The organism is Candidatus Epulonipiscium sp. (assembly GCA_012519205.1).
Lineage (GTDB): Bacteria > Bacillota > Clostridia > Lachnospirales > Defluviitaleaceae > JAAYQR01.
The window spans coordinates 115,344-160,139 of record JAAYQR010000023.1; the positions used below are offsets into that span (position 1 = coordinate 115,344).

Below are 44,796 nucleotides of genomic sequence, written 5' to 3' on the forward strand. Positions count from 1 at the left end.
ATCCATTTATCTTACAATATTCATCATTAACATAAACAAACTTTCCCGCTTCATCTATAACACATATTCCCATCTCTATTGTATCAAGTATTTTTAATAAAACTTCAAGGCTATTGCTATAAAGATTGGTGTGGTTCTCGTCTTTGTTTCGTTGCAATCCACCCATAATATCCCCCCATCACTCTTAATTCACTTAAGCCCCTATTTTAATTTTACCATTACTTTATCAAAATACAATCTTTTTTTATCCCCATACTTTAATATAGATGACAATTTTCACAATTTGCTCTTTAGTGTTCCTTACCTATATGATAAAATGGATTAAGATAACAAAATGTCAAAAGGATGATAAAAATGAATTCAATTCCGCTATATAAAATCAAAAAGTATATTCTTGATATTCGTGTAGAAATCTCAGATTTTGATGATGATACTTTAAGGTTAGGTGGAATAATCAAATCCGTTTATGAGGATGGTCTTTTCATTTTACTTGATAATAACTTTCTTGATTCGGAAATCTATCTAAATAAAACTTACCTCATAAAAATATTACGGGATAATTCTCTTTTTTGTTTTGAGGGGAGTATTTTTTCCATACAAAACAAGATTACCCATATTAAAATATTATCCCCCATTAAAAAAATCCAAAAGCGAAAATACTGTAGGCTTAAAATACTGTGCCAATGCTTGTTATATTTTCCTATGTTCAACATGGTAAAGGAATCTATCATTTACAATATAAGCGAGGGGGGAGTTGCAATCATCACCCCTCAAATTCTTCTAAAAAATGATAATGTTTTAATTGATATCCCCTTCCTTAACTTTAAAAAAATAAAAGGAACAGTTCTAAATGAAATAAACTCCCCATTGTTTGAGATTATATCTATGGACTATATTACAAACTTTATTAACCTCATGAATAACCCAAATATAAAGTCGGTAGGAGAATTTAGTAAACTTTACAACAAGACATATGCTATCGAATTTAATCATGAAAACCAAAAACACCCTGATGCCATCCGTAAATTTATATTTGATATGCAATTAAAACGAATTGAAGATTCGAATCAGTTTATTACATATTAAAAGCCCCAATGAATAATCATTGGGGCTTTTTTGAATTTCTCAAAGTAATATGACATATAACTAACAAACAACGAAATCTATAAAAGACTATGAAAAATTAAATTTTTGTGATATAATTTATCAAGTCTTTTTAATGTACGATAGATAATCCTTTAGGAGTGTGATTTATTTTGGAGCCTGGTGAGATGTGGCAGGTTTTTGCTTTAGTAGTTCTTTTGCTTTTATCTGGTTTTTTCTCTGCTTCGGAGAGTGCCCTAATGTCTTTAAGTAAAATAAGATTAAGACATATGATAGATGAAAATGTCAAAGGAGCAGATATTATAGCTAAACTGATAGATAATCCCAGCAAATTATTAGGGGCAATTTTAGTGGGCAATAATATTGTCAATATCGGAGCTTCTGCCTTAGCTACTTCTATTGCCATAGATATTTGGGGGAATGCCGGAGTAGGTATTGCAACGGGTACTATGACACTTCTAGTGTTAATCTTTGGTGAAATAACGCCGAAATCCTTGGCTGTTCAAAATACTGAAAAAATAGCATTAAAAGTATCAAAATCTATATATTTTATCACTATTATCTTAAATCCTGTAGTTACAATCATTATGTACGTTACCAATTTTTTTGTTAAATTATCTGGTGGCAAACTAGATAAAAAGGACACATTTATAACCGAGGAAGAATTAAAAACCATAGTAGATGTAAGCCACGAAGAAGGGGTCTTAGAGGGCGAAGAAAAAAAAATGATTTACAATGTTTTTGAATTTGGAGATTCTAAAGCCAAAGATGTTATGACTCCAAGAACTGATATGGTTGCCATTGATATAAATTCTACCTATGATGAAATCATATCCCTTTTCAAGGGTGAACAATTTTCAAGAATGCCTGTATATGAGGATAACACCGATAATATAATTGGTATCTTATATATAAAAGATTTGTTTTTCTTTGAGGGAAATAAAGACAAATTCGATTTAAACCAATTGATTCGCCCACCTTATTTTACTTATGAATTTAAAAGTATTTCTAAACTTTTTGCAGAAATGCGTGCTAAACGTACCCCCATGGCAATAGTCCTAGACGAATACGGTGGTACGGAAGGCATCGTAACCATGGAAGACTTAGTTGAAGAGATAGTTGGAGATATAGAAGACGAATACGATGATATAAATAAAGAAATAGAAGTAATTAAGGAAGATGAATATATCGTTGATGGAAGTACAAAAATAGATCTGTTAAACGAAATGATAGGAACCCATATTGAATCAGAAAACTTTGATTCTGTAGGAGGCTTTGTAATAGGTATACTTGGGCGGATTCCCGAAGAAGGGGAGGCCGTGGAACATAGTAGTATCAAATTTGTTGTGGAAAGTACAGATAAGAATCGTATTGAAAAGTTAAGGATATTAACATAAAAAAGGCAGCTTTAGCTGCCCTTTTTTTATCAATGTTTTACCCATTTCTTGATCCATTTCTTATTTTTCCACCTAAAGAACATACTTATTCCCCTGATCCATTCATCTATAATCATTCCAATCCATATTCCCGGAAGTCCAAGACCCAGCACTACACTAAAAAAGTATCCCCCGCCTACCCCAAAAATCCACATTGAAATAATGGCCATCACTACCGGAAATATAACATCTCCAGCCCCTCTAAGTCCACTAATAAGCACAACATTAAATGCCCTTCCAGGTTCTAGGAATGCATCTATCATAAGGGTAAATGCACCTAACATAATTATTTCTGGATTACTTGAAAATATCCTTGTAAAGTTTTCTCCAAAGAAAAATATTATGACGGAACCTACTAAGGAAAATGCCATAGCCAGTTTAAAATTACTAAGACCTGCCTTATAGGCTTCATCCAGCTCTCCAGCCCCCACTAAATGTCCAATCATAATTTGGTTTGCCTGACCAATGGCATTAACAAATATCATAGCAAACCATCCTACCTGCCATATATACGTTCTTGTGATATAAGCCGTATCCCCAAGATTGATAAGTATAATACTCATCAAAGCAGTTTGGGATAAGCTATATGACATATTTTCCATAGCTGCAGGAAAGCCAATATAGAGTAATTTCTTTAAAATATATATAGGCTTTTCTTTTAAACGACAAAAAAAGCCAATGGGTAAAACGGTTTTCACCAAAAATATAAAAGCGAGAATTGTAGCAATAAACCTACTAAAGGTTGTTGCAATAGCTACCCCCTTCACCCCTAATACAGGGGCACCAAAAAGCCCAAAAATAAAGATAGCATCTCCAATTATATTTATAATATTCATTGTTACTGTTATAAACATAATCTGTTTTGTATATCCATGGCTTCTAATAATTGCAGATAAGGTATTCAATATAGCTTGAAAGAATAAAGCCCCCCCAACGATAGAAGTATAATCTAGGGCATATTTCATTAAATCAGAAGTAATTCCCATGGATGCCAAGATATTTTTACCAAATACAAGCAATACAATACTGATTATAATCCCCATAATCAAATTCATAACTATTGCTACAGCACTAACCTTTTCTATCTCTTCCTTATTCTTTGCCCCAACATTTTGTGCTACTAAAACCGCAGTCCCGGCAGAAGTTATAGCAAAAATTAAATTCAAATTACCGATGATTTGATTTGCTGCTCCTACAGCCCCCGCTGCCCTATCATCGTATTGACTTAACATAAAAATATCTACTATACCAAGAAGCATAAATAATAAAAGCTCCACCAAAATTGGAGCTGCCAATCTTATTAGCTTTTTATGCCTTTCCATTTTATCCCCCTCTTTACCCTTATAAAATTAATCAAATGCTATAATAACATAAAAAAAATTACTGTCAATATACTGAATCAATGGCAGAATTGCATCAATATTATTCTAAAGGATAGTATCTCAATAAATGATGCAATATGTCAATCGGAAAATTAATGTATTTTGCATAGACCTATATATCTTTGGATAGAATTAAAAGAAGTATTACATTATATTAAGGAGTGAAAAAATGATTGCAAAAATTGATAGAGACGGCTGTATTGCCTGTGGGACCTGTCCTGCTGTATGTCCCGAGGTATTTCGTATGGCTGATGATGGTTTAGCTGAAGTTTATGTAGATGAGGTCCCTAAAGAAGCTGAGGAATCTGCCATAGAGGCCCAAGAGGAATGCCCTGTTTCAGTAATCACTGTTGAAGAATAAAACTCTCCAGATTTTTTCTGGAGAGTTTTTATTATTAATTCAAAATTACCATAAGCATCCTTTGACTAAATAATGGTTCTATAAATTTAACCTTCAAAATAATATATATAAAGATACAGCCATTTATATTTTCTTGTATATTCGATATCCTTTATTTTGTCCTCATTTATTATTTATTTTAAAATAATAGTAATGGGTGGTGAAAAATTGAAAAAGCTACTCCATAGTACTCTTTTTATAATATTGCTTTTATTTATTAGTATTCCTATCAATCCGAGCATCGCTAGAAATGAAACCTTTGAAGATATCCCGTTAATTATTATTAATTTCAATGAAATAGTAGATGTAAGCAAAGAAAATCCCGTTTCTTTAAGCACAGATAGTGGGATAAAATTAAAGCGAGCCTTACATCTTTGGCAAGTTGGTGAGGATGTTCTACAAATTAGAAAAGCCTTAAAGAAAATTGGATACACTATAGGCACCACTTCTTATATATTTGATGAAAATATGAAGAATGTTATTTCTAAGTTTCAATTAGATCATGAGCTAAAAGCTGATGGAATAGTCGGCAAAGAAACCGTTAATGTTATTAATAAAATATTGTTGGAAAATAATATGACTCCTCCTTCTACTCACACGGTTGTAACTAATGCTCCCACCGTTGGATATTGGATTATTATTAATAAATCCTCTAACACCCTCATATTATTAAAAGGTAAAAGCGTGGTGAAAAAATTCCCCGTAGCAACAGGAAAAGACCCTGATTTTACTCCAGAGGGTAAGTGGAAAGTTCAAAATAAGGTTGTTAATCCCGCGTGGAAAAATATTAGGGGTGGGGTTGCTGAAAATCCCTTAGGTTATCGCTGGATAGGGCTTAACATAGATGATGGATATCTGTACGGTATTCACGGCACTAATAACGAAGGAAGTATAGGATATTTTATTTCTAAAGGATGTATACGCATGCAGAACGAAGATGTTGAGAGTCTATTTCCTATTATAAAAAGCGGAACTCCCGTCTGGGTTGGAACAAATAAGAAACTTAAAAGCTGGGGTATAAACTAAAAGTAAAAATAAGAGAGCAAGCTCTCTTATTTTTATTTTACTAATTCAACTTCATAACCTTTTTCTTCTAATTGATCAATAACCATACCCTCTACAACAAAATGTCCAAATCCTACTACTACAAAATAGGTCCCTTCCTCGTCCTTTTCTAAAAGTTCGATAATCTTTTCTGTCATATTTTCATCCCGTTTCCCAAAAAGGGCCTTAGTAAATTCATCCTCAGATGCATTAAGGGAAGCTGCATATGACCCCCTAAGATCCTCTATTTCTCCATTTACCCATTGTTTCTGCCATAATTCTACAACTGATTCTGTATCAGCAATTTCCGTAGAAACTGGATTTAGAATTTCATTTAAAATGCCGTTTAAATGACTTTCTTGAAGTTCTTGCGGTATACTATTAAATAAATCCGCTTGGAACCTAATGCCTTCTAATTCCATAATAGGTTTCCCTTGTAGCAACGCACTGCTTAAGAAATACATATCGATTCCTGCATTAGCAACTTCTGCTGCACCTTCTAAGGTTTCTGTGGCGCTGCTTGTGATTACAGCTAAGTCATTAGCAATAGACCAAGGCTTAAAGTTTTCATACACATCCATAGGTAAGCTAAACTTTTCAAATACCTGAAGGCATTTTTCATAGGTCGCTTCTGACACATTATCTTTTAGGGTCGTGCCATCCTGATACATTGCTTGTTGTATGAAATAGTCCATGCCCTCTTGCATACTAAGTAAATTTGCTTCTACAACAAGGGCATCCGCTTCTTCAAAAGCAGCCCTAATTTTCTTATTTAATGGGTACATATCTGTTCTACCTACATGAATAGAACCTAATAAATAAACAGTATTTTTTCCCTTGGCTGTTTTCCAAAAAAGTCCCTTGGAACCACCATCAAGGGCATCACATGTATCCATTATTAATCTGCTAACCATAACTACTGCTTGTTCTACTGTAGCTGGACTATCAAGTTCAAGCCCTTTATCACTTCCATTAATTATTCCCTTCTTAATCATAAAATCTATCGGGGAATCCGCTTTAATTGTTAACTCTTCTGATAATACATACCCATCAAAAAGATAATATATGGACTCTGCTACAGCTTTTCTCGAACCATCAAATGCATTTTGATTAAATTCATAGGATTGTTTCTCTTGAAGTCCTAAAGCCTTTAATTTCTCATCTGTACCCTTTAGCAGCATCTGCATCTTGTCTTCGGTAATAGTTTCATTGAACCCATAGTTGTACCAATGTAAGGGGTATATTCCATACCTTTCTGCCTCATTTAAAGTTTGTATTGCCCAGAAACTTATATCTGGTTGCGGAACCTCTTCAGCCAAGACAGGTAATACATTCGAAAAAATCATAATAAGGGTTAATAATCCTGCCATAATCCCCTTTTTAATTTTTTTCAACCACTTTCTTTCCATTTGTTTTCCTCCTTTTAATGTATTCAATTTATTTGTAAACAAATCTAATAATAGATTTATTTTTCAGAAACTTTTATATCTAGGCAATACAATATCACAATTAAATTTTATATTCAAGTAATGCTTAAAAAAAATGGTGCCTAGGCACCATTTTTTTAGATTACTTCCAAAACTCAATTTGCTTATTAACTAAATTAGTAAAGTCCTTGTTCATTTCTTCTACTCCACTGCTCTTAAGTTCATCCATTGCCTTCTGCCATACATCGTCAAATTCTCCAGGCTTAGCAATAATGGATTGGACGATTGACTGGCGCATAATAGAGTCACATCTTTCTAAGATTACAGGAATTTCTGATTCTGCCGGAATATTAACTAGGAACGCTGCACCCCAATCGGATTTAGGAATTTCATCCCTAGATGGGTATAAATCTTTCCACATTTCTACTCCATAAGCTTTTAAAACTTCTTTTTCTGGTTCTGTATATCTTTGTTTAATTAAATCAACGGAATCAACAACATAAGGATTTCCAGTGGAATCTAGTTTTCCTCTTCCCCAACGTGGGAATGGGTGGGTATAAACTTCTATACCAGTTTCTTTCTTATAATTCGTTCCATCTGTTGTTCTCTTTTTATATTCCTCATCAGAGACAACTCTCTTACCATCTTCTACCGTATAATGGATACCCTCAATACCCCAGTTATTAAGGATTTGAGCCTCATCAGTACACATCCAATCTAAAAATTGCATTGCACGAACTTGATTTGGGGAATCCTTTGTAATACAAATTCCATTACCTCCAGAGTAACCAACATCTCTAAAATCTTGGTGCTTACTATCTTTCGTTAATTGAAGCGGATACATTCCATAAGTTCTTTCTGCTTTTCCGTCAGCTCTAAGGGCATCTTCAGCACTTCCAAATTCCCAGTTTGCATCGGCTATAGCAAGTACTCTACCTGTAGAAATTTTTGCTATATACTGGTCCCAAGTTTGTACAAAGCTGTCTGGATCAATTAGACCTTCATTATACATATGGTTTAACCATCTATAATATTCTTTTTCTTCTTCTCTTGTGAAGCGATATTTTGCTTCATAGGTTTTAGGATTGATAAACCAGTTACCATCATCCGGTGCTCCCGTTGCAAAACCTGCAGGATTTCCTACGCTGATAAGCCATCTCCAGTCATCAGCTAATAATGACAATCCTATAGTGGGCTGACCATCTATGGTTGGATATTTTTTCATATATTCTCTTATAGCATTCTCATAATCTTCTAGGGTCTCTAATTTAGGAAATCCTAAGTCTTTTACAACCGCATGTTGTAGTTGGAATCCATTAACAGGCGCCCATGTCTCTTCATCAACAGGGGATGCACCAAGGGCATAAATTGATGGATCCTCTTGACTAAAACGAAGTCTATTTAAATATTCCCCGTATAAATTTTCAACATTTGGTCCGTGTTGTTCTATTAGAGATGTTAAATCTACTATAGCATCTGCTTGAACCAACTGAGTCAATTCTTGAGTTTTTGCAAAAATCATATCTGGGTATTCCTTACTGGCAATCATAATACCCATCTTCTGAGCAACATCACCCACAGGATATTCGAATTCAATCGTAACACCTGTTGCTTCTGTAATTTTTTTAGCTACTGGACTTTGGAAGCCTGTTTCCACAGGGTTAACATCCACTGAAAACATTGTAAGGGTTATAGGTGATGTATCTATATCTGTCCCTTTTTTGTCGTCTTCTTTCTTTTCAACATTCGATTTTGTATTGTCGTCTTTAGAAGTCTGCTTGTTCTTTCCTGCACCACAGCCTGTAATTACAGAGACGCATAACACAAGGCATAAAACTAGACTTAATAAGCTTTTTGTTTTTGACATTTCTTGTCCCCCTCGTTTCATATTTTTACTATATAAAAATTTTTTGCAAACTTTTGCAAAAATTTTTAACTTTTGACTGCTCCTATGGTCATCCCTGAAACAAAATATTTCTGAATAAAAGGATAAATCATAATAATAGGAGCTGTGGCAACAACTGTGATTGCCATTCTAACCGATTCTGGTGATATTCTATTTCTTTCTGCTACCATCCCCGCCATGGCAGCCCTTTGCGCCATGTTTTGAGAAGCTGATAGATTGCTTAATATTTTCATCATTTCAAACTGAAGGGTGGTAAGGTTAGCTTTATTGCTTGCATATAAATAAGTGTCAAACCAAGAATTCCACTGACCTACAGCTATAAAAAGTGCTACTACGGCTATTGCTGGTTTGCATAAAGGCATTACTATCTTAAAAAATATCTGTAAATCATTTGCCCCATCTATTTTAGCCGATTCTTGAATCTCATAAGGTAAGGATTCCATAAATGAACGAAGCACTATTACATTAAATGCCCATACTAGTCCAGGTAGAATATACACCCAGAACTTCCCTACTAAATTCAATTGTCGGATAAGCATATATTCTGGAATCATCCCTCCTGATACATACATAGTAATAACCAATAATGCACCAATAGGTCTTCTAAGAAAATAGTCCTTTCTACTTAAGGTATAAGCTATCATACAAGAACATATAAGCCCCGATAAAGTTCCTATAACCGTCCTTGATATTGATATAAAAAGTGCCTGACCTATATTGGCATATTTAAAGATTTCCGTATAATTCTCGAAGGTAAATTTCCTAGGCCAAAGGTATATGCCCCCCTTTATGCTATCTAGGGACTCGTTAAAAGAAATTGCTAAAATATTTATAAAAGGATAAATTGTAATAGCTATTACAAAAATCATAATTATATAAAGAATAGAATCGAATAATTTTTCCAAAAAGCTCCTTTTCATTGCTACCCCCCCTGTTATTTATATTACCTGGTTTTCGCCAAATCTCTTTGCAATAGCATTGGCTGAGAGTAAAAGAGTAATGCTCACTAGGGATTTAAATATACCTATGGCGGTACCATAAGATATTCTACCTAGATTAATCCCGTAAGTTAGGGCATATAGATCCAAAACTTCCGAGTATTTTTCCACTGCTGGATTCCCTAACAAAAACTGTTGTTCAAATCCAATGTTAATCATACCTCCTATGGTTAAAATCAGAAGTACTATAACTGTAGGTCTAATGCCCGGCAGGGTAATATGCCATATCTGCTTAAACCTTCCTGCTCCGTCTACCTTAGCTGCTTCATATAATTCCTGATCTATCCCTGTTATTGCAGCTAGATATATAATGGAGTCCCAACCTGTATCCTTCCATATACCAGAAGCCAATACAATCCACCAAAATAATTTAGGCTTCATCATAAATTGGATAGGTTCTTTAGTAATATTAAAAAACATTAATATATTATTTATTAATCCATCATCTACAGATAACATCTTTATAATGATTCCTGCTGCAATCACCCATGAAACAAAGTGAGGTAAATATGAAATGGTCTGAACCGCCTTTTTAAACTTTTTTACCCTTAGCTCATTTAATAAAATTGCAAATATAATGGGAATGATAAATCCAAAAGCAATTTTTAAAAAGCTCATTGCTAAGGTATTTCTAAGGACTAAATAAAATCTATTATCATTAAACAATGCTGTAAAATGTTTAATCCCCACCCACTTCTGACTCCAAAAAGGTTTATCTACACTGGCATATGTGTAATCCTGGAATGCCATAGTCCACCCCCATAATGGGATATACTTGAAAATGACAATCCAAACTGCAAAGGGAAGAGATAAAAGCATAAGATATCTTTGATCTTTAATCTTCCTCCAGCTCATTTTTTTCTTTTTTTCTAATAAGCCCTGTTTTTTTATTTCAACAACTCTCTCCATTTTCCCACCCCTTAAGTAGTTTGATTTTCGTTTGTCTACTGGATTTGTTAGATGTGTATAATTTGTATCAATTCTTATAGGTTATATTGTTTACTTTTACTTTATATTAATATAAATATGGGAAATGGTATACCCAAAAAAATATATATCAATTACCTTAAAAATTAGAGAAAAAAAGGGGGTAGAATCTTCCAGACTTTCTACTCCCTTTTTTTCTTAGATTTGTTTTTATATTGGTTTGGACTTAACTTTTCATATTTCCTAAACTTAGTATAAAAATAATCAATATTTCTATACCCTACTTTCTCCGAAACCTGATAAACTTTTAAGTCGCTACCTAATAGCAATTCCTTTGCTTTTTCAATTCTTACTTTATCGAGATAAGTATTAAAGCTTTGTTTAGTATAATTTTTGAAAAGCTTTCCTAAATAGGCACTATTGTAGTGGAAGATTTCTCCCAAAGTTTCGACTTTCAAATCCTTGTAATAATTGGTATTGATGTAATTTATGATTCTTCTTATGGCATGTTCTGATGAGTTTTCACATAATATGCTAGATATAGTAATCATCTCATCCTTTATATACTCTAATAACTCATGGAGACTCTTTCTATTATTAATGTTTTTTATGACTACTTCATTAGGCGTAATTTCCTCTTTTTTATCATAATAATTAAATGTAAATTTATCTTTTATCTCCATAAAGCATTGTACGCAAAATTCCTTTATATCCTCTATAGTAATATGTCCTTGCTTAAAAAATTCTTCCATTTCCGTAAATACAATGTCTAATTTTTCAAAATCTCCATCATCAATAGCATCGTACAATTCCTTTATATTGGTGATGTTTGTAACCTCATTTTCCCTTATTTTTTTTAACTTGCTATCCCTTTCTATTTCCTGCCTTATTCTTATTATTGTCTCAATCAATTCATCTTCATCTATAGGTTTTAATAAATATGACCTTGCCTGTAGTTGAATGGCTTTCTGGGCATATTCGAAATCGGAATAACCAGTTAAAATAATGAACTTGGTCCCAAAGCCTTTTTCTTCTTTTCTTGTCTCCTTAATGACCTCTATTCCACTTAAACCGGGCATCTTTATGTCAACCAAGACTAAGTCAGGCTGTAAGGTTCTTATTTTTTTAAGACCATCCCTTCCATCGGTTCCTTCCCCACAGACATAATAACCATACTTTTCCCAATCAATAATTGTTTTTAGTCCCTCTCTGACAACATGTTCATCATCAATGACCAGAAGCTTCAGCACTTTTATCCCTCCATTTTGGTGGTAAGAAAATATCTACTTTGGTTCCCTTATTAATTTGACTTTCAATCCTAATCCCATAAATTTCACCATAAAATAATTTAATTCTTTGATTTACATTACTAAGACCTATACTCTGCCCCTGGACTGTAGAAGGAAAATCCATACAACTTAATTTCTCACTTATTTCTATTAGTTTATTTTCTTCTATTCCTATGCCATCATCCTCAACTGAAATAATAATTTTATTATTTAACTCTTCTATCGTTATTATAATGATTCCCCTGCCTTCTTTACTTTCCAAGCCATGAACAAAGGCGTTTTCTACTATAGGCTGAAGTAAAAGTGGGAGCACATAATAATTTTCGATATCACAACTTACATTAACTTCATAATCTACTTTATCACCAAATCTAAATTTTTGTATCCCCAAGTAGTCCTTGACAAGCTCTATTTCCCCTCGAAGTGCTACTAATCTGTCTTCTACTGCTAGGTTCCTTTTCATTAGCTTGGCTAACTTTTTTACTATCATAGCTATTTCTGGCTGCTTATTAGTATGAGCCTTCATGCGGATAGTTTCTAGGGTATTATATAAAAAGTGGGGGTTTATTTGACTTGCAAGCATTTTAAATTGTATATCTTTTTGCCTGCTTGCTAACTGTTCTCCCTGAAGCTTATGGTCGTATATTTCGTATATTAGTTTTTGAATACTTTTAATCATCGTGTTCAAATCCTGGTATAGCTCTCCTATTTCATCTTTTCCCTTAAAGTCTTTTGTTATATTGAAGTCTCCTGATACTACCTTATGCATTTCTTTTCTTAATATAATAATTCTCCTACTTATTAGACTAGAGAAGAGAAGAATAAAACCCAAGGATATTATAAAACTAATGCCTATAATAATAAATCCAAGTTTGCTCTTTTGATTTGCCTTGCTTAGGATGATGTTAATAGGTACAATAGTTCTAATAGAAAATGGAGTAGAAGATTTTATGGGGTAAAAGTTCTTACCAATAATCATTGCCTTCTCTCCATTGTATTCTTCTGCTCTATGTATTCTCTTATTAATATCTGTATTTTTTATATCTATTATCTGCCCCTGTATTTCCCGTCTGGTACTGTTTACTACTAGCCCATCCCCAATGGTAATAATAGTCTCAAAAGGCTCGTCTTTTATGATAGAATATAGATATAAATCATTTATATTAATAACCAATACTCCTAGTAGACAACCCCTATCATCCTTTATCACCCTAGATGCGCTTAATAAAGTTTGTCTGCTTATTTCATCATAGGAATATTTCCATACTATTCTTCCATCCCCTTTGATAGCTTCTTGATACCAGTCTTGTTTTTCTATTTTATCAGTTACCTTTATAAATGCGCCATTATCCAGTAGGGTTTGGTTGTTTACATAAAATCGTATGCTGTCTAATTCTTTATAGGATCTAAGGTAATCTTTAAAAGCTACATATTCAGAATAATCCTTAATTATATCCCAGTTATCTTCATAATATTTTAAAGTGATTTCTTTTAATTTCGCATCAAAATACATCCAGTCGGATACACCCGCCGCTATTCTTAATGTCTCGTTTAATCTCTGCTCTGTCCTAGATGTATTGATATTCGCTTCCTCTATGGCTCTTCCTATCACCATACCACGCATACTATTAGTTAAGTAAATACCAACAATCCATACAGGAATCAATACAACTATAATGTATGTAAATATTAATTTGTTTCGTATTTTCATATTATTGAATACCAGAAGAAGTTTGTTCAAATAGTTCATTTTTTACATCTCCCAAAAGAGATACTTTAGTCTATTTTATCATTTTTTAAATTTATTGTCCATTTATAATCTTTAGATAAAAGGCTTCTAACCAATGTACTGCCATTAAACCATGACCAGCCTGTGTTGGGTGAACACCGTCCTTACTCCAATATATAGGGGCTTTCTTTATACATGCAGTGGCAAATATTGAGTCAAAAGGAATATATCCTGTATTAAATTCTCTAGCTAGTTTTCTTACTGCATTAATTTTAGGGTCCAAGTCTTCTTTCCATAAATCCCTTTGTTCTTCAGTAAATGGGAGGACAAATGGTTCACATAAAATAACTTCTGCTTCCAATTTTTCTTTGATTGAGCTAATTAAATAACGGACATTTCTTTCGTATTTTTCTACTGACGTTTCCTCATTATCCCCATATTTTCTCCAAGTATCATTAATACCTATCATTATGGACACAACATCTGGTTTTAAATCTATACAGTCTTCTTGCCATCTCTCTACTAAATCTATGCTCCTATTTCCTCCTATCCCCTTATTTATGAACTTAAAGTCAACTTCAGGATGAAGGGCGCCGAGTATACTGGAACTTATCATTGCATATCCCGTTCCCATATTCCCTTCTTCATTGTAATTTCGTCCCCATTCGGTTATGCTATCCCCCTGAAAGAGAACCGTTAAATCTTTTTTAAGCATATTATCCCCCTTTTCTCTACCAATCCTTAATTTCCTTAATTTTAGATGTTAATTGTTCTCCCATTAATTCATGAGTCCTTAAGCTTGGATGGTATGAAATCCCATATCCATCTTCTTCTTTCTGATGATTGAATTCTAAAAAGTATACCTTCTTATTATTTTTATTGAAGTAGGATACAATGTCTCCTTTTATATAATCCCTAGTTACTTCTAAAACTTCTCCATCTATAATAGGACCTATAGCGCAAACAACTTCAGTATTCGGATACTTGCTATATATTTTATCTACAAAATTAATATATGCCCTTGTAAACTCTTTCCTATTGGGAATATGACCGAAACTAAAATCATTGGTCCCCAAATTAATAACTACGACCTGAGGAATCCAACAGGCAAAGTTCCAGCCTTCATTTTCTGGGGTAATAAATGAATATAAACTTTGAAGAGTATTACCTATATTTCCTTCATAATCCCTTAGCACCCCATAGCCTGAACGCCCTAAAATCAAGGCTTGGGCATTAAGTTTTCTTGCAGCTATAGCACCATAAGAAAGATATGCATTATCATATTTAGGCTCATACTCAATGCTTAAATCTCCCTCTGCCCCAAAAGCACAGGTAATAGAATCCCCTATAATTTCTATTCTTCTATTAGACTCTTTAATAGCATCAAGTTTTTTCCCATCCCCAAAGTCAAAACCTAAAAACTGAACGGTCCCGATATAAAATTCTGTACGCTTTACCAGCTCTATTTTATGTTCTTTTTCATCTAGATTTTTTGCCAATGTGAATTTTCCTTCTCCTTCAACATGGAGCCCTTGGATTATCGTTTTTCCATCAAGTATTACATTAAAGTAATTACTTCCAAAAGATTTCAAGGTTACAAGGACTTCCTTCCCATAGAATCTAGCAACAATGCTACTTCCTGACCATGCAAACTTTGGACCTAATGGATCTTCAAAATCAAATCTGCCTATATATTTGATTTTATCTTTAATCATAACCTTCCCTCCAAATATATTAATATGAAAAATGGAACGGTCAAGACCGTTCCATCAAGATTGTTGTAAGTTATATTCTGCCTAATCCTCTATCTTCTCCTACCACTTCATCGTTTTCTATAATATAATTTATTACCTCATTAACTGTTGTATAAGCAACTGCTACATAGGTATCTGCAGCCCCATAATAAATTGCAATCCTTCCCGTATCTGCATCATATAAAGTTGCACAGGGGAACACTACATTATCTACAAAGCCTCTTTCTTCGTACCATTCTTCTGGTGTTAGTAAATGATCTTTACAACGGTATTTAACAATAGAGGGATTTTCATAATCTAATATTACCCCCCCAACACTATACACATATCCATTACAGGTTTGAGATACCCCATGATAAAACATAAGCCATCCTTTAGTTGTTTCGATGGGTGCAGGACCTCCTCCTATTTTAAGCCCCTGCCACCAGCCCTGGCCACCTTTACTCATTACATGACGGTGATTTCCCCAATATTTTAAATCCGGACTTTCACTTACAAAAATATCTCCAAAAGGTGTATGCCCGCCATCACTGGGCCTAGAAAGAAGCATAAACATATCATTTATTTTCTTAGGAAATAATACTCCATTTCTGTTAAAAGGCAGGAAGGGATTTTCAAGACGGACAAAAGTTTTAAAGTCCTTTGTCTTAGCTAAACCTATAGCTGCCCCATAAAAATCTGTACACCAAATAATATAGTATGTATCTTCTACCTTAACCAAGCGAGGATCATAAGCGTATCTTGGGTTGTATGGTTTCCCTTCCTCATCGATGAAGTCAATTGGTTTTGAATCAATATCCCAATTAAGTCCATCCTCACTCCATCCCATGGATAGATGAGGTCTACCATTTACTGTTTCTGCTCTAAATACCCCAATATATTTACCTTCATATGGAATAACTGCACTATTAAAGATTCTTGATATTCCTTTGGCAGGATTACGTTTGATAATAGGATTATTACTATGCCGCCATACTGGAAGTTCATATCCTTTGGGTTTATCTTCCCATGGCATATTTGGTAAGCTTCCCCCAATAATTTTTACTTCTCTCATTTTTGTCCCTCCTGTAATTAACTTAATTAACTCATTACCTAATCGTTTAGTTTACAACTTAATTATACTGTATCTTATAACTAAAATCAATATCTTTATTTTACTTTTCATTTATTCTTTATTTATTACTTTAACCGAATCCCTATGGACAATTTTACCATTAACTAAGATTCTACCATATTTTCTATCCGGATTTTTAACCTTTTTTACAATCAGTCTAGCTACAGTTCTTGCCATATTTTCTATATCTACTTGTATAGTTGTTAATTTAGGATGAGATATGATAGCATAAATATCATTATCAAATCCCACGACAGAGCAATCATCAGGAATGTTATACCCTTTTTCGTTTAGGGCCTGAATTAAATTATATGCAACTTGATCACAATTACATACGAAGGCTGTAGGGAATTCCTTAGGTATTTCCAGGTTTATAAGTCTTCCCTGTTCATCCCTATCATTAATAATGTATTCTTCTTTTAGTTTTGATCCATTTTCCAAAAGAGATTTGTAATAACCTAAAAATCTATCCTGTATGCTGCTAGTAGCATAAACATTTCCTACAAAAGCTATTTTCTTATGACCACATCTCATAAGGTAATTAGTTATTTCATAGGATGCATAAAAATTATCCATAATAACATAATCAACATCAGTAGAATCATCATAAAAATCCAAAAAAATCATAGGCATATTAACACTCTTTATTTTTTCACAATATGATTTACTTATTTGTCCAAGAACTATGAATCCATCTATCTTATTTTCATAATAAACCCTAGGCAATCCTCCCTGTTTTTCATCAGTTTCACTTACGATTTGCAAAATCCCATAATACTGATAGGCTTCTAGGGCCTTTGATATATGTTGGAAGAAATTTAAATAAAATGATTGATGCTCTCCTATAAAACGCTCCGCAATTAAAACACCTATATTATATGAATATCCTTCCTTCATTCCCTTAGCCATGGTATTATATCTATATCCCATTTCTTCAGCTAATGCAACAATTTTATTTCTTAATTCTTCACTAACACCCTCTTTATTGTTTAAAGCCTTAGACACCGTTACATTGCTCACGTTTAGTCTCTTTGCTATATCCTTCATAGTTATATTTTTTTTCATTATTATGCCTCCTGATAATAAATTTATGACATACTGTATGCTTTCAGTCATTAATCGTTAACTTAATTATATCATGTTTATAATAATTTTACTATTATAACTCTTTAAAGCAAAAGTTTTTATTAAGTCTCCTTTAGCTAAATATATTTTGATATCTTTACAATAAAGATTCAAAAAAAAGTATATCTATGTTAATATATATTAAAAATACTTATAAGGAGGAAATTAAATGGCTTTTGAATGGAAAGAACGCTATAGTCTTCAAATTCCTGAAATAGATGAACAACATAAAAATTTATTTGAAATTGGAAGTAGGGCATACGAGATAGCCCTTCTAAAAGATGATTATGACCATTACGATGAAATTATGGATATAATAAATGAATTATTAGATTATACTCAATATCATTTTTCTTATGAAGAGGAACTTATGAAGAAATATGGTTATGCAGGATTGGAAAATCAGTATAATGAACATGAATTTTATATACACAAAATTAGACGTTTATCCGGCGAAAAAGTAGATGATAATCAGCAAAAGGCAATATTAGATATCTTAGATTTTCTTTCTAACTGGATAAGTAGCCATATACTTATTTCAGACCGCAAATATGCTAATGATTTTAAGGAAAGAGGTTTAATATTAGACCTACAATAGAATAATTTCATAAAAAAGTCCTCTATATCTTTTAGAGGACTTTTTATATTTGTTATTTGATTTTTGGGGACTACTTCTATTTTACCATCTTTTTTCTTTATGCGGTACTTATCCTGTTTAAAACCAGCTAGTTCAAATGGATCCTGTGATAAATCTTCTATTATGGCTACAGTCTCTCCTGTTTTAACATCTTTCCCTTCGCCTAAAACAAAATGTTTATACTTATTACTCCAATAGTATGTTTGGGTAATTTCTTTAGAATCCACTATTTCATATTCATCTTCCTTTGGCATGGGCTTACTATTTACTATCTTTGATTTCGAATACGATTGATGCTCTAAGACCCTAAGAACAGGGTATGGACTATTTTCCCACATTATAGTTGACTTTTCCATCACCCTAAGCCACTTCGCCTCCGATTTAGGGGGCTGCTCCCACATTTCATTCCAATAAGCCTCATAGTCTTCCATAATAGAAAGAACCATTTCGAATTTGCCATTATTCCATATATATCCCCTTATATAATGTCCTTTTTCAAATGCCCCTAACATTTGATCTACCGATTCCCTAACAATAAGTATATCCTTCCCTTGCTTTTTTATTGGTATGGCTTGAATACCCTTTATATCAAAAAAGGTATCAACTGTTTTAATATACTTATAGGCGTTTTTAATACTTTCATATACCACTATAATTGACTTTTGGGGCCCTAGGGATAATGTTAATACTAATTCCTTTTTATCATCCCCTAATAAATCAGCAGTGTCTATTTTCAAATCGATGCTTTCTTTTTTATCATACCAGTCCGCATACCCTGCATCATGTAATACAACTTCAATTATATTTTCTTTATAGCTTTTTTTATCTGCTAAATATTCCTTAACCCATGTTTCTTTAATTTCCCTATTTGCTTCTACCTTGTCTATAGTATATACAATGCCTATTACTAATACTATTGCAAATAAAATGATATTGCTTTTCTCTCTTAAGCAGCCCATATCCTTCCCCCATATTGGTAGTTTGATTAATTTATATGAAAAAAACAATAAAAAAATGTCTATATTAAATAGACATATTAATAAAATCTTATAATAAAATAACTTTTATTTATTCTTTTTTAGATGATGTTTTAAATGCATCTGAGATTTATAGTTAGCTTTCTTAAGCTCCACTTCTGGTTCTTTATCTTGTTCTATACCACTTATTGAAGATAATCTTTCTCTTAATCCACCAGAACACTCTTTACAATATCGCCCTGTTTTAATTTCTTCACCACAGGACTCACAAGTTAGCCACCCTACGCTTCCTTCTGCTACTTCCAGTCTTTCTTCTCTTAAAAATTTCGTAATCTTTCTAATAGAAACACCTATAGCCTCAGCAACTTCTGATATACTGCATTTTGGGTGATCATATATGTATTCTTTTACCTTTTCAAAATCTTCCTCATCTTTTTCAATACACCCATTGCATATAGGTTTACCCAAATAGTTAAATAATTTCCCACATCTTATACAATTTCTAACTTCCAAAATATCACCCCTATTTAATTATATCACATTTTACTGAAATGTTTAAGAATTTAGTCATAAATAGGAGATTTTATCATTTTATAAAATATCTTATCTTATGCTAGGGGGAAGTCCTACTTTTTTATGAACTTTCCTTAAGGTTTTACTAGCAATGTATGAAGCTTCCTCGGCGTTATCTTTAATTATTTTATCAATATAGGCCTTATCCTTTTCTAAACGTCGGAATTCATCTTGAAGGGGTTTTAATTCCCCTATAACTGCCTCTGCAACGGCCGCCTTAAGTTCACCATACCCCAAAGTTTGAAATCTTTCTACGGCTTCTTCAACTGACTCCTCCATAATACTGCAATAAATATCTATTAAATTCTTTATTCCTGGTTGCTCATCTTTATAACGTATTTTTGCTTCTGAATCTGTAACTGCCCGTTTTAATTTCCTAACTATTACATCTGGCGTATCTAAAAGAGCAATAAACGCATTTTCATTTTCATCAGATTTTGACATTTTCTTTGTAGGTTCTTGCAAACTCATAATCCTTGCCCCTACCTTTGGAAAATAGCCCTCTGGAACGGTAAAAGTTTCTCCATATATATTATTAAATCTAATTGCAAGATCTCTAGTTAATTCTAAATGCTGACTTTGGTCATTACCCACAGGAACTAAGTCTGACTGATAAAGTAAGATATCTGATGCCATCAAGGATGGATAAGTAAATAACCCTGCATTAATGTTTTCGCTATGTTTTTGGGACTTTTCTTTAAATTGGGTCATTCTATTTAATTCACCCATATAGGTAAAACAATTAAGAATCCATGCTAATTCAGCATGGGCACTTACGTGGGATTGATAATATATAATATTTTTATCAGGATTGAGCCCCGCTGCAATGTACTGCATCAGTACTTCCCTTGAACGCTTTCTAAGTTCTGCAGGATTTTGGCGCACAGTTAAGGCATGGAGGTCTACTATGCAAAATAGGCAGTTATATTCATCTTGTAGCTTTATCCAATTCCTAAGGGCACCTAAATAATTACCTAATGTAATATTTCCTGAAGGCTGCATGCCACTAAATATAGTCTTCTTCTTTTCCGCTTGTATATCGGTATTCATCAACTTTCACCTCTTTAAGTAATTTAAGGACTTATCTTAATTAGTATATAGTTTTAACAAGAAAACTTCAAGGGTATAAGCAAGTCTTCCCCATATACCCATAAATAGAATGTTCCAGGTCCTATAATCAAATTAAAAGCATTCCATCCTAACTGGATGAAATGCTTTTAACTGTATCACCAAATCAATTACTTCCAAAGGTCCATTCTGGCTTCTACGAGTTTTGTGAATTCAACATTTGCTCTTTCGACTCCTACATCTTTTAATTGCTGCTGCAAGTCATCCCAAGAAGCATCAAATTGTTCAGGACTTGCCAATACAACTTTTGGTAATCCTGCCTGGGTAGCGTCAAGGCACTTTTGTACTATTACGGCAAGATCGCCATCTTGTGGAATCGGAATGCCCCATGCCTGACCCCATACCTGTTTAGGTACTTCGTCTTTGGTTGGATATAAATCCTTCCAAATCCTTGCACCATATGCATTTAAAACTTCTTTTTCAATTTCACTATAACTATTAACAATCTCTTCATCATCCCTTATTGTATATGTCTGTCCAGTTGGATCAAGGAGTCCATCACCTCTTTGTGGGAAGGGATATCCATAAACACCAATACCTGTTCTTCTCGAATATTCTCTATCGGTATTTCTTGCATAAATTTCTTCTTCTGATCTAACTCTTTTACCATTTTCGATTGTATAATGTACTCCCTCAATTCCCCAGTTATTAAGTATTTGAGCCTCATCAGTGCACATCCAGTCTATAAATTGTACAGCCCTTACTGGGTCCTTACAGTTTTTTGAAATTCCTATGCCGTAACTTACGGAATAACCATAATCTGCATAATCCGCACATGTATATGTTTCATCCAATTGTACTGGGTATTCTCCGTACTGTCTTTCATCCATTCCTGCTGTTCTAAGAGCTAATTCAGGTTCATTATACTCCCAAAGTTGATCATTTAATGCCAATACTCTACCTGAAGAAATTTTTGCCGCATATTGGTCATACTTTTGTGTTAATGCATCTGGATCAAGTAGACCAATATCATTCATATGATTAAGCCATCTATAATACTCTTTATGGTTATCTAAAGTAAACCTATATGTTGCCTCATAGGTATCAGGATTTACATACCAGTTACCATCGTCTGGAAGTCCAGCTACAAAGGCTGCCATATTTCCAAGGGAACATTGCCATCTCCAATCATCTGCTGTCAAAGATAAACCAATTGTGGGCTGGTCATTTATAGTTGGATATTTATCAATATAGTCCTGAATGACTTTCTCGGCTTGCTCAAGGGTTTTCAATTCTGGGTATCCTGCCTCTTTAACTACTGCATGTTGAATAGCAAATGCCATATTAGGAGTGTATCTTTCTGCATCAATACCCATGGAACCAAAAAAGTAAATTGATGGGTCTTCTGCACTATACCTTAATCTCTTTAGATAATCACCGTAAATTGCTTTGATATTCGGGCCATGCTCCTCAATTAAATCATCTAATTTTAAAAACGCTCCAGCACCTATAAATTTAGCCTCCTGTCCGCTGTAAACAAGATCTGGGTAATCATTACTTGCAATCATCAACCCTATTTTTTCATCCAAATCTCCAACAGGATATTCCATTTTCAGCGTAACTCCTGTCCTTTTTTGTATTTCTTTAGCTACAGGGCTTTCATAATTTTCATAGTTTTGATTTACATCCTTTGAAAACATCGTAAAAGTAATGGGTTCTAAAGTTTCTCCGGTTGTATTAGTTTTAGTCACATCCGTTTGTTTATTAGCCTCTTTCTTCTGGCCACATCCCGCAGATAATGATGTAGCAAGAGCCATCACAAGTAAAAGACCAATAACTCTTGTTTTTTTCATGGTGTTTCCCCCTTTAAATTATTATATATTGACATATCTAATATTTTTACTAGATATGTTAATACCTTTTAGCGTTATTGTTTTACAGCACCTAAGGTCATCCCTGATACGAAATATTTCTGAACAAACGGGTATACTATCAGTATAGGTGCTGTAGCCACTATGGTAATAGCCATTCTTACAGATTGCGGTGATACCGTATTTGCTAAAACCCCCATACTTTGTGATTTTAATGCTGCATCTGCTCCTTGGGTAGCTGTGGTATTAGCCATAATTCTCATCAATTCATATTGCAATGTGCTGATGCTCTCTTTACTACTTGCATACAAAAAAGTATCCATCCAAGAATTCCATTGGCCTACAGCAATAAATAAGGATATTGTCGCCACAACTGGTATGCATAAGGGTAAAATAATCTTTGTAAATACCTGAAAATCCGTTGCTCCATCTATTTTTGCTGATTCTTGTAAACTAAACGGAAGGTTATCTATAAAAGACCTTATAACTATTACATTCCAAGTATTTATCAGTCCAGGTATAATATAGACCCAAAAATTATTTAGTAACTTCAAATTTCGAATGAGCATATAATCCGGTATTAATCCCCCAGAAATATACATTGTTAAAACAAAGATAAGTGCAAACAATTTCTTTGCTATGAAATCCTTTCTACTTAGGGTATAAGCTAACATACATGAGGATATTATTCCCGTTAGAGTTCCAATTATCGTTCTCATGGTGGATATAATAAATGCATTGGGGATATTTCTATATTTAAATATTTCAGTATAGTTATTCAAAGTAAACTTTCTTGGCCAAATATGTATGCCACCTCTAGTTGCATCGGCTGATTCATTGAGGGATATGGCCAAGACATTCAAAAATGGGTATAAGGTAACAATTAATACAATAACCATAAATAAGTATAAGAATATTTCAAATATGACTTCTCCAATACCTTTACCTCTAAATATATTTTTAATCATCTCTACACCTCCCAATCTATATTATCTCGCCTTCACCGATTACTTTTGCAAATTTGTTAGCTGCTAAAACAAGTATTATACTAACTACCGATTTAAAAATTCCAACTGCAGTACCATAAGAATATCTTCCCAGTTGTATGCCATAAGTTAATGCATAATAATCTAGAACATTAGAATATTCAAGGACTATAGAATTTCCTAACAAATATTGTTTTTCAAATCCTATATTAATCAACCACCCTATATTCATTATAAGAAGTACAATGATTGTGGACCTTATTCCTGGAAGAGTTACATGCCATATTTGCTTGAATCTTCCAGCACCATCCACTTTAGCTGCGTCATACAATTCCATATCTATGCCAGTTATCGCTGCCAAATAGATTATAGAATTCCAGCCTACCTCCTTCCACAGGTCTGAGAATAGCACTATCCACCAGAATGCCTTCGGAATCGCTAAAAAATTAATAGGCTTTTCAATTATATGTAGCCTTAATAGAAGTTGATTTATGACCCCCGATGTGTCTACCGAAAGCATTGTTGTAATTAGACTAGCCGCTATAACCCAAGATACAAAATGGGGTAAATAAGATACAGTCTGTACTATTTTTTTAAACATACCATTTTTAACTTCATTTAAAAGCAATGCAAATATAATAGGAATAACAAATCCAAAGGTTATTTGTAACATACTCATGGCCAATGTATTTCTTAATGCCAAATAAAATGTTTTATCTTGGAAAAGTTCAATAAAGTATTTCAATCCTACCCAATCCTGTTCAAAAAAACCCTTTGCCGGCTTATAATTCTGAAATGCCATGGTCCAGCCCCAAAGGGGAAGATACCTAAATACTAAAACCCATATAACAAAAGGCATTGACATTAAAAATAAATACCTTTGTTCATAAATTAATTTACTTAAATTATTTGCAGTTCTTTTGTTTAAAGAACTATCTTTTTTACTCTGATTTTGGATATTAGCATTCGCCTTAACCTGCATTTGCATCCCCCACTCCTAAGATAATTTGTGTAATTTTACGTTATACAATAATTTCATTGTACAATATGTACATTATTTGTATTTAATTTTTGTTCCTTAGGTAAGTTCTTACAATAATATTATCTCATACGTTAAGATAAAGGTCAAGTAAATTTCGATTAATATTTACTTAACCGCTAAGCTATATTTATATAAAAATAAGGTAGACCCTAAAGTATCTACCTTATTTGCCAATCATTCTATATATTATCTAAACTATAAACCTATCCATTTTATGATTTAGGTTTTCCACTATATCTGTTAATTGTCTTGCCAAATTATAAAGCTGTTCCGCTGCTGCCATCTGTTCCTCTCCAACAGATATAACTTCTTCAGTAGAAGCGGCTGACTGTTGGGCAATAGCGGTTATACTCTCTATGGAACTTATTGCTGTATCTTTCGATTGATTTATGTTCCCAACAGCACTATTTACATCTCTCATTTGATAAATAACACTATCAAGAGATTTTGCTATGTTTCCATATGCCTTATTGGTATGTTTAACTGAATTTTGCTGTTCTTTAAATATTTCATTCCCCTTTTCTACGATGTTAACTGTACTTTGTGTTTGGCTTTGGATACTATTAACAATCTCCCCTATCATCTTAGTCGCATCCTTTGATTGTTCCGCTAATCTACCGACTTCGTTAGCAACGACAGCAAATCCCCTGCCTGCTTCCCCGGCTCTAGCAGCCTCTATAGCTGCATTAAGGGATAATAAGTTTGTTTGTTCACTAATCCCCTCGATGATTTTAGTAATCTGAATAATTTCTTTTGTACTATTATTTAGCTGGTCTATATTTATCTTAATCGTATCTGATACCTGAGCAGATTCATGGGTTTTAGCATTTAAGGTTTCCAAGGTTTCCATAACTACATTCCCCATATCCTGAGTCCCCTCAATTACCTTTGTAGCCTTATCAACAGTCTTATTTATAAGATTTATACCTTGAACCAATTCATGAACAGTATGCATACTGCGTTCTGCATCACTGGCCTGCTCACTGGCACCTTTAGCAATAGCTTCAACCACTACATTCACCTGTTGGGCTATGGATGTTGATTGCTCAGCAACTGTGTTCATAATGGTTGTATCATCAAATACTTTTCTAGTCAGCTTACGCGTATCATCAATCAATTCTTTAATATTTTCCATCATGGTATCAAAGCTTATGGCCAGTTGTCCAATTTCACTTTTGCTTTTCATATTAGTTTTGACAGTCAAGTCCCCTTGTTCTGCTTTTCCCATCAATCCCATAATTTTTTGTATCGGTCCTGATATGCTTAAGGCAATAAGAATGCCAATTAATATTGCCACTACCGCACAAATTACTCCAATAATCAGGGAAGTTTCTCCCACCTTATCGATATCGGTTAACAGTGAAGAAAGGGGAATTTGTGCAATTGTCTTCCAGCCATTTGTACAAGAGCTATAGGTTATAAGATTATTGTCTATAGATAATAAATCAGATTCAACCTCACCATTAATTATTTTTAAAAGACTATCTGATACGGGCATTCCTAGTTTTTCTTTGGAATCATGAAGGATTATACTGCCTTCTTCATCAACAATCATAAATGTTGATCCTTCCCCCAAATTTATATTCTTATAAATCCCTTCAAATGTTGATAACTTAATATTTAATCCAATAAGCCCTATTTCCTTACCGGTACTAAGACTAGTTAATCTTCTAAATAAATATAGACTCTCATAAGAATCATTAAATCCTGTAACCCATAGGGTATTTCCCTTTCTTTCAATTACACTTTTATATATTTCTGTAGACTCAAAAACCTCGTTGTTAAAAGTTTTCAAATCCCATCCCGGTCCTACAGCCATGATTCCGAAATCATATGTATACATTAATACTCCATTTAAGCCTGCATTGGTTTGTACAAGAGTAGTCATAATTGAGTCTATCTCTCTCTTATTTTCGATAATCTTTAATGTATCATCAGCCTTGCTCGAATTCAGAAATATTTCTGAGAGTCTATTATTAGATATCAATTGTTTGCTTATTCTCTCCATCTCATCTATTTTATCGTTAATATTAAAAGTTACCTGCTGTACCAGTTGCTCCGAATAGAGACCTACCTTATCTTCTACCGTCTTCCTAGAATTAGAATAGGCAAATACACCTATTATAATAAGTGGCAAAAGGCTTAAAATCAAAAAGGAAAATATTAACCTTGTTCTTATCTTAGCCATATCTAAAAACTTAAAATTAACTTTAGATAATAGTCTACCTATTTTTTTACCGCCTCTACCTTTTTTTAACTTAAGATTTTCTCCTTTTTTAACCTTAAACTTTACTTTAGGCAGTGAAAGTCTTCCCATATTTTCCTCACCTTTCTTGTATATTTTTAAAGCCCACTATTATACTTTAGTTTATAAATAGGTTTTAATAAGTCAATCTTATCACACTTCATCAATGTTCACAATATATTTTTATTTCTAAAATTAATCTTATTAATTTACACGAATAAAGTCCTATAGGAATCTAGAATTCCCATAGGACTTTATACATATTAACGATTATTGGATTTTAATTCCCCTCAATTAAACCTTCTAAATGCTCAAGCATATCCTTAACCTTTTTCTTAGTAACAACAAATTCTGATTCATTATCTCTTAGAACCGCATAAAAATCTTTATTGTACGGAACATAATTTATAACTATGGTTTCTCCAGTATTAAGGATAAAGATGGTGCTTATTTCTGTGTCTTCTTTTTTAATAGTTTTATCAATTTCAGCATCAAGGGTAATGCCTATCAATTTTTGATAATAGCTTTTAAATTTACTTTCTTCTATTTCTTCCCCATCCACCCTATAGGTAGTTACAATTTCATCTTCTTCATCTTCTACTCTTTTAGTAGTTCTAAGAAAAGTAATATCATAGACTCCTTCTCGGGTTTCTACCTTAATAGCATCTACTAGATTAATATCAACAATATATGCAAACCTATCAATGAGTTCAAATGGGAGACTATTAATAAAAGGTGTAAGGGCTAGTATGTCCATCGTGTACACGTTATTTTTATCGTGGGTTTTAAAGTACACTGTACTTTCATCTTTATTGGAACCTATATATAAATGAAGTGTGTTTTTATTATCTTGAATTTTTATCTCTATTTTGGGGTTATCAAGGCCATATTTTGAGATATCTGAAGGATTCTCTTCCACAAAATCTTTGATTTTGAGATTTGAAACCCCTTGTATAATCCTAGTAAAGTCTTCCGTATCTACGGTATATTCATGTCTATAGGGTTGTTTCATAAGCCAAAGGCCCCATCCATAATCTTTACCAGATTCATCCTCATTAGGTATGATTTCAATGGTAGGCTTTCCTTCTTGTTTTAAATAAAAGTATTTTATTTCTTCTAATGCTATTTCTGTAAGTGCCTTTAATCTTACATCGTTCATCTTAAGGCTAAAGTTATTTCCATGGTTCACCCATACTGTGTACACCTTAGGAACATCTTTCACCATAAGATAATAAGTATTTCCCTCCGGGGTTTTATTGCCGAGATAATATACCTTTTCGCTTCCATCACTTAGAATAGCCCTAGCTGTTACAACTGGTGTATTTAACCCATACTTTTCTAAATCCTCAGGATTCTCCTCTACTACTCTCTCAGCAAATAGTATGGCAAAACTAGAGGCTAGAGTATCAACAATATTTTGATCCAGTTCCAAATCTTCCCTCGAATATAGTATCCAATCATTTTCTCTTCTTTCAAATATTAATTCTTCTTCATTAGATATCAGCATCATCTTATTAATACTATCTTTTGAGATATTTGTTATTTCCTCTTTTTTCTCCACATTATTATCTAGTTTTTCTTCCTCGGGTTTTGAGCTTATATAAATATAAGTACCCACTAAAACCCCAAGAAGCACTAGGGCTAAAATAATGTTTTTTGATTTCTTCATTTATTCTTCCTCCTCAACCATACAACAATACCTACAATTCCTATTGCTAGAGGAATAAGAATCACTGCAATCCCCGAGAAGAGTAATACTTGAAACATATTAAGGTTGAGATATCTACTAAGTAGACTTTTCGGCCTTATGGTAATACTTTCCTCCCTGTCTACTAACCAGTTAATACTATTTAGAAAGAAATCCATATTACCTCCGGCACTAACTGCATTGATTTGTGGGTCTAGAAACTGCTTGTTCCCAATAACTACCACCCTTGTAATTAATTCTTGGTTATCTTCATACCACTTATCAGTAATTGCTACTGCTACATTAAATGGTCCTTCCAAATCTTCCGCTTCTTTTTCTATTGTTTCCGAGTTGGGATTGGTTTTAGCATAGGAATCCTCTGAACTTATTAAAAGCGGGGCAATATCTATAGATTTTTTCTTAACTTGTAGGATTTCGATAGCCTGTGCAAAAGGAATTAAGACAGGTAACTTTTTAGCCCTTAGGGGATTTAAAATATCATGTTCCGCAAATCCCGGTATGATATATACTGGATTTTGAAATTGACGACTAGTATCTCTTTCTACTATTATGGCATTTTCCAATCCAACCCCATAGCTATTGATTATGCCTTCCATATTGGGCATTTCATTTTCTTTAATTCCCATAATAAAAATAGCCCGTCCTTGTTTTTCTAAAAATTCATTAATCTTTTCAGCTTCTTCTATTGAAATATCTCTTCTTGGAGAAAGTACCATTAATATATCTCCATCTTCAGGAAACTTATCCATAGTTAATAAGTTTAAATTTTTGACTTCGTAATTTTCTTGCCCCAATTGTTTTATGATATCTCCAGGAAGGCTAACTTCTTCATGACCTTCAAGGGTATATATTGTTGGAATTTTTTCTGCCATAATATATTGTATTGCTCCTGTTACCTTTTGTTCTACAGCCAAAGACTCCGCTATAGTCTGGAATGTTTGCTGATTCATACTGTAATTAATAAGTTCATGAGGGCTAATTACTTTAAACTTATTATTGCTACCTACAATAATCAAACTACCCGTTTTAATGCCCCCACCTTCTTTATCATACTGTGAAGCAAATTGAGGATATAAAACAGGATCCTTATATTCTATATGAATTCTTTTAGAATGTTCACTATAATTATTAAGTATTTCATTAAAGGCCGTATTTTCCTTTCCCGTCTCATACAATGCGTATATCGTAATGTCTTGATCTAAATTATTAATAACATCATAGGTTTGTTCTGATAAAGAATACAATTGATTCTTGGTTAAATCGATTTTTATATTTAATTGCCCTACCACTAAATTGACTACTATGAGAATAGCCAGTACAATAGCTGTCATCATAGCAGCGTAGCCACCAAATTTAAAGTTTTTAGTACTAAATGAGTCTCTTATGTTTAATCTTTTCATCTTTTCACCCCTTAGCTCCATCTGCGCTTTTCAATAGTTTGTATAGTCAAGAATATGAATGCAAAAGAAAATGTAATAAAATATACCACGGCATTTACATCAAAAATACCCATTGAAAAGTTTTCATGTCGTTTTAATAAGGAAAACCAGCCAAGAATCCTTAAAATAATCCCATCATATAATCCAGGGTTTATGAGAAAAACTATTATCATTCCAATAGCCCCTATAACTGATATGGCAATGCTCATATATATATTTCTAGTAGAAAAATAAAATAAAGCTGTTATGGCTATTACCAAAATACCTATAAAAACCATGGAAGATGTTCTATCCTTAGGCATTCCCATTATGATTCCATCCATAATCCACATAATTAATAATGTTACAACCGTAACCACTGCTGCTATTACCTGGTTATCGGTAAGGGAAGATATAAATATGCCCACCGAAATAAAGGAAGCCCCCAATAAAAAGAAGCCAATATATCCTCCTAAAATTTCACCTGTCGATATTTCCCCAAAGAAACTTAAAATAATTGGAAATATGATAGTAACCCCTAGAGTTGCTAAAAACAATCCCAATGCAGCAAAATATTTCCCTAGAACTATATCTGATACCTTAATTGGTGAAGTCAGGAGTAATTGGTCCGTTTTTTGTTTTGTTTCCTCTGAAATTAATCTCATTGTAATCATCGGTACCACAAATAAAAAGATAAAGGTAATACTAGATAAAACATCATTGTATAACGGGCTTCTCCCAAATAAATTAGTTAAGGAAAAGAAAATTCCCGAAATCAGTAGAAAAAACGACATAAAAATATATCCCGTTGCAGAAGCAAAATAAGATTTTAACTCTTTATTTAATATTGCTAGCATGCCCATTCTCCTCCTTAGCATTCGTTACTTGTAAGAAGATTTCTTCTAAAGTTAAATCCATGGATTTCATCATCAGTATGGGGTAATCTGCCCTAACAAGAGTATAAAATAGTGCCTCGCGAATATCCGCATCCTCGCTGCCCTCTACCAAAATATCTACGGTTTCCGGCTCTCGTACTCCTTGAATTTCCGCCATTTTTATATTTTCTATACCTTTAATGATCTTTAAGATTTCTTGCTTTGGCCCTTTTGCCCTTAGAACCATTCTATTGCTTTGACTAAGCCGTTTGGATAAATTCTCAGGAGTATCACTAGCAACAACTTTTCCTTTATTTATAATTAAAACTCTATCACATACTGCACTAACCTCAGATAAAATATGGGAACTTAAAATAATGGTATGTTTTTTTCCTAGATTCTTAATAACATTACGAATTTCGATAATTTGCTTAGGGTCTAATCCAACTGTAGGCTCATCTAAAATAAGTACTTCCGGATCTCCTATCATAGCTTGGGCTAATCCAACTCTTTGCTTGTACCCTTTTGAAAGATTTTTTATTAATCTGCTTTTCATATCCGAAATCTTTACCGCATTCATAACCTTGTCTAAAGTATCTTTTTGAGAAGATGAAGCTACCTTTTTAATATTGCATACGAATTTAAGATATTCCCCCACTGTCATATCCATATATAATGGGGGTAATTCAGGCAAATATCCTATTCTTTTCTTAACCTCTCCGGGTTGTTCTAAAACATCAAAACCATCTACCTTTACAGTTCCTTCTGTAGCAGATATATATCCCGTTATAATATTCATGGTAGTAGATTTTCCGGCCCCATTAGGCCCTAAAAATCCTAGTATCTCGCCTTTCTTTACTGTGAAATTAACATTATCTACCGCCTTATACTGACCGTAGTTTTTTGTCAGGTTATTAATTTCAATCAAGTTTTTCCCTCCCACGTTCATAATTTTAGTATAGTCTATCAAAAAAACATGAACAAAATATGAATAAATTATAAATTATTTGACATCATTATGCAAGTTTTTACTAACAATTAAGGCCCATAAAAGTATAATTACCTTCATGGGCTCTAATTATGATTGCTATCTAAATTACTGTCTGGGAATTTTTTTGTCTTTTCCTTTTACTTCTAAATAACTCTGCTATATCATCAAATAGTGTATAGTTTAAGGGTATAACTACTAATGTTAATATAGTTGATAGGGACAATCCTCCAATAACAGCCGTTGCTAGTGGCGACATGGTCTCGGCCCCCTCTCCTATTTCAAGAGCCATGGGAATCATCCCAAGGATGGTCGTAAGGGTGGTCATAAGAATCGGTCTAAGCCTTGTAGGACCTGCTTCTAATATTGCTTCTGTTCTACTGTACCCCCTTTGCCTTAGCTGAATAATGTAATCAATCAATACAATTGCGTTATTTACAACAATTCCTGCTAGCATAATCAAACCTATAAAAGAAACCATATTTATAGTTCTTCTAGTTATAAACAATGCCAGTATTGCCCCTGTTATAGATAAGGGTATAGAGAAAATAATTGTAAATGGATGGAGAAATGACTCAAATTGTGCAGCTAAGACCATATATACAAGGACAACTGCCAATATTAATGCCAAACCTAGACTTCCAAAGGAATCCATCATTTGCTCTACTTCCCCTGTAAATTCATAACTATATCCATCGGGCATACTATAATCATTTAATTTTCTAATTATATTTTTTTGAACAGTGTTTACATCAACTCCAAAGAGTGCTGAGTTAACGGTGACAGTTCTTTTTTGATTATTCCTTGAAATACTAGTAGGACTTTGATTAATAATTATCTCCGAAATCTCTGATAATGGTATGCTAATACCCATAGGTGATGTTATTGAAATATTATTAATATCCTTTAGATATTCTACCTGCGATAAATCATATATAATCCTTACATCTATTTCAGTTCCATTTACCTTGTATTTAGTCGCTACTGCTCCTTGTACAGCTGTCTTTAATGTGTTTGATATTGTCATCATATTAAGGCCGTACATAGATGCCTTTTTCCTATTAATTATTATTTGTGCTTCTGGTGCTCCCTCTTCTATGGAACTTTTTACTTCTCTTGTCCCTTCAATGCTCTCTACAATAGTTACTACATCCTTAGATATTATATCTAGCTGCTCCAATTCATCCCCTGTAATTTCTATAGTAATAGAGCCACTTCCACCTAGACCTCCAAATCCCATAAAGCTATTGCTTTCTAGAACAGAAAAACTTGCTCCAGGGATATCAGAAATTAGATTTCTTATCTCATCTACAACCTCATTTGCGGAACGCTTTCTTTCCTTTACGGTACCTATATCGATCGTAAATACAGCTGTATTGGAACTTTTTCCAGAGCTGCCGATTCCAGCACCGACGGTTCTAGAACCTCCCCCTATGCTTACAAATATTTCTTTGATTTCTTTTATTTCATCAAGTCTTTTTTCAACTTCTGCTACTATTTCAAAAGTTTCTTCTATCACTGTACCCTTAGGCAACTCAATGCTAATACTTAACTGTCCTTCGTCAGATGTAGGGAAAAATTCCATCCCCACCAATCCAGATACGGGAATTAATAGGGTTAGTAAAAAAATGATCCCTGTCAATAAAAACGCCTTTATCCTATGGCACATTGTCCAGTTAAGGACTTTTCTATAACCCATATCAATTTTATCTAATAGAATACCCCAGCTATCAAATATTTTTGTTGTTATTTTTTTGCGCTTAATTTCGTCTACCTTTTCAACCTTCAAAATTTTAGAAGCCATCATCGGAACTAGGGTAATTGCAACTATAAGAGAGGCAGTTAAAGAATATGTCACCGTTAGTGCCATCTCCTTAAATACTGTTGCAGCCCATCCCTGAATGAATATGATGGGTAAAAATACAGCAATAGTTGTAAGGGTAGATGCCATTACCGCCAATCCTACCTCCGTAGTCCCTTTTTCCGCAGCATCGATTCGACCTTTTCCATTTTCCCTATGTCTATAAATATTTTCTAAAACTACGATGGAGTTATCAACTAACATCCCAACCCCCAGTGCTAACCCCCCTAAGGATACAAGATTAAGTGTAAGTCCACTGAAATACATTAGAGCAAAGGAAGCAATAACTGAGACGGGAATGGATGTTGCAATAATTAAGGTACTTCTTATATTACGTAGAAAAACAAATAATACTATTATGGCTAAAATACCGCCGACAACTGCAGTGGAAGCAACATTTCCAATAGATGCATTAATGAATTCTGCGCTATCATATACCATCCTAATATCTATATCCTGTAATTCGGCTTTTAATTTGTTCAATTCTTTATTAATTTCCTTTGACACCTGTACTGTGTTTGCTGTTGACTGCTTTTGAATAGACAAACTGATACTAGGATTACCATTTATATAGGCATAGGAATCCATCTCTTTAAATACTTCCTCAACCTCTGCCACATCCCTTAAATATACAATGCCTCCCGAAGTCATAATGGGAAGTTCCCTTATTTCCTCTATATTATTAAACTCCCCTATGGAGCGAAGTGTAAGGCTACTAAGTCCCTGTTTTATTTCTCCCGCCGGAAGATTTAAATTCTCCATTGCTATCGATTGCGCCACTGTGCTAGGGGTAATGTTATACCCCTTTAATTTATCAGGAAGCAGGGTAACCCTTATTTCTTTTTCTTTTCCCCCACTGACATTGATAGAGGCTACTCCTTCTATTCTTTCAATTCTACCGATAATTTTATCGTCAACAATTTGTTTTAGGGCTACTAAATCCTCATTGCCACTGATACCTATTTCCACGATCGGCATCATATTAGGGTCTAATTCAAGAATTATGGGTTCCTCCGAATCCTCCGGTAAAAATCCCTTAACCATATCAATTTTTTCCCTCATATCAAGCATGACCATATCCATATCAGTTCCACTATTAAATTCTGCGATTATAGCTGAAGAACCGTTTGAGGATGTCGATTTTATATTTTTTAAATTACTTACTGTACCCACTGCTCCCTCTAAGGGTTTTGTAATTAAAGTTTCTATTTCCTGTGGCCCCGCCCCGGTATAAGTTGTTATCACCACTGCATAAGGAAGACTGAATTCCGGAAGCAAATCCACTGGTAATCTTCCTATAGAAATGGTCCCAAGTAAAACTACAATTAGCACTAACATGACAGTGGTAACGGGACGCTGTATTGATATTTTTGAAAACTTCATGACTCTTCCCCCTAATCCTAATCTTCGATTATTTGAACCTTCCCACCATCTTCGAGGTAATTTTGTCCTTTTATTACAATTTGTGTTCCTTCCTCTAATCCCTCGATTATTTCTGTCTCTCTTCCATTATCAAGGCCTATTTTAACTTCAATTCTTTTAGCTCTATCCCCTTCAACTGTATAAATATAGCTTATATCCCCTTCAGTTAAAATAGTTTCCCTTGGTACGATTATGGCATCATTTACCGTGTCTACATTAAATTCTATCTCTGCAAACATTCCTGGTTTTAGTAAGCCACTTTGGTTAGGGATTTCTATCTTAACAGGATAAGTAAAGGTCCTTTCGTCTGCTGCCGGACTTATTACCTTTATTTTTCCCTCAAAGGGCGTTTTACTTGCAGAGCTTACATAAACCTCAACCTTTTGATCTTTTTTTAACTTATTTATAATCTGCTCGGAAACATTGACATCTACAGATACAATATCCATTTGAATAATTGTAAAAGGTGGAATAGAACTACCAACCATTTCCCCTGCTTCTACTGTTCTACTACTTACAATTCCGTCAATAGGACTTTTAACCGTTGCATCCTTAAGGGTTTCCTTTGCGCTGTCAATTTGCACCTGAACACTTTCCCTTGCAGCTGTTGCTTGGGATAGTTGGCTCTGGGCTGCTTTAACACTTTCCTTAGATAGACTGTTTATAAATAAATGATAACTATCCTTAGCTGAATTATACCCTAGGCTTGCCGCTTCATATGCACTTTTTGTCTGATCTAATTGCTGCTGAGATATAGAGCCTAGATCATATAAGGTTTTCATATCTTCATATGCCTTTTTTGCATCATTAAACTGAATTTCTGAATTTTTAACAGCAGCCTCTAGCTGGATTTTTTGCTGTTCCTGCTGGCTTCCTTTCGCACTATCAAGACCCACTTTACCCAGACTAACAGCTGCATCGGCTGATTTTAATTGTGCTTCTAAAAGTTTTATATTGTTTTCAATATCCTTTTCATCCAACCTAAATAATATATCTCCTGTTTTAACCTCATCTCCCACATCAAAATGCAATTCTTTTACTTTACCTGGCATCTTACTTATAACATGGATTTGCTGCTTTGGATTAATCTTTCCCCCATAACTAAAGCTATTAGATATTCTTCCTCTAGAAGTTTTTTCAATCTTAATTGGGGTTGCTTTTTCCTCTAACTTACCGATTGCTTCTTTATTTATCCGGCCGCATCCGGTAGCAATAATCCCAAGGACCATTATTATAGATATTAATTTTTTAATTTTCATCATATACTCTCCTTATCTTCTGATGAATTTGACTATCAAATATTTCACTTAATTTTTTTAGCCCCTCTTCGAAGTCTTCTTGTTTATCCTCTTTAAGACTAGAATAGAATTCTCCAAACACAAGCATAATTCTCTTGTAAACCTCCACAAGTACACCCCTACCTTTTTCAGTTAGGGATAAATATGTTTTTCTCCTATCTTCTTCCTCCGATGGATGCTGCCTCTTTAAATATCCTTCCTTAACTAATTTGGAAGCTACAATAGATAAGCAGCTACTGCTAAGATTAAGTTCTCTGCCTAATTCGGATATAGTGCAAAGTCCAAATTGATTCACCAAAACTAAAATGGTAAACTGCCTATCCGTAATGGAATTTTCTCCTTTACCATTAATATTAAATTCTTTAAAATAGTTTTCATGGAGCCACTGAGTTAAATTCATTATAAACTCTAAGAATTGATGGCTTACCTCATGGGCTTTATTATTTTTCATATCATCACCTATGTTTATGATAAAATAGTTTTACAATAAACATATTTTATTACAGATGTTCTTTTATTTCAAGTCAATTTAGATAAAAATATATTTTCCATTGTCAATTTAATTTGTATGCTTCATAATAAACAAAAAAGAACAGGAGGGTTTAAGTTGAAAAAGATTACAAGTTTTACGGTAAATCACCTTAATCTATTAAAAGGTATCTATGTTTCTAGAAAAGATCCCATTGGCTCCGAAATCATTACCACTTTTGACATACGGATGAAAGAGCCCAACCGCGAACCAGTGCTTAATACAGCAGAAATCCACACAATGGAACATCTTGGAGCTACTTTTCTTAGAAATCATATAGCCTTTTCTGAAAAAATAATCTATTTTGGTCCCATGGGGTGTAGAACTGGTTTTTATCTTGTGGTTCATGGGGATTTTCTATCTGAAGATATGCTTTCTTTAATTAAAGAAATGTTTGAGTTTATGGCAAACTTTACAGGGAGTATCCCTGGAGCTTCTGCAATTGAATGTGGAAATTATCTTGATATGAATCTGCCAATAGCTAAATATGAGGCCGAAAAGTTTCTAAAAGACATCCTTAGGGATATTAAAAAAGAAAACTTATACTACCCTATTTAATTTATTTATTCATTAATTTCGATTTACTATCTAGTAATTATCACCAAGCATATGTATTCATTTACTGCATAAGCTAATTAGGATAAGAAAAGGAAGGGGCATAACCATGATTAAGTTTCCTAATCCATCTTTTCGTAAATATACTTATCCTAGAAGTACACTTTTAAGGTTAAATTCTAACAACCCATTATTATCCTCTCAGGAATATATTCTATATGGCTATCATAACGAATATACCCAAGAATATGATAAGGGCCGAAATTTATACCCTTGTCACCCCGAGGGTTAGTAAGAACCTATAAAACAAAAGTCCCCGTACATGGGGACTTTTGTTATTCGCCTAATTTTCTTGTTATAAGTTTTTGTATTTCTGATGCCTGCATTCCTTCATTCTCTGCAAAACGTTTAAAACAATCACTAATTTCTTCATCGTCTATTTCTTGAGAATAATTCTGAAAATCCCTCACTCTTTCTTGGGTATCTAAGAGAGCCTTCTTTAGGTAATCCGACGTATTAAGTTCCATTTCCTACCTCCTAGAAAATATGGATTTATACCTTAAAATGATTCATCTATAAGATTAGTATAAATATATTTAAATATGTTATACCTATAATAATCTTCCATAATACTCTTAGGAGGTTTTTTAATTGATATAAATTATTTTTTCTTTTTCATTCCAGATTACAGTCTTTTCGAGAGCTTCACCTAAAAATCTAAGTGGTACCATAATAACCTTTTTAGGGGTTAATACTACCGTATTATTCATTTGCTTTTCTTCCCCGTTTATATATACCTTATCGCTATCTATTATGAATTGCACTTTTGTTTCTTTGTTTTTTACTAATACCACTCCACCTGCTTCGTCATAAGTAAACTCCGCCCCCAAGGATTTTACAACATCCTCAACGGGAACTAGAATGGTAAAATTTCTGTCAATATAAGGGGATTGGGTTGGGAAATGAACTTTGCCACCATTAATATAAATTTCTATCTCCCGACCCATTACTTCTTCATCTTTTATGGATGTTATTATAGATACTATTTTAGCCTTTACTTTATCTATGATAGTAAAAGAGCTTTTGCTATATTTAATTTTTTTAGCCAAATCTTCTTCGATATCATATCCGCTTACTTGTATTCTTTTTAATAAATGGGGTGTAGCATCTTCATAATTCATTTTATCTTTGATGATAAAAGTAGCCCTATAACCGACTTCCTTAGCGGCTTTCTCCGACGCTCTACTGTATTCCCCAAAAGGATATGCTAAAGCAATGACTTTATTACCTATATTCTTTTCTATATCTTCCTTTGATTTTAATAAATCCTCTTTTATCCTTTTTTCAAATTCTTCATCTGATTCAATCTTTATATCACTATGGATAGGTCTTGTTAATGCTCCTTTACTTCCTTTTATTGTATCAATTTTATAATGGGAGTTATAGGAATGGGATTGAATGTCTACAAGACCCAAATCATACATTTCTTTTGCCTGCTCCCATGTAAAATGAGGGGTCACCCCTGGCTGTTTTTCCCTAAAGCTGGTAACTACAAAAATGGTTGCCTTCATATTTTCTTCCTTTAGAACAGGATACGCAAGGGTATAATTACTAAGATATCCATCGTCTATAGTAATTATGATAGGTTTTTTGGGGAATGGTTTTTTTTGCTTCAAAAAACCTATCAATTCTTCAATTGTAACTGTTTCATATCCTTCTTCTTTCAAAAACTTCAGGTGTCTTTGAAAGTTTTGTGGATGAATGGTGGTTTCACTAATACCCTCAGTATCAAAATGATGGTACATTAAAACTGGGATTTGAACTAAAGAATCTTTGTAAATCCTTTTGTAACTAGCATAAATAAGGATAATCCCTAGAATACAAAACAATGTATAAAATAACCTTTTTCTCATGGCGCCCCCTATTTATTTTGTATAATATCCTTTTATTATACTATAAAAATGGGCCTATGCATATTATTCCCTTAGTTGCGCTCCTAAATTGGTTTCCAATCCATTTAATATTTTCTTTACCGCTTTATTTACCTCTTCTTCCTTAAGGGTTCTATCAGTGGCCCTAAAGGTTATGGAATAAGCAACAGATTTATATCCTTCTTCTATTTGTTTTCCTTTATATACATCAAAAAGTTCATAGGATTCTAGGTTTTTGCCTCCCCTTTGCTTAATTACATTTTCTATGTCTTTTACCAATATTTCATCCTTAACTAACATTGCAATATCCCTTGATACTGCAGGATATTTAGGAAGGGGCTTATATTCCCTATCAAGGTTAGCAGCCTTTAATATATCAGGTACATCTATAACTCCTACATATACCCTAGCTTCTATATCATAACTTTCTGATACCATTGGATGAAGTTCGCCTAAATACCCTATTTCCTTATTATTTATAGATATCGCCGCAGTACGGCCAGGATGCATCCAAGATAAATCCCGCTTTAAACTGTATTCTACTTTTTCAGCCATTCCTAATGTCTCAAAAAGTGCTTCTATGGCTCCTTTTAGGTCATAGAAGTCTCCCTTTCCATACATACCAATAGTAAGTTTTCCTCTTTCATCGGGAAGTTCTGTAAGGGGTAGGGATTTAGGAATGTATACCTTTGCTAATTCATATAAACAAGCTTCTTCATTCCTTCTATTGTAGTTAGTGGACAAAGAACTAAGGATACCATTTAATGTTTGGGTCCTCATTACACTAAAGTCTTCTCCTAAAGGATTGGAAATAGTTATTGCATTACGAAGTATGCTGTCTTTACCGATATTTAATCTATCAAATACCTTGGGACTTTCAAAAGAATAATTCATGATTTCATAAAATCCTTGACCCTCCATGACTTCCTTAATAACATACTCCACCTTTTGGCTATAGGATTTCTTACCAACCGTTGGGGTTCCTGTTTCTAGTGTAGTTTCTATCTTATCATATCCATACAATCTTGCAACTTCTTCTGCTAAGTCTGCATTACCTTCTATATCAGGACGGAATGTGGGTATGATTACAGATTTGGTGTTTTTATCTACTATAAATTCCAGAGAGGTCAAATACCCCATCATTTCATCTTCAGAAATATTTGTACCGAGAAGCTCATTAATCTTTTCTGCGGAATAGGGAATAGTCTTAGCTTCTCTCTTGTTCGGATACACATCGACAATTCCCCCTACAATTTCTCCTGCTCCTAGTTCCACTACCAATTGTGCTGCCCTATTTAAGGCATCTCCTACAAGATTGGGATCTAATCCTTTTGAATATTTAATGGATGCATCGGTTCTAAGCCCGAGCTTTTTAGCTGTAACTCTTACATTTGCTCCATTAAAATTAGCGGATTCAAAAAGTATTGTGCTACTTTCTTCTGTTACCTTAGATTCTTCTCCTCCCATGACCCCAGCTATAGCTATAGGTTTTCCACCATTGGTGATTAAAAGCATGGATTCATCTAAGTTTCTTCCTTCCCCATCTAGTGTCATGGTTTTCTCTCCGGGCTTTGCGTTTCGGACAACTATTTTCTTGCTTTCTAATTTTGAGAGATCAAAGGCATGCATGGGCTGACCCATTTCAAGCATAACGTAGTTAGTTATATCTACGATATTGTTAATTGGTCTAACCCCTGCTGCTAACAGTCTTTGCCTCATCCATTTAGGAGATGGTCCTACCTTAACATTTTTAATAACTCTTGCTGCATATCTTGGACATAATTTTGCATTTTGTATTTCTATATCAATATAATCAGAAACATTCTCTTCGTTTTCCTGTACAAATATTTCAGGATATCCAAAGGGTACTCTAAAAGTTGCTGCAGCTTCCCTTGCAATCCCTATTACGCTAAAGCAATCCGAGCGGTTAGAGGTAACCTCATATTCAACCACTATATCATTAAGTCCAAAGATATCCTTTATATCTTTTCCTGGGGTGCATTCCTTAGATAAAATATAAATTCCGTCTTCTGGTGCATCAGAATAATCTTCTTTTTCGAAGCCCAATTCCTCTATGGAGCACATCATCCCCTGAGATTCTACCCCACGGAGTTTACCAGTCTTAATCTTTATTCCACCGGGTAGGGTTGAACCATTAAGGGCAATGGGAACATAGTCCCCTACTGAAATATTATCGGCACCCGTAACTATCTGGAGAGTTTCTTTCCCTGTGTCAACCTTTGTAACTACTAGTTTATCAGCATCAGGATGACTATCTATGGAAAGAATTTTCCCAACTACTACATTGGTTATTTCTTTTCCCAATTCTACATAGGTTTCTACTTTAGAACCAGACATGGTCATAGCATCTATATAAGATTTTATATCAGAATTAATTGGCGTATAATCTTTAAGCCAAGACATAGGTATATTCATATTTATACTCCTTTCTAAAATTGACTCAAGAATCTAACATCATTTTCTACAAATAAACGTAAGTCCTTTACACCATACTTACTCATGGCAAGTCTTTCAAGCCCCATACCAAAGGCAAACCCAGTGTATACATCAGAATCAACTCCTGCCATTTTAAGGACTTTAGGATGAACCATCCCACAGCCTAATACTTCTATCCATCCACTGCCCTTGCATACCCGGCAGCCTTCCCCACCACAAGCTACGCAGGATACATCCATTTCTGCACTGGGCTCAGTAAATGGGAAGAAGTGAGGGCGAAATCTTACCTTTACCTTATCTCCGAATAATTCCTTCGCAAATACTTCTAGGGCGCCCTTTAAGTCTGCAAATGTGATGTTTTTATCCACAACTAATCCTTCTAGCTGGTGGAAAACTGGAGAGTGGGTAGCATCCACTTCATCTGAGCGATATACCTTACCCGGACATATAATCCTAATCGGGGGTTCCTGTTTTTCCATAACTCTAACTTGGATTGGAGATGTTGCTGTACGCAGCATAAAGTTTTTATTGATATAAAAGGTATCCTGCTCATCCCTTGCCGGATGTTCTTCTGGAATATTTAGGGCCTCAAAATTATAGTATTCAGTTTCTATTTCAGGTCCTTCTGCTATTTTATAGCCCATACCAAGGAAGATTTCTTTTATTTCATCTACCACTAAATTCATAGGATGGCGGCGACCCATATTGGTTTTTCTACCCGGCATAGTAACATCTATTGTTTCTGTCTTTAATTTCATTTCTTGAACCTTTTTGCCTAGATTATTTTTTGTTTCTTCTAACTTAGTTTCAATTGCTTCCCTAACTTCATTAGCCATTTGTCCAATAATGGGGCGCTCTTCTGAGGACAAGTCTTTCATTCCCCTTAAAACCTGTGTTAATTCACCTTTTTTTCCCAATAACTCAATCCGGATTTCATCTAAAGATTTTAATTCTTTTGCATTGTTTAAACGATCCATTGCCTGACTTAAAATGGACTGTAATTTTTCCTTCATATTAAATTCTCCCTTCTTCAAATAATTTAAACATCAAAAAACCCCGCCCCCAAAAAGGGACGGAGTTAATCCGCGATACCACCCTAGTTCCTGCAAAGTGCAGACACCTTAAACCTATAACGGAGGATTGATTCCGGCATTTATTATTCAGATTCATAAATGCAGCTCCAGCGGGAAATTCAATAGTGACCTGTCCATAAGAATGCTCTCAGCCGCCGACATTCTTTCTCTTATAAGGGAATCCACCATTTACTTATTGATAATAAATCAATCTACGCTTTCATAGCTTTTGATATTTATTTTTCATTTTAGCATAGATATTTACATTGTCAAGGGAGAAAAATAAAAGGTGGCCGTAGCCACCTTTTAAGGTATAATGGTTAAATCTTACAGAACTTGTATACTATAAGCCGTAGTTTGGGGCGGAATACTAAGAGTTTGAAAAGTTGCATGGCTTATTTTTACGAGTTGTCCTGGCCTTATACTTCGCAGAGATATTCTTCTACCTCTTCTATCCAAAATTATTGTTGTATTTGTTACGATAAACTTCATCTGACTATATACATTATTAGCACTTCCCGTATAAAGGAGGTTGTTTTTAGCATCAACCTTTAAAACCCTATCTACTTTAATAATAAAAGGCATTTCTCTACTAATAACAACTATTCTAAATGCTCTTGATTGTGGTGGGATACTTTTTGTCATAGCACTGGAAAAGTCTGCATTAATTCTCATACCCTCTTTTAAACTCCTAAGGGGTAGGGTATACCCAAATTCATCTTGTATTATTGTATTTTGGTGAACTATTAAAGTAATGAGCCCCTTATGAGTCATGTTAGTATCACCCATATTTCTATAGGATATGGTTAAGTACCCCATCTCTCTTTCTATCATTATTTCTTCAATCATGGCATTCTTAACCCTAATAATATTTTGTTTCCATGAAGGTACATTTCCCTGATTGTAGATCCTTAAGTCATCCATCCTTTAATTCTTCCTTTCATAATATTAGTTTTACAATATATTATGAAATTAGGTAGAATTTTGTAACCAAAAATAGATATAAAGTAGTCAAATTTAATATAATGTTACTTTTTGGTAAAACCATAAACTAAACAACCAATACCAAAGCCAATACCACTAAAAATGAGCCCAAAGCCAAGAATCCTTGATATGTTTTTATGTCGCCTTTTTCTTATGGTGTACCATACGGGAAAATCACAGTCTAAGTCTATCCTATCTCTCATAACATTTCATCCTTTCATCATATATATTATTCTTTCTAATCATGCTACCATATTGTTCTTAATTTGAAAAGGATGAAAAACCTCAATTAAGACTATTAGAGATAAGGCTCTATTATATTCTTTATCTTTATCTTTTTAACATCGTCAACAATCTTAAATAATGGTTAGCCTCCCGCAGTACATGGTCCGCTAAAAGTGGGGGGATAATGGACTTAATTTTGCATTGTAACAAACCTTCAGTTGATGCCCTTTTAAAATCTATTATTCCTTTTGTGTCCTCTATACTTTCTTGAAGTATTTGCCTTTCGGCTGTTTTAATACACACTTCTACTAACTTTTCAAACTTTTTGGCAAAGGCCCTAGCCTTTTTCCTAAGGTCTTTTTCTGTTGGATCTAGCATACCATCGATAAACTCTGCGTGTTCTCCCATGATATCATTCCAGAAGTTAAGACTTTCGCA

At 33.8% G+C, this 44,796-nt stretch carries 38 protein-coding genes and 1 other annotated feature (1 of these 39 cut by a window edge); of the genes, 6 read left to right on the top strand and 32 right to left on the bottom strand.

Annotation, left to right across the window (positions count from 1 at the left end; all coding sequences use genetic code 11):
- On the bottom strand, positions 1-166 hold the start of the coding sequence (locus GX308_07685; GenBank protein NLK21949.1) for an EAL domain-containing protein. The gene continues 1,946 nt to the left of window position 1, outside the view; the window shows 166 of its 2,112 coding nt (coding positions 1-166); the start codon lies at positions 164-166; its stop codon lies beyond the left edge, outside the window.
- A 188-nt stretch (positions 167-354) separates the two neighbouring features.
- Between GX308_07685 and GX308_07690 the strand changes: the two genes are divergently transcribed.
- Both GX308_07690 and GX308_07695 read left to right on the top strand, forming a co-directional pair.
- Positions 355-1,086, top strand: a complete 732-nt coding sequence (locus GX308_07690; protein ID NLK21950.1) for a hypothetical protein — start codon at positions 355-357, stop codon at positions 1,084-1,086.
- Between the two features lie 170 nt (positions 1,087-1,256).
- The gene (locus GX308_07695; protein ID NLK21951.1) at positions 1,257-2,501 is read left to right on the top strand and encodes an HlyC/CorC family transporter; all 1,245 of its coding nucleotides are present in this window, start codon (positions 1,257-1,259) and stop codon (positions 2,499-2,501) included.
- 29 nt (positions 2,502-2,530) lie between these two features.
- On the opposite strand, the gene GX308_07700 is transcribed toward GX308_07695, so the two are convergent.
- Positions 2,531-3,862 carry an MATE family efflux transporter gene (locus GX308_07700; GenBank protein ID NLK21952.1) on the bottom strand — a complete coding sequence of 444 codons (1,332 nt, stop codon included), beginning with the start codon at positions 3,860-3,862 and terminating at the stop codon, positions 2,531-2,533.
- 229 nt (positions 3,863-4,091) lie between these two features.
- Here GX308_07700 and GX308_07705 point away from each other — a divergent pair, with 229 nt between their 5' ends.
- A complete protein-coding gene (locus GX308_07705; protein NLK21953.1) occupies positions 4,092-4,283 on the top strand; it encodes a ferredoxin in 192 nt (63 codons plus the stop codon).
- 207 nt (positions 4,284-4,490) lie between these two features.
- Entirely contained in the window at positions 4,491-5,348 is an 858-nt protein-coding gene (locus GX308_07710; protein NLK21954.1) for a murein L,D-transpeptidase, read from the top strand.
- 32 nt (positions 5,349-5,380) lie between these two features.
- Here the strand turns inward: GX308_07710 and GX308_07715 are convergent, their stop codons facing one another.
- From GX308_07715 to GX308_07760, 10 genes are all read right to left on the bottom strand, one after another.
- Entirely contained in the window at positions 5,381-6,361 is a 981-nt protein-coding gene (locus GX308_07715) for a TraB/GumN family protein (GenBank protein ID NLK21955.1), read from the bottom strand.
- Between the two features lie 574 nt (positions 6,362-6,935).
- Entirely contained in the window at positions 6,936-8,660 is a 1,725-nt protein-coding gene (locus GX308_07720) for an extracellular solute-binding protein (protein ID NLK21956.1), read from the bottom strand.
- 65 nt (positions 8,661-8,725) lie between these two features.
- On the bottom strand, positions 8,726-9,619 hold the full coding sequence (locus GX308_07725) for a carbohydrate ABC transporter permease (GenBank protein ID NLK21957.1): 894 nt from the start codon (positions 9,617-9,619) through the stop codon (positions 8,726-8,728).
- Positions 9,620-9,637: 18 nt separating this feature from the next.
- A complete protein-coding gene (locus GX308_07730; protein ID NLK21958.1) occupies positions 9,638-10,606 on the bottom strand; it encodes a sugar ABC transporter permease in 969 nt (322 codons plus the stop codon).
- Between the two features lie 200 nt (positions 10,607-10,806).
- Complete coding sequence (locus tag GX308_07735) at positions 10,807-11,874, bottom strand: response regulator (GenBank protein ID NLK21959.1); 1,068 nt, start codon at positions 11,872-11,874, stop codon at positions 10,807-10,809.
- Positions 11,852-13,663: a sensor histidine kinase gene (locus tag GX308_07740; protein ID NLK21960.1), complete on the bottom strand. Its 1,812-nt coding sequence runs from the start codon at positions 13,661-13,663 to the stop codon at positions 11,852-11,854. Before GX308_07740 ends, GX308_07735 begins: the two co-directional genes overlap by 23 nt.
- Positions 13,664-13,715: 52 nt before the next feature.
- Positions 13,716-14,357 carry an SGNH/GDSL hydrolase family protein gene (locus tag GX308_07745; GenBank protein ID NLK21961.1) on the bottom strand — a complete coding sequence of 214 codons (642 nt, stop codon included), beginning with the start codon at positions 14,355-14,357 and terminating at the stop codon, positions 13,716-13,718.
- Between the two features lie 16 nt (positions 14,358-14,373).
- Positions 14,374-15,357 carry an SGNH/GDSL hydrolase family protein gene (locus GX308_07750; protein ID NLK21962.1) on the bottom strand — a complete coding sequence of 328 codons (984 nt, stop codon included), beginning with the start codon at positions 15,355-15,357 and terminating at the stop codon, positions 14,374-14,376.
- A gap of 70 nt (positions 15,358-15,427) precedes the next feature.
- On the bottom strand, positions 15,428-16,450 hold the full coding sequence (locus GX308_07755) for a glycosylase (GenBank protein NLK21963.1): 1,023 nt from the start codon (positions 16,448-16,450) through the stop codon (positions 15,428-15,430).
- A gap of 111 nt (positions 16,451-16,561) precedes the next feature.
- Positions 16,562-17,575: a substrate-binding domain-containing protein gene (locus GX308_07760; protein ID NLK21964.1), complete on the bottom strand. Its 1,014-nt coding sequence runs from the start codon at positions 17,573-17,575 to the stop codon at positions 16,562-16,564.
- A gap of 229 nt (positions 17,576-17,804) precedes the next feature.
- On the opposite strand from GX308_07760, the gene GX308_07765 reads away from it, so the two are divergent.
- On the top strand, positions 17,805-18,233 hold the full coding sequence (locus tag GX308_07765) for a hemerythrin family protein (protein NLK21965.1): 429 nt from the start codon (positions 17,805-17,807) through the stop codon (positions 18,231-18,233).
- Between the two features lie 1,103 nt (positions 18,234-19,336).
- Here GX308_07765 and GX308_07770 read toward each other — a convergent pair.
- From GX308_07770 to GX308_07830, 13 genes are all read right to left on the bottom strand, one after another.
- A complete protein-coding gene (locus tag GX308_07770) occupies positions 19,337-19,762 on the bottom strand; it encodes a MerR family transcriptional regulator (protein NLK21966.1) in 426 nt (141 codons plus the stop codon).
- A 90-nt stretch (positions 19,763-19,852) separates the two neighbouring features.
- Positions 19,853-20,872: a tryptophan--tRNA ligase gene (gene trpS, locus GX308_07775; GenBank protein ID NLK21967.1), complete on the bottom strand. Its 1,020-nt coding sequence runs from the start codon at positions 20,870-20,872 to the stop codon at positions 19,853-19,855.
- A gap of 188 nt (positions 20,873-21,060) precedes the next feature.
- A complete protein-coding gene (locus GX308_07780; GenBank protein NLK21968.1) occupies positions 21,061-22,743 on the bottom strand; it encodes an extracellular solute-binding protein in 1,683 nt (560 codons plus the stop codon).
- Positions 22,744-22,817: 74 nt separating this feature from the next.
- Entirely contained in the window at positions 22,818-23,729 is a 912-nt protein-coding gene (locus tag GX308_07785; GenBank protein NLK21969.1) for a carbohydrate ABC transporter permease, read from the bottom strand.
- Positions 23,730-23,745: 16 nt separating this feature from the next.
- Positions 23,746-24,705, bottom strand: coding sequence for a sugar ABC transporter permease (locus tag GX308_07790; GenBank protein ID NLK21970.1), 960 nt, complete (start codon positions 24,703-24,705; stop codon positions 23,746-23,748).
- A 274-nt stretch (positions 24,706-24,979) separates the two neighbouring features.
- Positions 24,980-27,106: a methyl-accepting chemotaxis protein gene (locus GX308_07795; protein NLK21971.1), complete on the bottom strand. Its 2,127-nt coding sequence runs from the start codon at positions 27,104-27,106 to the stop codon at positions 24,980-24,982.
- 208 nt (positions 27,107-27,314) lie between these two features.
- The gene (locus GX308_07800; GenBank protein NLK21972.1) at positions 27,315-28,703 is read right to left on the bottom strand and encodes a DUF4340 domain-containing protein; all 1,389 of its coding nucleotides are present in this window, start codon (positions 28,701-28,703) and stop codon (positions 27,315-27,317) included.
- Positions 28,700-30,142 (bottom strand): GldG family protein, encoded by a 1,443-nt coding sequence (locus tag GX308_07805; protein NLK21973.1) that lies wholly within the window; start codon positions 30,140-30,142, stop codon positions 28,700-28,702. Before GX308_07805 ends, GX308_07800 begins: the two co-directional genes overlap by 4 nt.
- A gap of 11 nt (positions 30,143-30,153) precedes the next feature.
- On the bottom strand, positions 30,154-31,017 hold the full coding sequence (locus GX308_07810; protein ID NLK21974.1) for an ABC transporter permease: 864 nt from the start codon (positions 31,015-31,017) through the stop codon (positions 30,154-30,156).
- A complete protein-coding gene (locus GX308_07815; protein ID NLK21975.1) occupies positions 30,998-31,963 on the bottom strand; it encodes an ABC transporter ATP-binding protein in 966 nt (321 codons plus the stop codon). Before GX308_07815 ends, GX308_07810 begins: the two co-directional genes overlap by 20 nt.
- A 163-nt stretch (positions 31,964-32,126) precedes the next feature.
- The gene (locus GX308_07820; protein ID NLK21976.1) at positions 32,127-35,267 is read right to left on the bottom strand and encodes an efflux RND transporter permease subunit; all 3,141 of its coding nucleotides are present in this window, start codon (positions 35,265-35,267) and stop codon (positions 32,127-32,129) included.
- A 17-nt stretch (positions 35,268-35,284) separates the two neighbouring features.
- Positions 35,285-36,565, bottom strand: a complete 1,281-nt coding sequence (locus GX308_07825; GenBank protein ID NLK21977.1) for an efflux RND transporter periplasmic adaptor subunit — start codon at positions 36,563-36,565, stop codon at positions 35,285-35,287.
- Complete coding sequence (locus tag GX308_07830; GenBank protein NLK21978.1) at positions 36,555-37,055, bottom strand: MarR family transcriptional regulator; 501 nt, start codon at positions 37,053-37,055, stop codon at positions 36,555-36,557. Before GX308_07830 ends, GX308_07825 begins: the two co-directional genes overlap by 11 nt.
- Positions 37,056-37,211: 156 nt before the next feature.
- Here GX308_07830 and GX308_07835 point away from each other — a divergent pair, with 156 nt between their 5' ends.
- Positions 37,212-37,691, top strand: coding sequence for an S-ribosylhomocysteine lyase (locus tag GX308_07835; GenBank protein ID NLK21979.1), 480 nt, complete (start codon positions 37,212-37,214; stop codon positions 37,689-37,691).
- A gap of 332 nt (positions 37,692-38,023) precedes the next feature.
- On the opposite strand, the gene GX308_07840 is transcribed toward GX308_07835, so the two are convergent.
- The 7 genes from GX308_07840 to GX308_07870 form a co-directional block, all read right to left on the bottom strand.
- Complete coding sequence (locus GX308_07840) at positions 38,024-38,215, bottom strand: hypothetical protein (GenBank protein ID NLK21980.1); 192 nt, start codon at positions 38,213-38,215, stop codon at positions 38,024-38,026.
- A 120-nt stretch (positions 38,216-38,335) separates the two neighbouring features.
- Positions 38,336-39,601 carry a polysaccharide deacetylase family protein gene (locus GX308_07845; GenBank protein NLK21981.1) on the bottom strand — a complete coding sequence of 422 codons (1,266 nt, stop codon included), beginning with the start codon at positions 39,599-39,601 and terminating at the stop codon, positions 38,336-38,338.
- A gap of 63 nt (positions 39,602-39,664) precedes the next feature.
- A complete protein-coding gene (locus tag GX308_07850) occupies positions 39,665-42,055 on the bottom strand; it encodes a phenylalanine--tRNA ligase subunit beta (protein NLK21982.1) in 2,391 nt (796 codons plus the stop codon).
- Positions 42,056-42,069: 14 nt separating this feature from the next.
- Positions 42,070-43,089, bottom strand: a complete 1,020-nt coding sequence (gene pheS, locus GX308_07855) for a phenylalanine--tRNA ligase subunit alpha (protein ID NLK21983.1) — start codon at positions 43,087-43,089, stop codon at positions 42,070-42,072.
- 52 nt (positions 43,090-43,141) lie between these two features.
- Positions 43,142-43,382: a binding site (T-box leader), on the bottom strand.
- Positions 43,383-43,476: 94 nt separating this feature from the next.
- Positions 43,477-44,073, bottom strand: coding sequence for a hypothetical protein (locus tag GX308_07860; protein ID NLK21984.1), 597 nt, complete (start codon positions 44,071-44,073; stop codon positions 43,477-43,479).
- A 104-nt stretch (positions 44,074-44,177) separates the two neighbouring features.
- Positions 44,178-44,336, bottom strand: coding sequence for a hypothetical protein (locus GX308_07865; protein NLK21985.1), 159 nt, complete (start codon positions 44,334-44,336; stop codon positions 44,178-44,180).
- Positions 44,337-44,463: 127 nt separating this feature from the next.
- Positions 44,464-44,796 (bottom strand): DUF2935 domain-containing protein (locus GX308_07870; protein ID NLK21986.1); only part of this gene is annotated, 333 nt, incomplete at its 5' end.

Excerpts from the sequence above, each read along its gene's own strand:
- GX308_07690 (NLK21950.1), top strand. The coding sequence starts at position 355 with ATGAATTCAATTCCGCTATATAAAATCAAAAAGTATATTCTTGATATT.
- GX308_07805 (NLK21973.1), bottom strand. The coding sequence starts at position 30,142 with ATGAAAAGATTAAACATAAGAGACTCATTTAGTACTAAAAACTTTAAA.
- GX308_07745 (NLK21961.1), bottom strand. The coding sequence starts at position 14,357 with ATGCTTAAAAAAGATTTAACGGTTCTCTTTCAGGGGGATAGCATAACC.
- GX308_07730 (NLK21958.1), bottom strand. The coding sequence starts at position 10,606 with ATGGAGAGAGTTGTTGAAATAAAAAAACAGGGCTTATTAGAAAAAAAG.
- GX308_07705 (NLK21953.1), top strand. The coding sequence starts at position 4,092 with ATGATTGCAAAAATTGATAGAGACGGCTGTATTGCCTGTGGGACCTGT.
- GX308_07820 (NLK21976.1), bottom strand. The coding sequence starts at position 35,267 with ATGAAGTTTTCAAAAATATCAATACAGCGTCCCGTTACCACTGTCATG.
- pheS (NLK21983.1), bottom strand. The coding sequence starts at position 43,089 with ATGAAGGAAAAATTACAGTCCATTTTAAGTCAGGCAATGGATCGTTTA.
- GX308_07800 (NLK21972.1), bottom strand. The coding sequence starts at position 28,703 with ATGAAGAAATCAAAAAACATTATTTTAGCCCTAGTGCTTCTTGGGGTT.
- GX308_07700 (NLK21952.1), bottom strand. The coding sequence starts at position 3,862 with ATGGAAAGGCATAAAAAGCTAATAAGATTGGCAGCTCCAATTTTGGTG.
- GX308_07865 (NLK21985.1), bottom strand. The coding sequence starts at position 44,336 with ATGAGAGATAGGATAGACTTAGACTGTGATTTTCCCGTATGGTACACC.
- GX308_07760 (NLK21964.1), bottom strand. The coding sequence starts at position 17,575 with ATGAAAAAAAATATAACTATGAAGGATATAGCAAAGAGACTAAACGTG.
- GX308_07740 (NLK21960.1), bottom strand. The coding sequence starts at position 13,663 with ATGAACTATTTGAACAAACTTCTTCTGGTATTCAATAATATGAAAATA.
- GX308_07860 (NLK21984.1), bottom strand. The coding sequence starts at position 44,073 with ATGGATGACTTAAGGATCTACAATCAGGGAAATGTACCTTCATGGAAA.
- GX308_07840 (NLK21980.1), bottom strand. The coding sequence starts at position 38,215 with ATGGAACTTAATACGTCGGATTACCTAAAGAAGGCTCTCTTAGATACC.
- GX308_07780 (NLK21968.1), bottom strand. The coding sequence starts at position 22,743 with ATGAAAAAAACAAGAGTTATTGGTCTTTTACTTGTGATGGCTCTTGCT.
- GX308_07720 (NLK21956.1), bottom strand. The coding sequence starts at position 8,660 with ATGTCAAAAACAAAAAGCTTATTAAGTCTAGTTTTATGCCTTGTGTTA.
- GX308_07795 (NLK21971.1), bottom strand. The coding sequence starts at position 27,106 with ATGGGAAGACTTTCACTGCCTAAAGTAAAGTTTAAGGTTAAAAAAGGA.
- GX308_07725 (NLK21957.1), bottom strand. The coding sequence starts at position 9,619 with ATGAAAAGGAGCTTTTTGGAAAAATTATTCGATTCTATTCTTTATATA.
- GX308_07825 (NLK21977.1), bottom strand. The coding sequence starts at position 36,565 with ATGAAAATTAAAAAATTAATATCTATAATAATGGTCCTTGGGATTATT.
- GX308_07715 (NLK21955.1), bottom strand. The coding sequence starts at position 6,361 with ATGATTAAGAAGGGAATAATTAATGGAAGTGATAAAGGGCTTGAACTT.
- GX308_07810 (NLK21974.1), bottom strand. The coding sequence starts at position 31,017 with ATGCTAGCAATATTAAATAAAGAGTTAAAATCTTATTTTGCTTCTGCA.
- GX308_07830 (NLK21978.1), bottom strand. The coding sequence starts at position 37,055 with ATGAAAAATAATAAAGCCCATGAGGTAAGCCATCAATTCTTAGAGTTT.
- GX308_07845 (NLK21981.1), bottom strand. The coding sequence starts at position 39,601 with ATGAGAAAAAGGTTATTTTATACATTGTTTTGTATTCTAGGGATTATC.
- GX308_07765 (NLK21965.1), top strand. The coding sequence starts at position 17,805 with ATGGCTTTTGAATGGAAAGAACGCTATAGTCTTCAAATTCCTGAAATA.
- GX308_07785 (NLK21969.1), bottom strand. The coding sequence starts at position 23,729 with ATGATTAAAAATATATTTAGAGGTAAAGGTATTGGAGAAGTCATATTT.
- GX308_07850 (NLK21982.1), bottom strand. The coding sequence starts at position 42,055 with ATGAATATACCTATGTCTTGGCTTAAAGATTATACGCCAATTAATTCT.
- GX308_07750 (NLK21962.1), bottom strand. The coding sequence starts at position 15,357 with ATGATTAAAGATAAAATCAAATATATAGGCAGATTTGATTTTGAAGAT.
- trpS (NLK21967.1), bottom strand. The coding sequence starts at position 20,872 with ATGAATACCGATATACAAGCGGAAAAGAAGAAGACTATATTTAGTGGC.
- GX308_07755 (NLK21963.1), bottom strand. The coding sequence starts at position 16,450 with ATGAGAGAAGTAAAAATTATTGGGGGAAGCTTACCAAATATGCCATGG.